The sequence below is a fragment of the Actinophytocola sp. genome (assembly GCF_036002505.1).
Taxonomy (GTDB): domain Bacteria; phylum Actinomycetota; class Actinomycetes; order Mycobacteriales; family Pseudonocardiaceae; genus DASYTH01.
Genome location: NZ_DASYTH010000096.1, coordinates 1 through 57,671 on the forward strand (window position 1 = coordinate 1; position 57,671 = coordinate 57,671).

The 57,671-nt window shown below is 70.2% G+C and carries 45 protein-coding genes and 1 pseudogene (1 of these 46 running past the window's edge); 31 read left to right on the plus strand and 15 right to left on the minus strand.

Annotation, left to right across the window (positions count from 1 at the left end):
* Nucleotides 1-44: 44 nt before the first annotated feature.
* Nucleotides 45-3,080: an alpha-L-rhamnosidase C-terminal domain-containing protein gene (locus VGR06_RS07545; protein WP_327558243.1), complete on the minus strand. Its 3,036-nt coding sequence runs from the start codon at nt 3,078-3,080 to the stop codon at nt 45-47.
* A gap of 349 nt (nt 3,081-3,429) precedes the next feature.
* Between VGR06_RS07545 and VGR06_RS07550 the strand changes: the two genes are divergently transcribed.
* Complete coding sequence (locus VGR06_RS07550) at nt 3,430-4,440, plus strand: LacI family DNA-binding transcriptional regulator (protein ID WP_327558244.1); 1,011 nt, start codon at nt 3,430-3,432, stop codon at nt 4,438-4,440.
* 154 nt (nt 4,441-4,594) lie between these two features.
* On the opposite strand, the gene VGR06_RS07555 is transcribed toward VGR06_RS07550, so the two are convergent.
* Nucleotides 4,595-4,783 carry a DUF397 domain-containing protein gene (locus VGR06_RS07555; RefSeq protein WP_327558245.1) on the minus strand — a complete coding sequence of 63 codons (189 nt, stop codon included), beginning with the start codon at nt 4,781-4,783 and terminating at the stop codon, nt 4,595-4,597.
* Between the two features lie 65 nt (nt 4,784-4,848).
* Complete coding sequence (locus tag VGR06_RS07560; RefSeq protein WP_327558246.1) at nt 4,849-5,610, minus strand: helix-turn-helix transcriptional regulator; 762 nt, start codon at nt 5,608-5,610, stop codon at nt 4,849-4,851.
* Between the two features lie 196 nt (nt 5,611-5,806).
* Here VGR06_RS07560 and VGR06_RS07565 point away from each other — a divergent pair, with 196 nt between their 5' ends.
* The 6 genes from VGR06_RS07565 to VGR06_RS07590 are packed head-to-tail and all read left to right on the plus strand — an operon-like array spanning nt 5,807 to nt 13,983.
* Entirely contained in the window at nt 5,807-8,296 is a 2,490-nt protein-coding gene (locus VGR06_RS07565; protein WP_327558247.1) for an alpha-L-arabinofuranosidase C-terminal domain-containing protein, read from the plus strand.
* Between the two features lie 2 nt (nt 8,297-8,298).
* Nucleotides 8,299-9,774 (plus strand): family 43 glycosylhydrolase, encoded by a 1,476-nt coding sequence (locus VGR06_RS07570; RefSeq protein WP_327558248.1) that lies wholly within the window; start codon nt 8,299-8,301, stop codon nt 9,772-9,774.
* A gap of 57 nt (nt 9,775-9,831) precedes the next feature.
* The gene (locus VGR06_RS07575; protein ID WP_327558249.1) at nt 9,832-10,449 is read left to right on the plus strand and encodes a chemotaxis protein CheB; all 618 of its coding nucleotides are present in this window, start codon (nt 9,832-9,834) and stop codon (nt 10,447-10,449) included.
* Nucleotides 10,449-12,308, plus strand: coding sequence for a CheR family methyltransferase (locus VGR06_RS07580; RefSeq protein ID WP_327558250.1), 1,860 nt, complete (start codon nt 10,449-10,451; stop codon nt 12,306-12,308). Before VGR06_RS07575 ends, VGR06_RS07580 begins: the two co-directional genes overlap by 1 nt.
* A 21-nt stretch (nt 12,309-12,329) precedes the next feature.
* Nucleotides 12,330-13,247 carry an ANTAR domain-containing protein gene (locus VGR06_RS07585; protein WP_327558251.1) on the plus strand — a complete coding sequence of 306 codons (918 nt, stop codon included), beginning with the start codon at nt 12,330-12,332 and terminating at the stop codon, nt 13,245-13,247.
* Nucleotides 13,248-13,260: 13 nt separating this feature from the next.
* Nucleotides 13,261-13,983, plus strand: a complete 723-nt coding sequence (locus VGR06_RS07590; protein ID WP_327558252.1) for a GAF and ANTAR domain-containing protein — start codon at nt 13,261-13,263, stop codon at nt 13,981-13,983.
* Here VGR06_RS07590 and VGR06_RS07595 read toward each other — a convergent pair.
* Nucleotides 13,955-14,194 carry a hypothetical protein gene (locus VGR06_RS07595; protein WP_327558253.1) on the minus strand — a complete coding sequence of 80 codons (240 nt, stop codon included), beginning with the start codon at nt 14,192-14,194 and terminating at the stop codon, nt 13,955-13,957. The two genes, VGR06_RS07590 and VGR06_RS07595, sit on opposite strands and share 29 nt — an antisense overlap.
* An 84-nt stretch (nt 14,195-14,278) precedes the next feature.
* Between VGR06_RS07595 and VGR06_RS07600 the strand changes: the two genes are divergently transcribed.
* Nucleotides 14,279-14,773, plus strand: a complete 495-nt coding sequence (locus VGR06_RS07600) for a hypothetical protein (protein WP_327558254.1) — start codon at nt 14,279-14,281, stop codon at nt 14,771-14,773.
* Between the two features lie 196 nt (nt 14,774-14,969).
* Here VGR06_RS07600 and VGR06_RS07605 read toward each other — a convergent pair whose 3' ends face one another.
* Nucleotides 14,970-15,509 carry a GNAT family N-acetyltransferase gene (locus VGR06_RS07605; RefSeq protein WP_327558255.1) on the minus strand — a complete coding sequence of 180 codons (540 nt, stop codon included), beginning with the start codon at nt 15,507-15,509 and terminating at the stop codon, nt 14,970-14,972.
* 249 nt (nt 15,510-15,758) lie between these two features.
* On the opposite strand from VGR06_RS07605, the gene VGR06_RS07610 reads away from it, so the two are divergent.
* Both VGR06_RS07610 and VGR06_RS07615 read left to right on the plus strand, forming a co-directional pair.
* Nucleotides 15,759-16,532, plus strand: coding sequence for a GNAT family N-acetyltransferase (locus tag VGR06_RS07610; RefSeq protein ID WP_327558256.1), 774 nt, complete (start codon nt 15,759-15,761; stop codon nt 16,530-16,532).
* Nucleotides 16,533-16,585: 53 nt separating this feature from the next.
* The gene (locus tag VGR06_RS07615; RefSeq protein ID WP_327558257.1) at nt 16,586-17,083 is read left to right on the plus strand and encodes a DUF1003 domain-containing protein; all 498 of its coding nucleotides are present in this window, start codon (nt 16,586-16,588) and stop codon (nt 17,081-17,083) included.
* 15 nt (nt 17,084-17,098) lie between these two features.
* Here VGR06_RS07615 and VGR06_RS07620 read toward each other — a convergent pair whose 3' ends face one another.
* Complete coding sequence (locus VGR06_RS07620) at nt 17,099-18,010, minus strand: hypothetical protein (protein ID WP_327558258.1); 912 nt, start codon at nt 18,008-18,010, stop codon at nt 17,099-17,101.
* Between the two features lie 46 nt (nt 18,011-18,056).
* A complete protein-coding gene (locus VGR06_RS07625) occupies nt 18,057-18,542 on the minus strand; it encodes a SigE family RNA polymerase sigma factor (protein WP_327558259.1) in 486 nt (161 codons plus the stop codon).
* A gap of 159 nt (nt 18,543-18,701) precedes the next feature.
* Here VGR06_RS07625 and VGR06_RS07630 point away from each other — a divergent pair, with 159 nt between their 5' ends.
* The 3 genes from VGR06_RS07630 to VGR06_RS07640 are packed head-to-tail and all read left to right on the plus strand — an operon-like array spanning nt 18,702 to nt 21,840.
* Nucleotides 18,702-19,034 carry a hypothetical protein gene (locus VGR06_RS07630; RefSeq protein ID WP_327558260.1) on the plus strand — a complete coding sequence of 111 codons (333 nt, stop codon included), beginning with the start codon at nt 18,702-18,704 and terminating at the stop codon, nt 19,032-19,034.
* Nucleotides 19,031-21,379 carry a hypothetical protein gene (locus VGR06_RS07635; protein ID WP_327558261.1) on the plus strand — a complete coding sequence of 783 codons (2,349 nt, stop codon included), beginning with the start codon at nt 19,031-19,033 and terminating at the stop codon, nt 21,377-21,379. The genes VGR06_RS07630 and VGR06_RS07635 overlap by 4 nt, the downstream gene beginning before the upstream one ends.
* A 5-nt stretch (nt 21,380-21,384) precedes the next feature.
* Nucleotides 21,385-21,840 (plus strand): hypothetical protein, encoded by a 456-nt coding sequence (locus tag VGR06_RS07640; protein ID WP_327558262.1) that lies wholly within the window; start codon nt 21,385-21,387, stop codon nt 21,838-21,840.
* A 411-nt stretch (nt 21,841-22,251) separates the two neighbouring features.
* On the opposite strand, the gene VGR06_RS07645 is transcribed toward VGR06_RS07640, so the two are convergent.
* On the minus strand, nt 22,252-22,980 hold the full coding sequence (locus VGR06_RS07645) for a hypothetical protein (RefSeq protein WP_327558263.1): 729 nt from the start codon (nt 22,978-22,980) through the stop codon (nt 22,252-22,254).
* A gap of 106 nt (nt 22,981-23,086) precedes the next feature.
* Between VGR06_RS07645 and VGR06_RS07650 the strand changes: the two genes are divergently transcribed.
* From VGR06_RS07650 to VGR06_RS07675, 6 genes are all read left to right on the plus strand, one after another.
* Nucleotides 23,087-23,635: an NADPH-dependent FMN reductase gene (locus tag VGR06_RS07650; protein ID WP_327558264.1), complete on the plus strand. Its 549-nt coding sequence runs from the start codon at nt 23,087-23,089 to the stop codon at nt 23,633-23,635.
* Between the two features lie 126 nt (nt 23,636-23,761).
* A complete protein-coding gene (locus tag VGR06_RS07655; RefSeq protein ID WP_327558265.1) occupies nt 23,762-24,934 on the plus strand; it encodes an ROK family transcriptional regulator in 1,173 nt (390 codons plus the stop codon).
* Complete coding sequence (locus tag VGR06_RS07660) at nt 24,931-26,454, plus strand: sugar ABC transporter ATP-binding protein (protein ID WP_327558266.1); 1,524 nt, start codon at nt 24,931-24,933, stop codon at nt 26,452-26,454. Before VGR06_RS07655 ends, VGR06_RS07660 begins: the two co-directional genes overlap by 4 nt.
* 91 nt (nt 26,455-26,545) lie before the next feature.
* A complete protein-coding gene (locus VGR06_RS07665) occupies nt 26,546-27,607 on the plus strand; it encodes an ABC transporter permease (RefSeq protein ID WP_327558267.1) in 1,062 nt (353 codons plus the stop codon).
* A gap of 69 nt (nt 27,608-27,676) precedes the next feature.
* Nucleotides 27,677-28,753, plus strand: coding sequence for a substrate-binding domain-containing protein (locus tag VGR06_RS07670; protein ID WP_327558268.1), 1,077 nt, complete (start codon nt 27,677-27,679; stop codon nt 28,751-28,753).
* Nucleotides 28,754-28,771: 18 nt separating this feature from the next.
* The gene (locus VGR06_RS07675) at nt 28,772-29,944 is read left to right on the plus strand and encodes a Gfo/Idh/MocA family protein (RefSeq protein ID WP_414637186.1); all 1,173 of its coding nucleotides are present in this window, start codon (nt 28,772-28,774) and stop codon (nt 29,942-29,944) included.
* 192 nt (nt 29,945-30,136) lie between these two features.
* Here VGR06_RS07675 and VGR06_RS07680 read toward each other — a convergent pair whose 3' ends face one another.
* Both VGR06_RS07680 and VGR06_RS07685 read right to left on the minus strand, forming a co-directional pair.
* Complete coding sequence (locus tag VGR06_RS07680; protein WP_327558269.1) at nt 30,137-31,438, minus strand: hypothetical protein; 1,302 nt, start codon at nt 31,436-31,438, stop codon at nt 30,137-30,139.
* Nucleotides 31,439-31,467: 29 nt separating this feature from the next.
* A complete protein-coding gene (locus VGR06_RS07685) occupies nt 31,468-34,806 on the minus strand; it encodes a ThuA domain-containing protein (protein WP_327558270.1) in 3,339 nt (1,112 codons plus the stop codon).
* A 251-nt stretch (nt 34,807-35,057) separates the two neighbouring features.
* Between VGR06_RS07685 and VGR06_RS07690 the strand changes: the two genes are divergently transcribed.
* The 5 genes from VGR06_RS07690 to VGR06_RS07710 all read left to right on the plus strand — a co-directional run bounded on the left by VGR06_RS07690 (nt 35,058) and on the right by VGR06_RS07710 (nt 40,627).
* Complete coding sequence (locus VGR06_RS07690) at nt 35,058-36,065, plus strand: sugar phosphate isomerase/epimerase family protein (RefSeq protein ID WP_327558271.1); 1,008 nt, start codon at nt 35,058-35,060, stop codon at nt 36,063-36,065.
* 360 nt (nt 36,066-36,425) lie between these two features.
* Nucleotides 36,426-37,388: an arabinan endo-1,5-alpha-L-arabinosidase gene (locus VGR06_RS07695; protein ID WP_327558272.1), complete on the plus strand. Its 963-nt coding sequence runs from the start codon at nt 36,426-36,428 to the stop codon at nt 37,386-37,388.
* 92 nt (nt 37,389-37,480) lie between these two features.
* Entirely contained in the window at nt 37,481-38,776 is a 1,296-nt protein-coding gene (locus tag VGR06_RS07700; RefSeq protein ID WP_327558273.1) for an extracellular solute-binding protein, read from the plus strand.
* A gap of 10 nt (nt 38,777-38,786) precedes the next feature.
* A complete protein-coding gene (locus VGR06_RS07705; RefSeq protein ID WP_327558274.1) occupies nt 38,787-39,728 on the plus strand; it encodes a sugar ABC transporter permease in 942 nt (313 codons plus the stop codon).
* On the plus strand, nt 39,725-40,627 hold the full coding sequence (locus VGR06_RS07710) for a carbohydrate ABC transporter permease (protein ID WP_327558275.1): 903 nt from the start codon (nt 39,725-39,727) through the stop codon (nt 40,625-40,627). The genes VGR06_RS07705 and VGR06_RS07710 overlap by 4 nt, the downstream gene beginning before the upstream one ends.
* A gap of 71 nt (nt 40,628-40,698) precedes the next feature.
* Here the strand turns inward: VGR06_RS07710 and VGR06_RS07715 are convergent, their stop codons facing one another.
* The 3 genes from VGR06_RS07715 to VGR06_RS07725 form a co-directional block, all read right to left on the minus strand.
* Nucleotides 40,699-41,319: an LLM class flavin-dependent oxidoreductase gene (locus VGR06_RS07715; protein ID WP_327558276.1), complete on the minus strand. Its 621-nt coding sequence runs from the start codon at nt 41,317-41,319 to the stop codon at nt 40,699-40,701.
* A 41-nt stretch (nt 41,320-41,360) separates the two neighbouring features.
* On the minus strand, nt 41,361-43,979 hold the full coding sequence (locus VGR06_RS07720) for a beta-glucosidase (RefSeq protein WP_327558277.1): 2,619 nt from the start codon (nt 43,977-43,979) through the stop codon (nt 41,361-41,363).
* Between the two features lie 172 nt (nt 43,980-44,151).
* Complete coding sequence (locus VGR06_RS07725) at nt 44,152-45,186, minus strand: LacI family DNA-binding transcriptional regulator (protein ID WP_327558278.1); 1,035 nt, start codon at nt 45,184-45,186, stop codon at nt 44,152-44,154.
* 263 nt (nt 45,187-45,449) lie between these two features.
* On the opposite strand from VGR06_RS07725, the gene VGR06_RS07730 reads away from it, so the two are divergent.
* The 7 genes and pseudogenes from VGR06_RS07730 to VGR06_RS07760 form a co-directional block, all read left to right on the plus strand.
* A complete protein-coding gene (locus VGR06_RS07730) occupies nt 45,450-46,403 on the plus strand; it encodes a sugar ABC transporter permease (protein ID WP_327558279.1) in 954 nt (317 codons plus the stop codon).
* Between the two features lie 58 nt (nt 46,404-46,461).
* On the plus strand, nt 46,462-47,283 hold the full coding sequence (locus VGR06_RS07735; RefSeq protein ID WP_327558280.1) for a carbohydrate ABC transporter permease: 822 nt from the start codon (nt 46,462-46,464) through the stop codon (nt 47,281-47,283).
* On the plus strand, nt 47,280-49,922 hold the full coding sequence (locus VGR06_RS07740; RefSeq protein ID WP_327558281.1) for an alpha-L-rhamnosidase: 2,643 nt from the start codon (nt 47,280-47,282) through the stop codon (nt 49,920-49,922). The genes VGR06_RS07735 and VGR06_RS07740 overlap by 4 nt, the downstream gene beginning before the upstream one ends.
* Nucleotides 49,919-51,187, plus strand: a complete 1,269-nt coding sequence (locus VGR06_RS07745) for an ABC transporter substrate-binding protein (RefSeq protein WP_327558282.1) — start codon at nt 49,919-49,921, stop codon at nt 51,185-51,187. Before VGR06_RS07740 ends, VGR06_RS07745 begins: the two co-directional genes overlap by 4 nt.
* A 98-nt stretch (nt 51,188-51,285) precedes the next feature.
* Nucleotides 51,286-53,277 carry an alpha-L-rhamnosidase C-terminal domain-containing protein gene (locus VGR06_RS07750; RefSeq protein ID WP_327558283.1) on the plus strand — a complete coding sequence of 664 codons (1,992 nt, stop codon included), beginning with the start codon at nt 51,286-51,288 and terminating at the stop codon, nt 53,275-53,277.
* 78 nt (nt 53,278-53,355) lie between these two features.
* Entirely contained in the window at nt 53,356-55,527 is a 2,172-nt protein-coding gene (locus tag VGR06_RS07755; RefSeq protein WP_327558284.1) for an alpha-L-rhamnosidase C-terminal domain-containing protein, read from the plus strand.
* Nucleotides 55,528-55,865: 338 nt separating this feature from the next.
* Nucleotides 55,866-55,979 (plus strand): annotated as a pseudogene (locus VGR06_RS07760) (IMP dehydrogenase); the annotation flags it as partial.
* Nucleotides 55,980-56,014: 35 nt separating this feature from the next.
* Here the strand turns inward: VGR06_RS07760 and VGR06_RS07765 are convergent.
* Nucleotides 56,015-57,205 carry a pectate lyase gene (locus tag VGR06_RS07765; RefSeq protein WP_327558285.1) on the minus strand — a complete coding sequence of 397 codons (1,191 nt, stop codon included), beginning with the start codon at nt 57,203-57,205 and terminating at the stop codon, nt 56,015-56,017.
* A gap of 133 nt (nt 57,206-57,338) precedes the next feature.
* Nucleotides 57,339-57,671, minus strand: partial view of a hypothetical protein gene (locus tag VGR06_RS07770; RefSeq protein ID WP_327558286.1) — the end only. Its footprint extends 1,035 nt past the window's final position; the window shows 333 of its 1,368 coding nt (coding positions 1,036-1,368); the start codon falls outside the window, past its right edge — the gene reads right to left on this strand; the stop codon is at nt 57,339-57,341.

Below are 57,671 nucleotides of genomic sequence, written 5' to 3' on the forward strand. Positions count from 1 at the left end.
GATGAAGGGGGCCTTCCTCGCGCTGGGCGTGAGAAAGGCCCCCTTCATCGCACTCCCACCCGGAAATGGGTGCGGCCGGAGCCGGTGGTGAACACGGTGCGGTCCGGGCCGGATTCGACCAGCCGGGGCTCGCCGTCGCCCCAGGCCCGGGCCGCGGCGGGCAGCACCACGGTCGCGGTGACGTTGACCGGCACGGACACCTCCAGTTCGAGGCCCCGGCCGGTGCGGGTCCAGGAGACGGTGACCGGGCCGCGCTCCGTCCACTCGGTACCGCGGGCGTGGCGCAATCCGCTTGCCGGCGGGGTGATCCGGACCGTGGTCGCCCCGGCTCCGGTCACCTCGAGGCCGAGCAGGCCCTGCAGGATCCCGCTGATCCCGGCCGAGCCCCAACCGTGCGAGAAGCTCTCGCTGCTCGACTGGTTCACTTGTGCGCCAGCGCATTCGGCGACCGTGCAGCCGGGAGTCCACTGCTCCCACAGGAACGTGCCGCCCTCGGCGAGGACCTGCGCGGGGCCGTCCCGGGTCGGATCGGTGAGCAGCCGCAGGATGGTCTCCGGGTGACCGGTGCGCCGCAACGCCTCCAGCAGCTGGCGCAGCGTCATCGGGCCCTGCCGCATGCCCAGCCCGCCGAGGTAGGCGCCGAGCGCGGGATAGGCCGAGGCCGGCGCGACGCCGTAGGTCACCGGGAAGCTCTGCGCGTGCTGGGAGAAGTTCGGGATCGGCTGCCCGGTGGACAGCGCCAACCCGTCGGCGTAACGGCCGGTGGCCGGGTCCCGCAGCCGCTCGTTCATCGCCGCGGCAACGGAATCGGCGCGCTGCCGGTACTCGGCCGCGGTCGGGTCGCCGGTGAGGGCGGCGGCGTCGGCCACCGCGCGCAGGGCGCCGACCGCGAGCGCGTTGACCACCGTCCGGCTGCCGTTGTCGGTGACCGTGGTGTCGTAACGCATCGCCGGCGGCCAGTCGATGATGCCGTGCTCGTACGGTCCGCTGCCGCCGGGCAGCTCGTGCACCAGCCCGGTGCCGTCGACGGCGGCGGAGAGGTAGTCGGCGACGCCCTTCATCGCCGGGAGCACCTGGGCGACCAGTGCGGTGTCGCCGGTGAGCTGGTGGTAGCGCATGACCCACTCGGGGAACATCTCGGTGTAGTCCGGGATGTCGCGCTTCCCGTCACCGTTGGGGTAGACGGCGTTGAGCGCTCCGCTCGGCCAGTAGCGCGCCTGCGAGTGCGCGAACTCGAGGATCGCCTGCCGGGTGAGGCTGCGCTCGCCGAGCGCCTCCATGGTGGCGAACGACTGGTCGATGGTGTCGCCGAGGAACTGCCCCTTCTCCCGGGTCGGCGTGTCCAGGAAGACGTTCTGCGCGGAGTACCGGGCCGAGTGGCGCATCAGCTCGAACACCGCGTCCAGCGCCGGGTCGCTGCTGCTGAACGTGGCCGCCTCGGCCGGCCGCACGTCGGTCGCCTGCGTGACGGCCGCGATCTGCTCGGTGGTCAGGGTTTCGCCGGGGTCGCTGATCTCCAGGTAGCGCCAGCCCCAGTAGGTGAACGGCTGGGCCACCTGAGGGCCGGACTTCTGCGTGTGGTGGAACCGCAGGTCGCTGCCCTGAGTGTCCAGTGTGGACGTTCCGGCGCGGGAGGTCTCCACCCAGGCGCCGGCGGCGTGCGCCCGGTCGAGCGGTGCGTCGAGCTGCACCGGGTCGACGGCGGTGACCACGCGGGTCTCCGGTGAGCCCGGACCGTACCCGTTGGCCGGGGCGTCGATCGTGACCTGGTCGCCGGTGTGCACTGTGGACGGTGCGGTGAGCGTGACGGTGCGGGCGCCCGGTTCGGCCGGCGCGGCGAGCGTGGTGTTGGCGCGCCGGTAGCTGGTGGTCATGGTGATCTGCCGGCCGGCGGTGCCGGTCCGGAACGTGACGCTGGGGACCGCGGCGACCACCCGGCCGAAGTCGGCGAACACGGTCCCGTCGGGAAGCCGGCGCACCGAGACCGGGTGGATCACCGACCGGCTCAGGTGGGCCTGCTGCGCGACGAGCCGGGTGATGGCGCACGGCGCGGAGCCGTAACCCGTGCAGCTCGGCGGATTCGGCCTCGGGTGCGGACCGATGACCGTTGCGGCGGTCCAGGCGCTGTCGTCGTAGGCCGCGGTGTCCCAGCCGGTGATCTCCTGGGCGGCGTCGTAGCGTTCCACCCGGTCGCCGGCGTCGGAGTTGCGGTAGGTGAGCGTCGTGACGTCCTGCGCGGTGTCCTTGGCCAGGCGCCAGGTTCCGTCCGAGACGGCCACCTCGGCCGTGCCGTCGGCGTGCTCGATGACGATCTTGACCAGCAGCCCGGACGGTCCCTCCGGTGGCTGCGGGCCGTTGGCGCGGCCCTGGCAGCGGCAGGTCCAGTAGTGGTAGCGCATCCCGACGGCCAGCGGCGTGCCGGCCCGCACGCCGGTCAGCGCGGCGACGTCGTAGTAGCCCTCGCCCGGATAGCCGTAGGAGGAGCCGCGGCTGATCATGGCTCCGTTGAGCCGGAGCTCCCAATCGCCGGTCGCGGAGAGGTAGGCGCGCGCCCGGACCACCGGGCTGGCGCCGACCCCGATCACGGTCCGGGCCAGGGTGAACTCGTTGGCGGCGTCGTTTCCGGTTGCCGGGCGGCGGATCCAGGCCGCGCCGGACCAGTCGCCGTCGCCCAGCCCGGTGCCGAACGTGGCCGGGTCGGCGTACCGGGAGACCGCGCCGTGCCGGTCCCAGGTGCGCACCGTCCAGCGGTAGCCGGTACCGGGGTTGAGCGCCGGGCCGATGTACGGCGCCCAGGACTGCTGCGCGGAGGGAACCTTTCCGCTGTCCCAGATCCGGGCCGCGCCGCGGGTGACCACGAGCTGGTAGGCGGTCTGCGCCTCGTTGCCGTCACGGTCCCGGGGGAGCCAGCCGAAGTGGGGGACGCCGTCGATGGCCAGCGGGTCGGTCCGGTCGTCCACGGTCAGCCGGGCCGGCGGGTCGGGCGGGTGGTTCGCCGGTCCGGCCTCGGCGGGGGTGAGTCCCGGCGTGATCATGGCCAGGAGCACGGACACCACGAGCGAGCCCCACCGGCGCCACATCGATGTGACCTCCTGACCGATGAAACGTTCAAACAGGTCCAGGATTCACGCTAGCCCGAGGTGACCCGTGAGGCAAGCGCTTTCCCACGCTCGTCGCGATCGGCGTCGCGGATGGATACAGTGCCTATTCCAACGAGGAACATTCACAACGAGATCGGCGGCGTGGCAGGTGCATGGCTGGGTGGGCTGGTGGGTAGGGCCAGCCGCTCGGGCAGACCTCCGGCCTGCCGTCGCGGCCGGTGGCGAACACCACCCGGCGGCCCGCCGTCGCGGCCGGCGTTGTGAATAGCCCTCAGCGTGCCCAAACTGGGCTGGCACGTTTCAGTGATCGGGAACCGAGGGGCGGGAGATGGCGCCGAGCATGAAGGACGTCGCCGAGCGCGCCGGCGTGTCGGTGGGCACGGTGTCCAATGTGCTCAACCGGCCGGACCGGGTCGCCGAGGCGACGAAGGCGCAGGTGCTCGCCGCGATCTCCGAGCTCGGTTTCGTCCGCAACTCCTCGGCCGCGCAGCTCCGCGCCGGCACCAGCCGCTCCCTCGGCCTGATCGTGCTGGACCTCGCCAACCCCTTCTTCCACGACGTGGCCCGCGGCGTCGAGGACGTGGCCGAGGACGCCGGATACGCCGTGGTGCTGTGCAACTCCGACGAGCAGGCCCACCGGGAGAACCGCTACCTGCAGGTGCTCGAGGAGCAGCGGGTGCGCGGCGTGCTGATCACCCCGGTCGAGGTCGGCTCGGAGCGCTTGGACGCCCTGCGCCGCCGCGGCACCCCGACCGTGCTGGTGGACCGGCACGACCCGAACGTCAACTGCTGCTCGGTCGCCGTCGACGACGTGGCCGGCGGTCAGCTCGCCGGCGCCTGCCTGCTGGACCGCAACGAGCACCGCCGCATCGCCTATGTCACCGGCCCACTCAAGATCCGCCAGTGCGCCGACCGGCTGAACGGCCTCCGCCTCGCGGCCAAGGAGGCCGGCCTCGACCCGGACGAAGCGATCACCGTCGTCGAGATGCCGGCCCTCAACGCCCGCACCGGCTACGAAGCCGCGAGCCGTCTCTTCCGCGACGGCACCGACATCACGGCCGCCTTCTGCGCCAACGACCTGCTCGCCCTCGGCGTCCTCCGGGCCGCGGTCAGCACCGGCCGCCAGGTCCCCGACGACATCGCGCTCCTCGGCTACGACGACATCGACTTCGCCGCCGACGCCGCCGTCCCGCTCTCCTCCGTCCGCCAACCCCGCCGGCAGATCGGCCGGGCCGCGGCGCAACTGCTCATCGAGGAGTGCGACAACCCCATCACCCACGCCCACCAGCAGATCATGTTCCGCCCCGAACTCGTGACCCGCGAGTCAACCGGCGGCTGAGCTCCCGGAAGGCGTGACATGACTACGCCGAGGCGGGACATGCCTACCGGAACGCGGGACACGCCCGAGCCACGGCCATCGCACGCGCGTGTCCCGTCTTCACGTAGCCATGTCCCGCTCTCGCGTAGCCATGTTCCGCCTCCGCGTAGTTGTGTTACGCGCTCAGGGAGCGGCCAACCGGTGCGGTGAGGGAGCGCCAAGCCTGAGGGGCGAAGGTGAGGGTGGGGCCGGTCGTGTTCTTGGAGTCGCGCACGGCCACGGCGAACGGGGCGAGGGCCACCTCGACGCAGTTGCCGTCAGGTTCCATGCTGAAGCTGCTCTTCCGCCAGGCTGTCGGGGGCATCGGGGGAGTCCTCCGGTCGGTCGAACTCGCTCGCCAGCGCGGCGAGCCACTCCCGCGATTCTTCCCTAACTCAGAGCGACTTCGGAGAGACTGGCCAGCTTCTCCTGATACTGGGTGACCTCGTCCGGGTCCTCCAGGAAGAGGCCGACCGAATCCACGTAGACCAGCGGCCGGTGCCTGGCGTAGCGGAACAGCACGAACTCCGCGCCGAAGTAGGAGCGCGCGCCCAGCGCGGCCGGCACCACCCGGATGGTGAGCTGCGGCTGCTCGCCCAGCAGCACCAGCTTGAGCAACTGCTCGTTCATCAGCCGGTTGCCGCCGACCGGCAGGCGCAGCGCGTACTCGTGGATGTAGAACGCGAACTCGCGACTGTGCAGGGCGAGCTGGCGCTCCATCCGCATACCCACCCAATACCTGACGAACAGGGGCTCCAGCCCTGCCGCACCGATGACCTCGGTGGCGTACTCCTCGGTCTGCAGCAGACCAGGCACCCCCATCGGGCCGTAGTCGACTGACGAGGACGCGGTGGTCTCGTAGAAGATCAGCGAGCTCAGCCGCCTGGACAGCCAGTAGCCCAGCGGGCCGGGTTCGCGGCACATCTCGAGGAGCGCGTCGATGTGGTCGTGCGCCAGGCCGCAGTGCGCGGCGTAGCGCACCACGTCGATCTCGTTCATTCCCGTGATGCCGTGCTCGATCCGGGACACCTTGCTCGTCGACCAGCCCAGCCGCTTGGCCAGCGTCTCGCTGGAGATGCCGAGCGTCTCGCGGTACTGCCGCAGCTCGTCGCCCAGCTCGCGGGCCCGCGCCGCACCGATCCGTTCACCCATGAGGGCAAGCTAGACCGCACGGCGTGCGAACCACGACGAGCGACACGGAAGACCACTCCAACGAAGCAGCCCGCCGGCCGACTTGCAGTGGGTGCAAGTCGTCCACCGTTGACGAAAACGTTCGACAGTCCTAGCGTCGGGTGCGTTGCCGATTCCCGAACTTAGTTCGAAATATCGAACATCCTGGGAGTACGTTATGGCCGCGCGTCTTCTGGTCGCCGCCTTAGCACTGTCCACTGTGGTCGGTTCGGTTTCCGCGGTGCCGGCCGCCGCCGAGCTCGACTACTCGGTGAGTGTCGACCTCGCCGGCACCGGGCCGGCGATCTCCGACACCATGTACGGGATCTTCTTCGAGGACATCAACCGTGCGGCGGACGGTGGTCTCTACGCCGAGCTGGTGCAGAACCGGTCGTTCGAGTACGACCGGGTGGACAACGCCGCGTTCACCCCGCTGACCAGCTGGGCGCCGGTGGCCGGCTCGGGCACGGTCGAGGTGCTCGACGACGCCGCGCGGCTGAACGAACGCAACCGGCGCTACCTGCGCCTCGGCCTGCCCGCCGGGGTGATCAATGCCGGCTACAACTCGGGGATCCGGGTGGAGCAGAGCAAGACGTACGACTTTTCGGTCTGGGCGCGCACCGACGCGCCGGCCGGCACGCCGCTGACCGTCGCGCTCACCGACCCGGCCGGGCAGAACCTCGCCCCGCCGCTGCGGCTGACCGTGCGTGGCGACACCTGGACCCGTTACACCGGAACGCTTTCCGCGCGCACCGCGAGCATCACCGGGCGCCTGCTGGTCAGCGGCGGGGGAGCGGGCACGCTGCGGCTGGACGTGGTGTCGCTGTTCCCGCGGGACACCTACAAGAACCGGCCCAACGGGATGCGCCGGGACCTCGCCGAGAAGGTCGCCGCGCTGCATCCCGGCTTCATCCGCTTCCCCGGCGGGTGCCTGGTGAACACCGGCAGCCACGCCGGCTACGAGGCGCCGAACTTCGAACGACGGCGCTCATACCAGTGGAAGGACACGGTCGGGCCGGTCGAGCAGCGCGCCACCAACGCCAACTTCTGGGGCTACAACCAGTCCTACGGGCTCGGCTACTACGAGATGTTCCAGTTCGCCGAGGACATCGGCGCGATGCTGCTGCCGGTGGTGCCGGCGCTGGTCACCGGCTGCGGCCAGAACCGGGCCACCGACGACCCGGCGCTGCTGCAGCGGCACATCCAGGACACCCTCGACCTGATCGAGTTCGCCAACGGCCCGGTGGACTCCACCTGGGGGCGCAAGCGGGCCGAGATGGGGCACCCGCGGCCGTTCGGCCTGACCCATCTGGAGGTCGGCAACGAGGAGGTCCTGCCCGACGAGTTCTTCGCCCGGTTCAGCCAGTTCCGCGCGTCGATCGCGGCCCGGTACCCGGACGTCACGGTGATCAGCAACTCCGGTCAGGACGACATCGGCGCCACGTTCGACCGGTTGTGGCGGCTCAACCGGGACGCCGGTGTGTCCATGGTGGACGAGCACTACTACAACAGTCCCACCTGGTTCCTCTCGAACAACCGGCGCTACGACAGCTACGACCGCAACGGCCCCAAGGTGTTCCTCGGTGAGTACGCCTCGCTGGACAACCGGTTCCGCAACGCGCTGGCCGAGGCGTCGTACCTGACCGGCGTCGAGCGCAACGCCGACGTGGTCAAGCTGGTCTCCTACGCGCCGCTGCTGGCCAACGAGGACTACGTGCAGTGGCGGCCGGACATGATCTGGTTCAACAACCGCGCGGTCTGGGGCTCGGCCAGCTACGAGGTGCAGAAGCTGTTCATGACCAGCAAGGGCAACCAGGTCGTGCCCAGCACCGCCACCGGCTCACCGTCCACAATGGAACCGATCACCGGCGCGGTCGGACTGTCCACGTGGGGCACCGCCGCGTCCTATGACGACGTGCGGGTCACCTCGGCCGGCGGCGCGGAGCTGTTCGCCGACGACTTCTCCGGCACCGACGCCCAGTGGACCAACATCGCCGGCCGCGGCTCCTGGGCGGTCAGCAACGGCGCCTACGTGCAGTCCGACACGGCCGCGGAGAACACCATGGTGCGCGCCGGCGACGCGGGGTGGCGCGACTACGACCTGAACGTCAAGGCCACCAAGCTTTCCGGCCGCGAGGGGTTCCTGGTCGGCTTCGGCGTCAAGGACAGCAACAACTACTACTGGTGGAACATCGGCGGCTGGGGCAACACCCAGACCGCGGTGGAGAAGGCGACGGGCGGCGGCAAGGAGATCATGGTCGCCGACAGCACCCGGGTGGACACCGGCCGGGCCTACGACGTCCGGATCCAGGTCCGCGGCCGCAACGTCCAGCTGTTCCTGGACGGGCAGAAGTGGGGCGAGTTCACCGACGACAAGGTGGTCGAGCCGTTCCGCCAGGTCGTCACCCGCGACCGCACCACCGGCGAGGTCACCCTCAAGGTGGTCAACGACCAGCCCGACGCCGCCCGCACCGCCGTCGACCTGCGCGGCGCCCCGGTCGAGCGCACCGCCCGGGTGACCACCCTGCGCGGCGACCCGGACGACGTGAACACCCAGTTCACCGCGCCGATCGCCCCGGTCGAGTCCCGAGTGGACGTTGCCGGCACGTTCACCTACACGTTCCCGCCGAACTCGGTGACCTTCATCCGGATCAAGCCGAGGAGCTGACCATGACCGGAATCGACCGCAGATCCCTGTTCCGCGCCGGGGGAGTGGTCGCCGCCGCGGCGAGCATCGGGCCCGCCAAGATCGCCGCGGTCACCGCCGCGGCCGACGAGGTCGACCAGGCCGGCGCCCCGGCGCTCACCACCCGGAACCCGTTGGTGGAGCAGCGAGCCGACCCGTTCATCACCCGGGTCGCCGGCATGTACTACCTGACCGGCTCGGTCCCCGAGTACGACCGGGTGGTGGTGCGCGGATCGTCTACTGTGGACGGTCTGGCCGCGGCCCGGGAGCGGACCGTCTGGCGGCGCCCGGCCAGCGGCCCGATGGCCGGTTTCATCTGGGCGCCCGAGCTGCACCGCATCGGCGACCGCTGGTTCGTCTACTTCGCCGCAGGCGACTCCGACGACCCGTTCCGCATCCGCACCTACGTCCTCGAGTCCGCCAACGAGGACCCGCGCGCCGAGGGCTGGCTCCCGCCGAAACGGATCGTCACCGCCTGGGACACCTTCACCTTGGACGCCACCACGTTCGAGCACCGCGGCACCCGTTACCTGCTGTGGGCGCAGAACGAACCGGGCATCGCCACCAACAGCAACCTCTACCTGGCCGCGATGGCGTCCCCGCTGGAGCTGGCCACCGCGCCGGTCCGCCTCTCCGTGCCCACCGCCGCCTGGGAGACGCAGGGCTTCCGGGTCAACGAAGGCCCGGCGGTCCTCATCCGCAACGGCCGCGTCTTCGTGACGTTCTCCGCCAGCGCCACCGACGCCCGCTACGCCATGGGCCTGCTCACCGCCGACGAGAACGCCGATCTCCTGGATGCCCGCTCCTGGACCAAGTCCCCGAACCCGATCTTCACCACCAACGCAGCCACCAGCCAGTTCGGCCCCGGCCACAACTGCTTCACCGTCGCCGAGGACGGCACGGACGTCCTCGTCTACCACGCCCGCGACTACCGCGACATCACCGGCGACCCGCTGTTCGACCCCAACCGCCACACCCGCGTCCAACGCCTGTACTGGAACGAGGACGGCACCCCCAGCTTCGGCATCCCGGTCGGCCGCGGCGGCCCCATCTCCCGGCTGTCCCCAATGGACACACCGCAACTCGTCCTGCGCCACTTCGAGTTCCGCCTCCGCTTCGAAGGCAACGTGCGCGAGCTGGCCGACTCCCAGTTCCGCTTCGTCCCCGGCCACCTCGGCCCCGGCACGGTGTCCCTGCAGTCGGTCAACTTCCCCGACCGCTACCTCCGGGTCATCGAGGACGCGGTGCCGCGCATCGACCCCTTCGAGGACACCGACGCCTACGGCCGCGCCACCAGCTTCCGGCGCGAACCCGGCCTCGCCGACCGCACCGCGGTGTCCCTCCGCGTCCCCACCGCACCGCGCACCTACCTCGCCCACGACGGCAACGGCCGGCTCGTCGCCACGCTGCTGGGCTCGACCCGCACAGATCGGGTACGCGCCACCTTCCGGCTCGGCTGACCATCCGGCGCCGCCACCGCTAGGCTCAACCGGTGTTTGCGGCTATGGCGCGCCGTCATGAACCAGCCTGAGTCCGGCCTCCGACGAGGCGAGCCGGGCGAGCGGTATGACATCGTGACGATCGCCTCGTCGGCCGGTGGTATCCGGGCGCTCACGCAGGTGCTCGGTGGGCTTCCGGCCGATTTCCCGGTTCCGGTACTGGTGGTCCAGCATCTGGATCGCCGGCACGAGACCGTGATCGCCCAGGTGCTCGGGCGCCGGTCGGTGCTGAAGGTCAAGCTCGCCGAGGCGAACGAGCGGGCCACGCCGGGCACTGTCTATGTGGCCCCGCCCAACCGGCACCTGCTGGTCGGCGCCGGCGGTGAGCTGACTCTGACGAGCACCGAGCTGGTGCACTTCGTCCGCCCGTCGGCCGATCTGCTCTTCGAGTCCGCGGCCGGGGCGTACGGGTCGCGGGCGATCGCCTGCGTGCTGACCGGGACGGGCAGCGACGGAGCGATGGGGGTGAGCGCGGTCAAGTCGCGCGGTGGCACGGTCATCGCGGAGGATCCGGAGTCGGCCGAGTTCAACGGCATGCCGGTGGCGGCCGTCGGCACCGGCTCGGTCGACTTCGTGCTGCCGCTCGTCGAGATCGCGGCGGTCATCCGGGGTCTGGTCGAAGCGAGGAGATCGTGATGTCGCAGCAACCCGACGACGGCCCGGATCCCGACCTGGAGGTGCTGCTCGCCTTCATCCGTGACTCACGGGGTTTCGACTTCACCGGCTACAAGCGGACGTCGCTCGCCCGGCGGGTGCGCAAGCGGATGAGCGACGCGGGAGTCGCGGACTACGTCGACTACCGGGACCTGCTGGAGACCAGCTCGGACGAGTTCGGATTCCTGTTCAACACCATCCTGATCAATGTGACCGGATTCTTCCGGGACACCGAGAGCTGGTCCTACCTCCAGCAGGAGGTCGTCCCCGAACTGCTGAACAGCGTCGACTCCGGCGAGGACATCCGGGTCTGGAGCGCCGGCTGCTCGAGTGGTGAGGAGGCGTACTCGCTTGCCATGATCTTCGCCCACGCACTCGGGGTCGAGGAGTGCGCCAAACGGGTCAAGATCTACGGCACCGACGTCGACGAGGAGGCGCTGCGCGAGGCCCGCACCGGGGTGTACACGGCGAAGTCGCTCGAGCCGCTGCCCGAGGACTTCCGGCACCTGTACTTCGAGCCGTGCGGCACCCGGTTCGCATTCCGGTCCGACCTGCGCCGGCGGGTGATCTTCGGCCGGCACGACATCACCAGGGACGCCCCGATCTCCCGGCTGCACCTGCTGGTGTGCCGGAACACGTTGATGTACTTCAATGTCGAGGCGCAGTCGCAGATCGTCGACCGGTTCCACTTCGCCCTGGGCGGGGGTGGCCACCTGTTCCTCGGAAAGGCGGAGATGCTGCTCTCCGACGGCGAGCGGTTCGACATCGTCAGCATGCGCCAGCGGATCTTCCGGCGCCGGCCGGGTGACGCGGGCCCGCCGCACCAGCCCGCCCCGATCAAGCTGATCCCGACCGCCGGGTTCGGGCTGCGCGACGCCGCCCGCAAGCGGCAACTGCGCGACCTGGTCCTCGAGGCGGCGCCGAACGCCATGATCGCCATCGACCTGGACGGGCTGGTCGCCCAGGTCAACAGCCAGGCCCGGGCGCAGTTCGGGCTCGCCTCGCACGACATCGGCCGGCCGTTCCGGGACCTCGAGGTCTCCTACCGGCCGACCGAGCTCCGGTCGCTCATCGAGCAGGCCCACGCGGAGAGCCGGGCGGTCCGGGTCAACGGCGTGGAACGCCGGTTGTCCGCCGATGACGTCCAGTACCTCGACATCATCGTCCAGCCGCTCACCTCGTCCGAGGGCCTCGTGGTCGGTTCGTCGGTGGTGTTCGTCGACACCACCGCGCTCACCCGGCTGCAGCTCGAGGTGAAACGCAACCGGGAGGATCTGGACACCGCCTACGAGGAGCTGCAGTCCACCAACGAGGAGCTCGAGACCACCAACGAGGAACTGCAGTCCAGCATCGAGGAGTTGGAGACGACCAACGAGGAGCTGCAGTCCACGAACGAGGAGCTCGAGACCACCAACGAGGAGCTCCAGTCGGGCAACGAGGAGCTCGAGACGATGAACGAGGAGATCCGCATTCGGAGCACCGAGCTCGACGAGGCCCGGACCTTCCTGGAGGGCGTGCTGGCCAGCATCGCCGCGGGGGTGGTGGTGATCGACGGAGAACGGCGGGTACGCAGCTGGAACCGGGGCGCGGAGGAGCTGTGGGGGTTGCGCAGCGACGAGGCCCAGCGGCAGCCGTTCTTCCAGCTCGACTTCGGGCTGCCGACCGACTCGCTCGTCGACGTCGTGCAGCGGTGCCTGGAAACGGGGGCACGAACCGGGCCGGTCGAGCTGGTGGCGGTGAACCGCAAGGGCCGGACGATCACCTGCTCGGTGTTCTGCTCGCCGCTGGACTCCCGGGGGGAGGGCGTGGTGCTGCTGATGGAAGAGGCCCCGCAGCACTGAGCAAGGGCTTAGACTGGCTCGGTGACCGGGCCGTTTCCCGAGATCGAGCCCGTTCGGAAGTGGGCCGACATGGAGCGCGTGCGCGCCATTCGCGCCGCCACGGTCGCGCGCCGGCACGAGCGGCTGATGGCCACCGCTGCCGAGTCGATCCGGCCATTCCACCAACGCATGGCGGATCTGCACCGCAGGCTCGAAATGCGCCACCTCACCGCGGCGAAGATGCACGACACCCATGTGTCCCGGCTGCTGCGCTGGGCCGTCACGAAGGAACAGCAGGCCGAGGTTCCGCCCCGGTACATCTCGGCCGTCGCGGAGATGCTCGGCGCCCGCAGCGCCGGCATCACGCTGCTCAGTCCCGAGCAGACCGAGATGTCGGTGATCTCGTCGGACACCGTGGCCGCGGCCGCCCAGGATCTCGAGTTCACCTTGGGCGAGGGGCCGGTGCACGACGCCACCACCGCCGGCGAGCTGGTCGTCGTGGCCGCGGACCTGCTGCCGCATCGCTGGCAGCACTACTCGCCCGCGGTGTCCCGGTTGGGCGTGCGTTCACTTGCGGTCGCGCCGCTGGGCCTGCCCGAGACCTGGGTGGGCGCCCTGACCGTTTTCGATCCGACGCGGACAAAGCTGGCCGGGTGGCTGGCGGGGGCCCTCAAGGAACTGGCCGACGCGTTGACCCATACCGTGCTGCTCACCGAGGAGTGCCTCGCCGCGCTCACCGACGAGGGCGTGGCGGTCACCGGCCCCGCCGGCCAGCTGCTCGCGAATGCCGACCACCATGCGGTCATCCATCAGGCCGCGGGGATGGTCGCCGCGCAGTGCGGGTGCAGCATCGAAGACGCGCTCGCGCTGGTCAAGGCCCGGGCGTTCGTACGCGGCGAACGGGTGGGCACGATCGCGCTGCAGATCGTCGAGAAGCAGCTCCGGCTGGACGACCAATAGAAGGAGCGGCTCGATGGGCGACACCGATCGCCGGGGCTGGGACGCGATGGCCGACCTCGCCGCCAGGTTCGTGGCGGAGGCGGACCTGGCGTGCACGCTCGCCTGGCTGGCGGATCAGTGTGCGGAGCTGCTCGGCGGCACCGCCGCCGGAGTCATGGTCATCGACGCGCAGGGCGCGCTCGACGTGGCCGCCGCCTCCTCCGGGCCGGCGCGGGAGCTGCAGGAGCTGGAGAAGCGGCACTTCGAGGGACCCGCCCGGGACAGCTTCCACGCCGGCCGGCGCATCGACTGCCCGGACCTGGCCGAGGCCGATGACCGGTGGCCCCGGTTCGCTCCGGTCGCCCAGCGGCATGGCAATGCCGCCTTGCACGCGTTCCCGATGGCGTTGCCCGGACGAACCATCGGGGCGATGACGGTGTTTCTGGCTGACCCGGGCGCTCTTCCCGGCGAGGCCCTGGAGACCGGGCAGACGCTGGCGAACCTGGCGGCGATCGGCGTGGGGAGCTACCGGGCCAGGCAGAACGAGATCCTGGCCGCGCAGCTGCAGGCCGCGCTGCACAGCCGGGTGCTCATCGAGCAGGCGAAGGGCCTGCTCGCCGAGCGGCTGGGCATTCCGCTCGATGACGCGTTCGCGCTGATGCGCCAGCACGCCCGCAGCCACGGCCGCAAGCTCGGAGACATCGCCTCCGCGGTGCTCGACGGCCGGCTCATACTCGCTGGCGAGCCAACGGAGTAGGCGGCTCCGGAGCCGGCAGGCAGCTCACCGCGAGCGCCCGCACCTCACGGATGGCCTCGTCCAGCGCTTCGACGGCGCGCAGCAGGCGCTCCCGCTCCGGTCCGTCGACCCGGCACAGCGCCCTGTTGATGTCGAGTCCCGCCCCGAAGAGCCGATTGATGATCAGTTCAGCCCGGTCCAACGGGTCGCCTCGGAAGTTGACGTCCGCCACAATGCCTCCAGCCGCCGCGAGCGTTGGCCGGGGTCCGGGGCGCTACTCGAGCCCGAATGGTACTCCCGGAGATGATCCAAACCCATGGTTGCGCAGACCGGTTCGGTCAATCTCAAATCGAAATCAATTTTCTCACCCATCCCCCCGCCCGAGGTATCTTGGTCCGGACATTCGGGGGAGGGCCCGGTCCCCGCCATCGCCCGAGCGGCGATCACGGGCGGGGGCGTCGTGCGACTGCGTTCCATCGATCAGCGGACACCCATCAGCAACCGCATCAACGCCTTGTACGCGGCCGGGTTCCGGTTCGCGACCAACCATGACGGCGCCGGCACGATCGTCGCGCTGATCGGCGTCCGGGCCTGCCACGGCGTGATCGACGTCGTCCAGCTCTACGGCGAGCACGACGCCGACGCCATCCGGATCCCCGGCGACGAACCGGATGTTCTCTTCCCCCGCAAGGTCCTCTGGCGCACCACCGGCTCATCCTGCGAGGTCATCGACATGCTCCTCGACCTGCCCGAGCCCCTGGCCGGGGGGAGTACTGCGATTTCAGTAGAAGAAATGTCGGCGGACGCATGACGACGGAGCGGTAGGCGGGTGCGGGCCTGACGGAGTACCCGATCCCGAGGGAGAGGACTCCGTGGCTGTGTTTCTCTACCGGTTGGGCCGTCTGGCCTTTCGGCGGCGCTGGTCCGTTCCGCTGCTGTGGCTGGGCGCCGTGGGTGTCGCCTCGGCCACCGCGTCCGAGCTGCCGGACGACACGAAGTGGGATGGCTCAGCGAGCGGCGGGTGCGAGCTGGTGGTCCAGCCAGACTCGGTCGCGCAGTGCGATGCCGTTGATCCGGATTCCCGGGTCGTAGCCGGTGGCCAGGGTGAAGGCATCCCGCTCGATCGCGCGCATCCGGAACCCCTGGCGTTGGTAGAAGCGGAGGTTGCCGATGTCGGCGGTGGCCGTGGCGACCACCAGCATCGAGGCCGCCTCGGCCGCGAGGAGTTCGACGGCGGCACGCACCAGGCGGGCACCGATGCCCTGGCCCTGCCGATCTTCCCGTACCGCCATGTTCTTGAGCTCGACCTCGTCTGGCCGATCGGTCTCGATGAGCTGGAGATGACCGACCACCTCGCAGCCGCGCCGCGCGACCAGGACCCGGCCGGACGCCAGATAGGTGTCGAGCTGGGCCGGTGAGTCTTCGGCCAATTCGAACAACGGCCGCAACCTCGCCCGCGCGCCGGTGTATGGCTCCACACGCACCTCGCCGATGTCGCCGGTGTTCGGCACGACGTTCGTGCGGTTCGGGGTCGACCGCTCGCTCATGACCGGGAAGCCTGGCAAAGGCTTGCCGCCGCCGGCCACCGGATTGCGCGTCGACCCGGGTGCGGTAAGCGTCACGTAAGCTGTTGCCGCTCGCGTGGCGCGGACGGTTCACGGCAAGGTGGATGCGGCCCATTTTCCGTACGTCCTCGAAGCGAAGCGAGCGCAGGGAAGCCCGTGAACGTCAGTCGAACGCCCCTCTTCTGTGACACCGCGCTCGCTGAGCGAATCGAGCGGGTCGAGGCGCGGCTGATGGCCGAATGCGTTGAAGCCGCCCGTCGCGGCGATGCGGACGCCATGGGCTTCGTGCGCTGCCTGGCCGGCGGTGTGGCCAGCTTCGCCGGGGAAGGCTCGCCGTTCAACAAGGTGGCGGGTCTCGGCTTCGACGGCGTACCGAGCGCGGGCGACCTGGATGAGGTCGAGAAGGCGTTCGCCGCCCGCGGCGCCGCTGCGCAGATCGAGCTGGCTCATCTTGGCGACCCCGCGATCGGTGTCCTGCTTACGGGGCGGGGCTATCGGCTGGAATCGTTCGAGAACGTGCTCGGTCTTGCGCTTGACGGTGCGCACGAGCGGGTTGCGCCACCCGGGATCCTGGTCCGGTCCAGCGGCGGCGAGGAGTTCGAACGGTGGCTCGATGTCCTGGCCGATGGCGTCGCCCACCCCGACAGCCAAGGGGTGCCCTGGCACGAGGAGTTTCCGCGCGAGTCCTACCAGCGGGCCGTCCGGCAGCTCGCGGCCGCCGGCGTGCAGCGCTATGTGGCACTACGCGACGGCGTCGTGGCTGGTGCGGCCGGTCTGCGAGTGTCGGAGGGCATCGCACAGTTCGCCGGCGCGGCGACCCTCCCCGCGCACCGCCGCCGCGGTGTCCAGTCCGCACTGCTGTCGGCCCGGCTCGCCGATGCCAAAGCCGCGGGCTGCGACGTCGCCGTCATCACCACCCAACCGGGGTCCACGTCACAACAGAACGCCCAGCGCCAGGGCTTCGACCTGCTCTACACCCGAGCCGTACTGGTCAAACAGCCCTGAGCTCCAGGTCCGGCCGACCGGTGCACATCCACTGTGGAGCTCAGGGAAGCAACGTGACGTTGCTTGCCCTAGAGGGAAAGCAACGTCACGTTGCTTCCCTTGCCCCTCCGGTGGAGCTGATTGTGCCCGTGACCGGCAGTGGCAGGATGCGAAACATGACCTCTTCTGACTCGGAAGTGCGGCATCATCCTGTCGTCGTGGAGCATGGCGAGACCCGGGCCGCCGATATTCAGCTTCGCGTCGCGGACGCGATTACCGCGTTTGCCGGTTCCATGCCGTTCGTCTACATCCACGCGGTTGTCTTCGCCGTGTGGATGGTGTTTCTGGAGGCCGACCCGTGGCCCAAGCTGACCCTTGTCGTGTCGCTCGAGGCGATATTTCTTTCCACCTTCGTGATGATCGGGCAAAATCGGGCGGCGGTTTTTCAGCAGGCCAAGGCCGATCACGACTTCGTCGAGCAGGAGATGGAGCTCAAGACCAACACCGAGCTGACCCGGGCGATTCACACCCTGACCCTCGAGATGCACGAACGCATGATCAAGGGTCGTTGAACTGAACGCAGTTGATCAGTTGATGCCCATGAGCTTCGCCATGTCCTGAATGGACATGGGGATGGTGTCGAGGCGGGGCGCGGTGTCCAGCATCGAGAACGGGGTCCAGGCTCCCGGAGCGGGCAGGGTGAAGGCCACGGTGACGCGCATGTCCGCGCCGCCGGCACTGTCCTTCTGGTCCCAGACGATGCCGCGCATCCGGTGGTCGCCGGTGTCGACGTCGAAGGAGGTGGCGGTGCCGTTTGACACCGTCACCGGCGCGCAGTGGTAGCTCGGCAGGCGGTCCGCCAGCTCGGCGCAGGGTTCGGCGGGCAGCCCGTAGATCGTCGCGGGGAACGCGCCCTTGGTGCGGTGCAGCCACATGAGGTAGCCGTACCGCCCGGAGTCCTGCCACAGGATGTGGAAGCCCCAGCCATAGCGTGCGCCGACCATGGTGGCGCTGCGGGTGCCGAAGTAGTCGGCGGTGCGCCCGGCGGGCAGCCGGTCGACGATGGTCTTGGCGAGCGCGTCACCGTCCTTGTCCTGCGCATGGCCGGCCGGCGCGCGGTGGGCGGGCTGCGCGGGGGGTGGTTGGGCGGTGGACGGGGTGCCGGACGGCGCGGGCGTACCAGGCGGCGGGTCCTGCGCCGGTGGCACGGTCGCGGTCTGCTGGTTGGGTGGCACCGCGGCCAGCGGCGGGGCCGGCGAGGTCATGGCGATGCTAGCGGACGGCGAACCGCCGAGCACCGGAAGGGTGCCGCCGGACGCCGGGCCGGTGGAGCCGAAGCTCCACGGCACGGCGACGGTGAGCACGGTGACCGCCGCCGCGGCCAGGGGGATGGCTCGGTGCACCCGCTGCCGGCGCCGGCCCTGCCGCATGATGTGTTCGAGGTCCAGCCCGATGGGCGGTTCGGGGTCCGGCAGGCAAGTCGACAGCGCCCCGCGCATCGCCGTGTCGAGATCATCAGGAAGTTCGGGAAGGTGACCGGCCAGGTCAGTGCACCTCCTCGATCAGATACGGCCGCATGGCCAGCACCGCCCGGTGCGTCTGGCTCTTCACGGTACCCGCGGAGATCCCCAGCGCCGTGGCCGTCTCGGCCACGCTCATGCCCTCCCAGTAACGCAGCACGACCACCGTTCGCTGGCTGGGGGTCAGCGCCGCCAGCGCCTCCCGCAGGCCGAGCCGGACGTCGGGGAGCGGGTCTGCGGCCGGACCGTCCGGCACGTCGGGCACCGGTCGCTCCCGCCCGGGTTGGCCGCGCCGGCTGGACAGGTACACATTGGCAAGGACCTTGCGGACATAGGCGTCCGCGGTGTCCTCCCGCACCCGGTGCCACACCGAGTACAGCCGCACGAACGCGGTCTGGACCACGTCCTCGGCGTCGTGCCAGTTGCCGGTGAGCAGGTACGCCGACCGGCGCAGCCTGGCCACACGTTCGGCAAAGTACGCCTCGAACGCACGGTCCGGCGTCGCGGTCATGCGCACCCTCGCTGATTGTGTGTACCGGACAGCTTGTCACCTTTCGGGCATCCTCAAGGCGATTTCCATCTTGTTGCAATCGCAACGGCACCGATCACGGTCCGGGTGGGTAGTACCGGCAAGCTCAGTCAGCGACCGGACCGACACGGGACGTGAATCATGGACGGTTCTGTGGCCCCGCCCGAGGGGTACACCGCGTCAACCGACTCGATGACCTCCTCGGCGAGGGCGATCACCACCGCGGCGGAGGACACCCGTGGTGACACCGACGACCTGCAGCCGACCCGGCTCTCCGAGGCCGAGTTCGGCCCGGCGCACACCGAGCACTTCGCCACCTACGCCGAGGCCGTCGAGCGGTTCGGCGCGGGCGCGCAGGCCATGTGCGACAACCTGATCGGCTTCGCCGGGCAGATCGGTGGCGCGGGCCAGTCGTACGCCGGCACCGATCAGAGCGCCGCCGGGACCGTCAACGCGTCGGGGGCCGGGTTATGAGCCACTCGTGGGACGAGGTCCAGGAGCTGCTCGACGACCCCTACGTCGACGGAGACACCAAGGAGCACCTGCTCGGCTCCTACATCAAGGAGAACTTCGGCTTCGCGCGGGATCACGTCCCGGAGGAGGTCCGCGAATACCTCGACGAGTACTCGATGGAGGGCGGGGACTTCGACCAGGGCTCGCTCGACGAGGTCTTCGGCCAGGCGCAGGACGAGTCGGAGCGGCGCGGATACCGGTCCCGGCAGGTCCAGGAGGACCTGGATGCCGGCCAGTCCGAACTGGGCGACATGCGGCCCCCTGCGGCGACCGGGCCGGGCGTGGAGACCTCGGACGAGATCTTCGAGCTGGCCCGCCCCGCGCTGCGGGTATTCGAGACCTGGCTGCCGATCAACGACCAGGTCCCGGAGAATCTGCTGGGGCATCACGGGCGGATCAGCCTCGACGACGTGCAGACCCGGTTCGACGAGCAGAAGGGCATCAACTTCCGGAAGTTCCTCGAGGACGCCGACCGGATGCGGCAGGCGCACACCGCGCTCGCGGATCTGGACACGACCGTCGGGCAGCAGTTGAACTCGATGTACCAGTTCTGGACCGGGCCGGCGGCCAACGCCTCGTACGACCACTACTCCCAACGGATCGCGCCGAACACGTCGGCTCTGCTGGAGGCGTTGTCGACCGGTCCGGATGCGGTCGAGGCCGCGGTGGAGAACGTGTTCGAGGCGTGCAAGAGCAAGGCCGAGCAGGTCGTCGAGCTGTACACCCCGCTGATGGGCGACGCGCCGCCCTACATCGCCAGGCGGATGGTGAAGCTGGCGCGCGGTGAGGAGGTTTCCCACGGGGAGGCCAAGTCGGTGGCGTCGTGGATAGACCGGCAGACCGGCGGCGGCTCCGAGCTCGAGAACGGGATGAACAGCGACTTCTGGGAACTGATCCTGCCGGAGCTGACGAGGTTCTCCGGCGAATGGATTCGGGATTGCTTCAACCGGGACCTGCACGACGGCATCTACGAGACCTTCGACCGGGTCTGCACCGACACCGCCGAAGCGGTCAACACCACCTACGAGGCACTGAACGACGCGCTCGGCGAGTACGACAACGGGTTCTCCGACGCCAGCGCCCAGCAGGTGACCGGGCCGGGCGCCGGAACCACCGCGGGAGCCGGCGCTGGCAGCGGTATGCCGGCGGGCGCGGCCGGCAGCGGGATACCGGAGCTGGGCGGCGGTGGTTCGGGTGGCGGTGGCGCCGCCCAGCCGCCGCCGGCCGTCGACATCCCGTCGCCGTCGACCATTCCCAGCCTGGCCGGCGCCGGATCCGGCACGGGTGACCCGGCGGGCCTCGGGTCCGGCACCGGCGATCCGGCGGGCACCGGCGATCCGGCCGGCACCCGACCTTCGGGCCTCGAACCGGCGTCGCCCGAACCGGGCGATCCGCCCGCACCGGAGCCGACCCGGCCGGACACCGGCCAACCGGAGACCGTCACGATCGAGGACGGTGACCGGACGATCGCGGTCTCCAGCCCGGACGGCCAGGGACGGGTGACCATCACGATCGACGACGGTGGTGCGGAGCCGAAGACGTACGAGATCGACTTCGGCGAGGCGACCGGCGCCGGCGCCGCGCAGGCCCACCCGGGGATGCCGCTGCCGGCACCGGCACCCGGGCCGGTGGCCGAGGCGGGACCGCTGCCGGGAATGGCGCCGCTGCCGGAGATACCACCGCCGCCGGTGGGCGGTCCGGTGCCGGACCCGCCACCGTCGGCGATCGGGCCGGACCTGCCGCCACCGCGTTACGGCGGGCCGGTACCGGATGCCGGGCCGGTGCCGGACCTGCCGCCACCGCCGACCGTCGCGGCGTCGGCGCCGGCCGGTCCGGACGGGGTGGCGACGATCAAGGACGGCGAGATGACCATCACCGCCGAGCGCCCGGCCGGCCTACCGGACCGGGTCGTGGTGACGGTCGACGGCGGCTCCGGCGAGGCGACCACCTACACCGTGGACTACTCCGACCCGGACAACCCGACGTCCACCGTGGCGTCGGCCAGCGCCGGAGCCGGCGGCCAGGCCGGTTCGTTCGGGTTGCCGGGCCAGGGTGAGTACACCGCCGCGCCGGCGTCCGGCGGCGGGAGCTCCGGCGAGGCCGCCCTGGCGTCGGCCTCCGACGGCGCCGGTCACGCCACCGGCGCCGGGGGCATGCCGATGCTGGGCGGCATGGGCGCGGCTCCGGGCGGGGGCGATCAGGAGCGCGCGGCGGGTCAGTGGCGGGTCGTGGGTGATCTGTTCGACGAGGATCGTCCCGAGCCTCCCGGGGCCCGGTTTCGCGGTGCGATCGGTGGAAGCCGGTGACGGACATGAGCGGCATGGTGGGCGGCGTCGCGGCGGCGATCTCCCGGATGGAGCGGGTGCGTAGGGAGATGGCGGAACGCCGGGGTCTCCGTCAGCGCCACGGTGCGGAGATCCGGGCGAGTTCCGTGGCCAGCCTCACCCAGCACGCGGCGACGGCACAACAGGCCGCCAGGGACCTCGGTGAGCGGGCACGCCGGCGGCAAGCCGCGGGCGGCTGGTCCACCTCGAGTACCGACCGCGACCGAAATCCCACGCTCGGGCTCGGAATCCGAGACAACGACGACCCCCCGGCCGTCGCCGAGCAATCCGGCTACCGCCCGCCGCCGGTCGTGACACCCCCGCCAGTTCCGGTCGCGCCCGAGCGGACGTCTCCGCCCGCCGTGCGGCGGCCGTCCCGGCCCCGGAGACCCGACGAGGACGACGACGACTTCTCGGGCCACAGCTGGATGGTCAACCGCTGACCCGGAAATGCGGTGAACGACGCTTTCATCACGCCCAGCGCGAGGAAAGACGCATTCGCCGCACCGAGCGCCGGGCGAGTTCGCCAAGCGGGGTCGTCCGTCAGGTCCGGCGGCCGAGCCCACAACGCGTACAACTCGTCTTCCACGGACATGCGCCCTCCCTCGTCAGAGTCGCAGGTCCTGGTCGGTCAGGCGCAGGTGTGAGGTCGGCCGGCCCTGCCGCCGCCGTGGCCGTCGATGGTGTCCTCCGAATGACGACCAGCAACAGGGCTTTTCGGCCCTGCCGCCGGGCTGTTCGCCCGGTCACAATAGAGGTGCTGACACACCCCCGGTCAGCGCCTGTGGAGATCCCCTCCTGGCCCCGCGCCTCCCCGGCGCGGGGCCTCTCCGTGCTCGGCGATTATCCAGGGATCAGACGGTGTATTCGAATTGCCAGAAGGGGCTCGGGGGCGGGCCGGGGGGTGCGGGGGGTTTGCCGCTGATGCGCCAGCGGCCAAGGAATGGTCCGGGGAAATCGAAGGTGTAGCTGGTCGCGGTAAAGGGCAGGAGGGTCGATAGCCAGACGGTCCACTGGCCGGGGGTCGAGCAGCCGAAGCAGTCGATTTCGATGCTGAGGGAAACCGCCCATTCCACCGGCTCCCAGGTGACCGTCGTGGTGCGTGGGAGCGTGCTGAAGACGGTTCCGTCAGCGGGGCTGACCAATACCGGGGACGGTCTTGGCTCGAAGCGGAATCCCCACCACACGCTGGTGATGCCCGGGGTGCCGTTGGGGGCGATCGCGGTGACCCGCCAGCGTCGCTCCTTGAAATCGGTCGCACGGTTCCAGGCGAAGGTCCAACTGGTGGCCCTGACCGATGCGCTCATCCACGGGGCCCACGTCGCGGCGCACAGGCACTGCACCTCGACGTCGTAGCGTTTGGCACCGTAAACCGGTTGCCAGGTAAGGGTTGTCTCCGGTGCCAGGTCGGTGAACAGGGTGCCGTCGGCGGGACTGGCCAGCACGGGTGCGGGCAGCGGGTCCTGTTGCCGGGTCAGGGCGTTTCCGGTCGCCCCCGGCGCGACCATCAGCCCGGCAGCGGCCAGCACCGCCAGCAGCCCCAGGACGGCCACACGAACAGCACGCCTCACGAAATGAGCCACCGACCACCACCACCCAACGGACAGAGTCACAGACGAACTTCTTTCGCACGGAAAGTCGCGCCTCCGAAGCTCAGCGTTACCGCTGCGTGGGTCTAGAGTCGTGCGGGTGGAAGCTACTCGGGAAATTCTGATGTTGTGCGGGAGCCTCCGCACCGCTTCGAGTAACTCCGCGCTGCTGCGCACGGCGCGGGCACTGGTTCCGGATGGGTTTTCGGCGCACTACTACGAGGGCATGGACACGCTGCCGCATTTCAACCCGGACCTTGATCGCGATCCGTTGCCGGCGGCCGTCGCCGATTTCCGTGAACGGCTCGCGGGAGCCGCGGCCATCCTGATCTGCACGCCGGAGTATGCCGGGGCCCTGCCGGGCAGCTTCAAGAACCTGCTGGACTGGACCGTGGGCGGGGTGGAGATCGAGAAACCGACGGCGTGGATCAACGTGTCCTCGTCGTCGACCCGGGCCGCTGACGCCCATGCGTCGTTGCGCAAGGTGCTCAATTACACCGGAGCGATCATCGTGGAGGACGCCTGCGCGCACATTCCGGTGCGTTCGGACATGATCGACGGGGGTCTGATCATCGACCGGGAGGTCCGCGAGCGGGTGGCCACCGCGCTGGCCACGCTCGCGGCGCACGCCGTCGCCGTCACGACCTGACACTCGCCCGGCTTTTGCTGAGTTGGTCAAAAGTTCGCTTCGATCGTTCTGAAGCTCTGGACAAAGCTGCCAGAAGTCTCCTACCGTGTCGGGCACGCACAGCGGCGAGCCGAGGAGGTGCCCGACATGCGGGAACCCCTGCACCTGAGGCTGCTTCGGCTTTTGCGTGATCTCGGGCCCACGTCCCGCGCGGAGCTCGCGGACGCGCTGGCGGTGCCGCGGCCGCGGCTGCTGGCGGAGCTGGAGCGGTTGGTCGCGGCCGGTTACGTGGCCGAGGCGGGGCTGGCCGCGTCGCGGGGCGGGCGCCGGTCGACGCTGGTCGAGCTGAACCCGGACCTGCGGTTCGCGGCCGTGGACCTCGGTGCGACGTCGATCGACGTGGAGATCACCAACGGGCGGCTGGAACCGGTCGTCGCCTATGCCGAGCCCGCGGACATCCGGTCCGGACCGAAGGTGATCATGAACCGGGTGGACGAGCTCCTGGCGAAGGCGCGGATCGACGGCGCGTACCAGCGGCTCACCGGGATCGGTATCGGGGTGCCGGGCCCGGTCAGCTTCCGGGACGGCATCCCGGTCTCGCCGCCGATCATGCCGGGCTGGGACCGGTTCCCGGTGCGGGAGTACCTGACCCGCGAGCACGGCTGCCCGTGCGTGGTGGACAACGACGTCAACATCATGGCGGTCGGCGAGAAGCACGGCGGCGTGGCGCAGGCCGTCAACGACTTCCTGTTCGTCAAGATCGGCACCGGGATCGGTTGCGGCATCCACCTTTCCGGCGAGGTCTACCGGGGACCCGCGGGCTGCGCGGGCGACATCGGGCACATCCAGGTCGACGGGCACGGTCCGGTGTGCTCGTGCGGCAACGTCGGCTGCCTGGAGGCGCTGTTCAGCGGCGCCGCCCTGGGTCGCGAGGCGCTGGCGGCCGCGCGCTCGGGCACCTCCTCGGCGCTCGCCGAGCGGTTCGCCGCGGCCGGTTCGGTTGCCGCCCCGGACGTCGCCGAGGGTGCCGGCGAAGGCGACGTCACCTGCATCCGGCTCATCCGCGACGGCGGCCGCCGCCTCGGTGGCGTGCTGGCCGGCCTGGTCAGCTTCGCCAACCCGTCGATGATCGTGATCGGGGGCGGGTTGGCGCAGCTGGGCCACATTCTGCTGGCCGAGATCCGCAGCGTGGTCTACCGCCGCTCGCTGCCGCTGGCCACCGGGAACCTGCCGGTGGTGCTGTCCGAGCTGGGCCCGCGCGCGGGCGTGACCGGCGCCGCCGTGCTCGCCAGCGACCAGGCTTTCGAGCAGGCGACATGACCGGGGACACGGTGCTTCGCCTCACCGATGTGGTGAAGACCTTTCCCGGCGTGCGGGCGCTGGACGGGGTGTCCCTGGAGGTGCGCGCGGGGGAGGTGCACTGCCTGCTCGGGCAGAACGGCGCCGGCAAGTCCACGCTGATCAAGGTGCTGGCCGGCGTGCACCGGCCCGACTCGGGCGGCGTGGAGTGGCTGGGCGAGCCGGCGGACTTCGCCACCCCGCAGGCGGCGATGAAGGCCGGCATCGCCACGATCTACCAGGAGCTGGACCTGGTCGAGTACCTCAGCGTCGCCGAGAACGTGTTCCTCGGGCACGAGCCGCGGCGGCTCGCCGGGTTCGTCTCGCGCGGCCGGATGGCGCGGCGCACCAAGGAGATCCTCGGTGGGCTGGGGCACGCCGAGATCCCGCCGTGGCGCGAGGTCCGTCACTTGCCCAGTGCCGGCAAGCAGATCGTGAGCATGGCCCGGGCACTGTCCCGGCAGGCGCGGCTGATCATCATGGACGAGCCGAGCGCGGTGCTGGCGCACGACGAGGTGGGCAACCTGTTCCGGATCATCCGGGAGCTGACCGCGCAGGGCATCGCGGTCATCTACATCTCCCACCGGCTGGAGGAGATCCGCGAGATCGGCGACCGGGTGACCGTGCTCAAGGACGGCCGGACCACCGCGACCGACCTGCCCGCGCGCAGCACGCCGACCCGTGAGCTGGTCAGCCTGATGACCGGGCGCACCATCGAGTACGTCTTCCCCGAGCGTCCACAACGGACACCCGGCGAGGAGCTGCTGCGGGTCACGGAGCTGAGCCGGGCCGGCGAGTTCGCCGACGTGTCCCTGACCGTCCACAGTGGAGAGATCGTCGGCGTCGCCGGGCTGGTCGGCTCCGGCCGCTCCGAGCTGCTGGAGACCATCTACGGCGGCCGGCAGGCCGACTCCGGGACGGTCGAGGCGCGCCGCCGGGAGCTGCGGCCGGGCAGCGTGGCCGCGGCGGTCCGGGCCGGGATCGGCATGGTGCCCGAAGAGCGCAAGGCCCAGGCGCTGCTGCTCGGCGAGCCCATCTACCGCAACATCACGCTGGCGAACTTCCCGAGCTACGCGCGGGGCGGGTTCACCAACGCCGCGCGCGAGCAGGCGGTGGCCCGCCGGATCGCCGACGAGCTGGACCTGCGGCCCCGGGACGTGCGCCGGCCGGTGCGCACGCTGTCCGGTGGCAACCAGCAGAAGGTCGTCGTCGGCCGGTGGCTCGCCGAGCAGACGAGCCTGCTGCTGCTCGACGAGCCGACCCGGGGCGTCGACGTCGGCGCGCGGACCGAGCTGTACCGGATCATCCGCGGCCTGGCCGCGGACGGTGTCGGCGTGCTGCTGGTCTCCAGCGAGGTGCCGGAGGTGCTCGGCCTCGCCGACCGGGTGCTGGTGATGCGGGAGGGCCGCATCATCCACGAGGCCCCGGCCGCGGACCTCGACGAGGGCGGCGTCCTCGACATGATCATGGCCGGTTCCCTGCTCGAGGAGGCGGAGCTGTGAGCGAGCTTGCGAGCGAACCATCGGGTACTGCCCTGCCGCTGAGCTTGCGAAGCAGCAGGGCTCGGCGGCACCGAGCTTGCGAGGTGACGCGTTGACAGGAGATCTGGCCACGGTGCCCCGCAAGGACGAGCCGGTCGAGGACCGGCGGCGGCGCGGCTGGTGGCGCGACGAGTCGACCGAGTCGGTGCGGCGCAACCTGGGGCTGGTCGGCGTCCTGCTCGCGCTGGTGGTAATCGGGGCGATCACCAAACCGGAGCTCTACGGCGACCTGAACTGGGTACTCAACAACACGGCCACGATCCTCCAGCTGGCATCCGTCATCGGCGTGGTGGCGGTCGGGATGACGTTCGTCATCACCGGTGGCGGCATCGACCTGTCGGTCGGCGCGATCATCGCGCTGGCCGGGGTGTGGTCGACCACGGTCGCGACCCAGAAGTTCGGCGCCGGCGGCATGATCTTCACCGCGCTCGCGGTCGGCGTCGGGGTCGGGCTGGTCAACGGGCTACTGATCTCCTACGGCCGGCTGGTTCCGTTCATCGTCACGCTCGCGATGCTGGTCGCCGCGCGCGGGCTGGCCTCGGAGATCTCCAACCAGCAGACGCAGGAATCCCGCAGCCTCTTCATCAACGACCTCGCCGCGACCAAATGGCTCGGTATCCCTTTGCTCGTCTACATTTTCGCCATGGTCGCCGCGGCGGGCTGGGTGCTGCTCAACCGCACCACGTTCGGCCGGCGCACGGTGGCCATCGGCGGCAACCCCGAGGCGGCGCGGCTGGCCGGGATCAACGTCAAGCGGCACACCATGCTGCTGTACGTCCTTTCCGGACTGTGCTGCGGCATCGGTGCGGTCATGCTGACCTCCCAGGCCACCTCCGCACAGGCGGCGATGGCCAACCTGTACGAGCTGGACGCGATCGCCGCGGCCATCATCGGCGGCACGCTGCTCGCCGGCGGCCGCGGCACCATCGTCGGCTCGCTGCTCGGCGTGCTGATCTTCTCCACGATCACGAACCTGTTCGCCATCAACAACCTCAGCACCGAGGCGCAGAACATGATCAAGGGCGGCATCATCGTCGCCGCGGTGCTGATCCAGCAGCTGCAGTTCAAGTCCGTCACCAGGTTCTTCGCCCGCAACAAGCTCACCAGGAATTAACTTCAACCACCCGCCGGGTGATCGTCCTTTATAGACGGTCGCCGGGACAGGCACACCCAGGAGGACGTCATGACTGATGACTGGCGCTACGCCAGCGAGCCAAAAAATGGGATACAGCGCCGCCACCTGCTGCTCGGTGGTGCGGCCGTCGGCGCGGGGGCGCTGCTGACCGCGTGCACCAGCAACGAGGAGCAGCCCAACACCCAGACCAACACCGGAGGCGGCGGCAGCAACCCGAACTCCAGCCCCGGCAAGAAGGTCACCATCGGGTTCTCCGCGCCGGCCGCCGACCACGGCTGGATCGCCGCGATCACCAACAACGCCAAGGCGCAGGCCAAGCAGTTCAGCGACGTGGAGCTCAAGGAGGTCGCCGCCGGCGCGGACGCGGCCGCCCAGCGCGCGGCGCTCTCCACGCTCATCTCCCAGAAGCCCGACGTGATCGTGTTGCTTCCTTACGACGGCAAGGAGTTGAACTCCTTCGGGCTGGAGGCGATGAAGGCCGGCGTCCCGGTGGTCAACCTGGACCGGGCGTTCCCCGACGCGCTGGCCTACCGGCTGCAGATCAAGGGCGACAACTACGGCATGGGTGTCTCGGCCGGCAACTTCGTCGCCGCCCAGATGAAGGCGAAGGGAGTGGCCAACCCGGTCATCGGCGAGATCGCCGGGATCGACCAGCTCGAGCTGACCCAGGAGCGCAGCAAGGGTTTCCGGGACGCGCTCGCCGCGGCCGGGATGCGCGTGTCGAACCGCCGGGCCGCGGAGTTCACTGTGGACACCGGCCAGCGCGAGGCGACGCTGCTGCTGCAGGCATTGCCGAAGATGGACGCGCTCTGGAACCACGATGACGACCAGGGTGTCGGCGTCCTGGCCGCGATCAAGCAGGCGAACCGCAGCGAGTTCCTCATGGTCGGCGGCGCCGGCTCGAAGTCCGCCATCGAGGCCATCCAGGCCGACAACTCCGTGCTGAAGGCCACGGTCACCTACAGCCCGTCGATGGCCTCCTCGGCGATCTCGCTGGCCCGCCTGATCGGTCAGAACCGCAAGATGTCCGACCTGGTGGAACTCCAGGTGCCAAAGGAGATCATCCTGGCCTCCGAGACCATCACCAAGGAGAACGCGGGCCAGTACCTTCCGCTCGGTTTCTGACACACCAGGGGGTCCACTGTGGACAATGGAGAGCTGCGGGTCGGCCTCGTCGGCTACGCATTCATGGGCACCGCGCACTCGCAGGCGTGGCGGACGGTCAACCGCGTCTTCGACCTCCCGGTGCGCGCGCGCATGGTCGCGATCTGCGGCCGGGACGAGGCGAAGGTCGCCGAGGCCGCCGGGCGTCTCGGCTGGGCGGAGCACCTGACCGACTGGCGGGCGCTGGTGGCCCGCGAGGACATCGACGTCGTCGACGTGTGCACGCCCGGCGACAGCCATGCCGAGATCGCCATGGCCGCGTTGACTGCCGGCAAGCACGTCCTGTGCGAGAAGCCGCTGGCCAACACCGTGGAGGAAGCCCGCGCCATGACCGACGCCGCCGCGGCCGCGCGGTTGGCGGGCGTCCGCTCGGTCTGCGGCTTCAACTACCGGCGCGTGCCCGCGGTCGCGTTCATGCGCCAACTCGTCGAGGAGGGCCGGCTCGGCACGATCCGCCACGTCCGCGCGGCGTACCTGCAGGACTGGATCGTCGACCCGCAGTTCCCGCTGGTCTGGCGACTGCGGCGGGAGGTCGCCGGCTCCGGTGCGCTCGGCGACATCGGCGCGCACATCATCGACCTGACCCAGTACGTGACCGGCCAGCGCATCACCGGCGTCAGCGCCCTGACCGAGACCTTCGTCAAGGAACGCCCCCTGCCCGCGGCGTCCAGCGGCCTGTCCGCGGTGGCTGACACCGAGTACGGACCGGTCACCGTGGACGACGCCGCACTCTTCGTGGCACGGTTGGATGGCGGCGCGGTCGCCACCTACGAGGCGACCCGGTTCGCCACCGGCCGCAAGAACGCCCTCCGCGTCGAGATCAACGGGTCCCACGGGTCGGTCGCCTTCGACCTTGAACGGCTCAACGAACTGGAGTTCTACGACGCCACGCTCCCCGAAACCGAACGCGGCTTCCGCCGAATTCTCGTCACCGAGCCCGACCACCCTTATATGTCGGCGTGGTGGCCCCCCGGCCACATCCTGGGCTACGAGCACACCTTCACCCACGAGCTCCGCGACTTCCTGACCGCGATCGCCGCCGGCGAAGACCCCACCCCGTCCTTCACCGACGCCCTCCAGGTCCAACTCGTCCTCGACGCCGTCGAACGCTCCGCCCGCCTCGACTCCTCCTGGATCAAGGTCGAACCCTGAGCTCCACCATCTCCTCGGCCCGCGAGCGAGGAACCCGCCACGGCAAGCGCCCCGCGGCGGTTTCGCAGGCCCGAGGCGTCGCCGGTGTGGCCGGGAACACGGGATCCTCCCGGCCACGCCGCGCGATGCACTTCCTGAACCCGGACCACACCTACCCCAACCCGTTTTCCGGTTTCGCGTTGTGGCGCTTGGTTAGCCCCGCAGCGTGGACATGTTGCGGGCGCTGATTCTGGTGTGGCGGAGGGACTGGCCGGGGTCGGCGGTGCCGCCGGGGGCGTTGTCCTGCTCGTAGTTGGAATTGTGGAAGCCGCGGGCACCGATGCCGCGGTAGAACGTGCGGAAGTCGATGTCGCTGCGGGGGTCGCCGAACGGGATGAAGTTGTAGCCGTTGCCGACACCGGGCGGTTCGCCGGTGGCGTCACCGTCTTTGGCGTGGAAGAGGGCGTAGCGCTTGGTTTGGCGCGCTACCTGGGCGCGGGGGTCGAAGACGTCCTCGACGCGGTTGCCTTCCCAGTCGTAGCGCCAGCGCCACTGGTGTTGGGCGACGTGGGCCCAGTAGATGTCCAGTTCTACCACGCACAGGCTGGGGTCGGTGACGTCGAGGTAGTGCTGCATGAGGCGTTTGCCGGATTCGCCGCGCACCTGGGTTGGCGGGATCGGGGCGCCGGTGACGCGGTCCTGGGTGACCGTGACGAGAGGGCCGTCCTGCAGGAAGTTGTAGGCGGGGGAGTGGTTGTGTGGGTAGAGATGTATTCCGGAGGCGAGGCTGAGACGGTTGAGGGCCTCCCATTTCTCGCCGGCGAGGGTCCACGGCTCGATGTTGCGGTCGTTGGCGCTGGTCGGGTCGTTGCCGGTGCCCATGTAGGGCATGCCGAGGATCGCGGCGAACTCGAGCTCGGTCTGGAAGCGTTCGCGGTCGGTTGTGGACATCGATCCACCGGGGCTGCTGGGGCCGGGCCAGGTGTTGGGGATGAAGCCGTGGTTGCCGATGGCCTCGAGGCAGAACTCGTCGAGGAAGCCGCGCAGGGTGCGGGCGTAGGCGAGGTAGGCGGCGCGGGACTCCGGGGTGACCACGCCGCCCGGGGCCGGGTTGGGCGCGGCGCCGCCGGGGTTCTCGGCGTGCTGGCCGTAGCCGGCGAACTCGATCTGCTTGAACCCGAGGCGGGCCAGGTAATGGAGCAGCTCGCGCCAGCCGCCGGGGAGGGGGACCAGCGGGCCGAGGTCGGTCGGGTCCTCAGGGAAGTGCGGCCCGCCGAGGAAGCCCATCGTCGGCGCGACGCCGAGCCGGGCGCTCGCCGCGATGCCGATTCTGGACGGCACGTCGCGCTGGGTGAACGTGATCGTGCCCAGCTTGCCGGGCGGGATGAGCCGCGCGCCGCCCTGCTCAGCCGTCGCGGACGCCGGGGTGGCGGCGAAGACCGACGGGGTCGCCGCCGCCGCGGCCATCACGCCCGCGCTCGCCATCAGCCGGCGCCGGTTCATCTGTGCGGTCATGTCTTTTCCTTCCGGGGTAGGCGAAACGTCTACAGGCCGATGCCGGCGCCGCCGAACTCGACCCAGTTGAGGTTGAAGAAGTTGTTCGCCGGCCCGCCGGGTGCGGGGCGGAACACGAGGTAGAGCCGGTGCGCGCCGCCGGGGTCGGCGAGCGGGAACACCTGGCTGGCATACGTGTTCGCGTCGGCGGTCGCCGCGATCGTGACCGTGCTCAGCAGCGGTCCGTCCACAGTGTCCTGATGGATCTCGACGAGGCCCGTGCCGCCGGAGGTGCGGAACGTGATCGAGTTGATGTCCACCAAGCGATAGGTGCCGTTCAGCGCGATCCAGTCGCCGTTGCCCAGGCTGCCGCGCTGCAGCCCGCCGCCGGCGTCGGTGGTCGGTGCGGTGTTGGTGCCGGACTGGTCGACCGCGAACTCGACCTCCTGATGCTTCTGCAGGATCGTCACCTGGTCCACAGTGGTCAGTGCGGGGACACCGCCGGAGCCGCCGAGATCGGTGTACCAGGCGCTGATGACGCCGAACACGTTCCCGCCGTGCGAGACGTCCTCGGCTTCGGTCGGCAGCGTTCCGGTGCACCCGTTCGCGGTCGCCTCGGCGTGGCCGTGGCTGTCGTGCCCGAGCACGAACGTCACCTGCACGCGGCCGCAGTCGATCGGGCCGTCCTCGGGGTCGGAAACCGTCACGGCGAACGGGATCGTGTCGCCGAAGGAGAACAGCCCACCCGCGGCCGGCACCGTCAGGTGCACCGACGGCGAGGTGTTGCCGACCGTGATGGTGGTGTTCGCCGACGCGGTCTTGCCGCTGGAGTCGGTGACCGTCAACCGTGCCGTGTAGACACCGTTGGCCGAATACGTGAACGTGGGGTTGGGTTCGATCGAGTCGACGGTCCCGTTTCCGTCGAGGTCCCAGGAGAACTTGATGGAGTCGCCCGGGTCGGGGTCACGCGATCCCTCACTGGAGAACGCGACCGTCAGCGGCGCCACGCCGTCGGCCGGCGTCGCGTTCAGCACCGCGATCGGGGCGCGCAACCCCTTGACGTAGCTGAACTTCACCAGCGCCGCGTCCGGGTTGATGTTGAAGAAGCCGTCCCCGTAGGTGAGCAGGTAGAAGTTCCCGTCCTTGCCCCACATCATGTCCATGGGGTTGTCGCACAGGAACGGCTTGGTCGGCGTGGTCGGTGCCTGACCGCAGTTGAGCAGGTCGTTGATCTTGAAAACCGCGCCGGACGAGTCCAGCCGGATCTCCCGCAGGTAGTCCCGGGTGAACTCACCGAAGAAGATGGCGCCGTCGTAGTACTTGGGGAACTTGGTGGGGTTGGGGTTGGCCGGGTTGTAGTCGTACTTCGCCGCGCCGTGCGGCCCGACGCCGCCGGTCCCGAGCTCCGGGAACAGCTGCGGGCAGGTGCCCGGCGGGTTCTGGCGGTAGTACGCCGGGCACGGTGTGCCGAGCGGGTTCGCCGGGTTGTTGTCCTGGTAGGAGTACCAGACCTCGGGCCGGGCGACCGGCGGGGTCACGGTCAGGCCGGTGTTCCACCGCGACGTGTTCTCCGGGCCGTGCGCCGGGTTGTTGCATTCGAAGGCCTGCGGCGGGTCGTCCAGCGGAGTGGAGGTGTTGAAGTTCCACCGGTAGTACGGCAGGTCCGGCGAGTAGCACAGCGGCCACCCGTAGTTCGCCGGCCGCCGCACCGTCATCATCCGCCCGGTCCCGGCCGGCCCGCGGAACACCTGCGGGGTCTGGGAGTCCGGCGAGTAGTCGGTGACGAACGCGACGTCGTCATCGTCGACGGTGATACGGAACGGGTTGCGCAGGCCCATCGCGTAGATCTCGGGCCGGGTCAGCGCCGTGCCCGGGGCGAACAGGTTGCCGGCCGGCGCCGTGTAGGAACCGTCCGGCCGCACCGTGATGCGCAGGATCTTGCCGCGCAGGTCGTTGGTGTTCTGGGCGGAGCGCCGGGCGTCCACGTGCGGCGCGTTGAACAGCCCGGTCGTCGTGAGCATGTCGTTGAACGGCGCGAAGCCGCCGGAGTTGCCGCCGCCGGACGGGGTGTCGTCGCCGGTGACCAGCCAGAGGTTGTTGTGCTTGTCGAAGTCGATGTCGCCGGCGACGTGGCAGCACGCGCCGCGGTTCACCGGCACCCGCAGGATCTGTTGCTCCGAGGCCAGATCGAGCGTCGGCGCGGGACCGTCGAGGAGCTTGAACCGGGAAAGCTGGAAGTACCCCAGCCACGGGTCCCACACCGAGGGGTCGGCCCCGGTGTTCGGCGCGTTCGCGACCGGCGTGCTCAAGGGCGGCGAGTAGTACAGGTAGATCCATCTGTTGGTGGCGAAGTCGTTGTCGACGGCCGGCCCGTACATGCCGTCCTCGCTGGCCATGTAGACCGGGATCTGCGCCAGCAGGTGCGTGGTGTTCGTGGCCGGGTCGTGCAGCCGGACCCCGCCGCGGCGGTCGGTCTGGACCACGCGCCCGTCGGGGAGCACGTCGAAGCCGATCGGCTCGCTGACGTTGGGTGGCGCGGCGATGAAGTCCATCTGGTAGTTGGCAAGCACGGTCGCGCCGCAGTCGCCGTCGGTCAGGCCCGCGGCCCACCGGATCGCGCCGCCGAGGTGGGACCGCATACCCGCCTCACGGAACGAGGACGGCGTCCCGCCGAAGCCGGTGTAGAACGAGCGGCCGCCCTGGAAGTCCTTGCACCACGTGATGGGATGGTCGAAACCCATGGTGCCGCCGGCGAACGTCGATTCGTCCACAGTGGACATGACGTGGGCGAAGCCGCGGACGCTGGACGTGAAGTTGTACCACCGGTCGGTGCGGGTCCACCGGTCCGGCAGGTTGGCCGAGGCCGGGTGGACGCGGTCGGCCACCTTGACCACGGCCTGGCTCACCGGCGCGGCACCGCTCGCCCGGGTGCCGAGCACGTCGGTGAGGAACGACCAGCCCGGCTCGGCCTCGATCGCGGTGTGGATGCCGACGAAGCCGCCACCGTCGTGGAAGTACGCCTCGAACGCGGCCTGCTCGGCGTCGGAGAGCACGTCGCCGGCGTTGTTGAGGAAGACGACGACGCGGTACTTCTTCAGGTGCGGCTTGTCGAACACGCGCGGATCGGCGGTGACCTGTGTGCTGAACCGCAACTCGGTGCCGAGCCGGCGGATGGCGTCCACCCCGGCCGCGGTCGACGGCTGCGGCGCGCCGGCCGTTCCGGTGAAGACGAGCACCTTGTAGTGCGAGCCGCCGCCCTCGACGGCGCTGCCGCTGTCGGGCAGGGGTGCCGCCGGTGCCGCGAGGGGGTTCACGGTGACGAGCAGGGAGCTGAGGAGCGCGGGCAGGACCAGGTGGGTCGCGAGCGCACGCCGAAGATGGGGTCGCATGGCACCTCGCTGTGTCGGGGGACGTCCGGGGGCGTACTGGTCCGGGCCGGTCGGGAACCGGCCTGGTCGCGGGATCCACCGATGGGGTACGGGTGCGCCAGGGCGGTGCCACGCGCGAGGATGCGTGCGATCCGCCATCGACGACGATATGCGGTGCGTCGATCGATAGGAAGAGCTGGCACGACGAAAGTTATGGGAACATCGTTCTAACTTCTGTACGATTCGATGAAAGCTGGCCGAGGAGAGCAACGATGCCGCGACCGATCACCCTGTTCACCGGCCAGTGGGCCGACCTGCCGTTCGAGGAGATGTGCCGGCTCGCCGGGCAGTGGGGGTACGACGGGCTGGAGCTCGCGTGCTGGGGCGACCACTTCGAGGTCGACGCCGCGCTCGCCGACGAGTCCTATGTGGAGCGCAAGCGGGAGACCCTGGCCAAGCACAACCTCCAGGTCTTCGCCATCTCCAACCACCTGGTCGGGCAGGCGGTCTGCGACCACCCGATCGACGAGCGGCACCGGGCCATCCTGCCGGCCCGGATCTGGGGCGACGGCGAGCCCGAGGGCGTCCGCGCGCGGGCGGCGGCGGAGATGAAGGACACCGCGCGGGCCGCGGCCGCGCTCGGCGTGGGCACGGTCGTCGGGTTCACCGGATCCTCGATCTGGCACACGCTCGCGATGTTCCCGCCGGTGCCCGAGTCGATGATCGACGCCGGGTACGCGGACTTCGCCGCGCGATGGAACCCCATCCTCGACGTGTTCGACGAGGTCGGCGTCCGGTTCGCGCACGAGGTGCACCCCAGCGAGATCGCCTACGACTACTGGACCACCAGGCGCACCCTGGAGGCCATCGGCCACCGCCCCGCGTTCGGCCTCAACTGGGACCCGTCGCACATGGTCTGGCAGGGCCTCGACCCGGCGGGGTTCATCCTCGACTTCGCCGACCGCATCTACCACGTCGACTGCAAGGACACCAAGGTCCGCACCGCCGACGGCCGCCGCGGCCGGCTCTCCTCGCACCTGCCCTGGGCGGATCCGCGCCGGGGCTGGGACTTCGTCTCCACCGGCCACGGCGACGTCCCGTGGGAGGACTGCTTCCGCGCGCTCAACACGATCGGCTACGACGGCCCCATCTCCGTCGAGTGGGAGGACGCCGGCATGGACCGCCTCGTCGGCGCCCCCGAAGCCCTGGAGTTCGTGCGCCGCCTGGCTTTCGACGCTCCGGCCGCGGCCTTCGACGCGGCTTTCGCCAGCAAGGACTAGCAATCCGGCCTCTGCACTTCGTCACCGTGTTGGCGTCTCACGTTGCCGTGTTGGCGCGTCACGGTGCCATGTTGGCATCTGGCGTAGGTGTGTTGGCTGGTGACGACGCCCCCGGACACCGCTGACGGTGACCCCGGCGCACACCCGGGCCCAAGACAGCGACGCCACACGCCAACACAGCCACGCCAGAGGCCAACACAGCGACGCCACACGCCAACATGGCTTCGCCAGAGGCCAACACACCGAACCTTGTTCGCCTTTTGACGAGGCCCGGCGTCCCCTTTACTGTTTTGTACGTTGCAGCTTCTCGAAAGCTGTTCGGTATTCCGAACGGCTCACCCCTGCTGAGGAGGAGCGCTGATGCAACGAGGTCTCGTCGTGGCCGCGCTGATCGCGGTGGTCATCCCGGTCGTGGTTCCGGGTGTGGCGGCGGCGGAGTATCCGAATCCGGGTCAGGTGACGGGTTCGATCAACGTGCACGACCCGGCCATGGTCCGGGCCGCGAACGGTGCGTACTTCCTGTTCTCGACCGGAAACAACCTCCCGATCCGGACGTCCGCCAACCGCGTCGCCTTCGCCAACGCCGGCGTGGTGTGGCCGAACGGCGCCCCGTGGACCACGCAGTTCACCGGCGGCAGCGCCAACCTCTGGGCGCCGGACATCTCGTTCCACAATGGACGGTATTACCTGTACTACGCCGCCTCGTCGTTCGGCTCGCGCAACTCGGCGATCTTCCTGGCCACCAGCACCACCGCCGCACAAGGATCCTGGACCAACCTCGGCATGGTGTGGCAGACCAGCAACGCCAACGACTACAACGCGATCGACCCCAACCTGGTGGTCGATTCGGCCGGCCGGTGGTGGCTGTCGTTCGGCTCGTTCTGGACCGGCATCAAGATGATCCGGATCGATCCGGCCACCGGCAAGCAGCACGCCGGCGACCGGACGCTCTACGGCATCGCGCGGCGGCCGTCGAACGGCGGCGCGGTGGAGGCGCCGTTCATCGTCGAGCGCAACGGTTTCTTCTACCTGTTCGTGTCGTTCGACCTGTGCTGCCGGGGAACCAGCAGCACCTACCGGGTCATGGTCGGCCGGTCGACGTCCATCACCGGGCCCTACGTGGACCGCGCCGGCGTGGCCCTGACCAACGGCGGCGGCACCGAGATCATGGCCACGCACGGCAGCATCGTCGGTCCCGGCCACGAGGCGGTGCTGCCGGACACCGACAACTGGCTGCTGGTCTACCACTACTACACCTCGACGGGCAGCCGGCTCGGGATCAACTTCCTCGACTGGAGCGACGGCTGGCCGCGCGCCTTCTGACCGCGGTGATCCTTGCCGGCCGGCCGGGCGACCGGCTACCGTAAGGTTTCGGATTTTCGGATTAGGTTCGATATCCCGAACGGATGTCACCGATGACATCACTGAGTCGTCGCCGTTTCATGGTCAGCGCCCTGGCGTTGGGCGCCACGAGTTGCGCCGGTTCGGACCTGTACACCGGCGCTGCCACCAAGTTGCGCTACTGGAACCTGTTCGGCGGCGGCGACGGCGTGAACATGCTGGCCATGCTGGACGCGTTCCGCGCGGCCAACCCGGACGTCGAGGTGGAGGCGTCGACCCTGGCCTGGGGGCCGCCGTACTACACCAAGCTGGCCATGGCCTCGACCGGCGGCCGGGCGCCCGACGTGGCGATCCTGCACCTGTCCCGGCTCCCGGCGTTCGCCCCGGCCGGCCTGCTCGATCCGGTCGACCTCGACCTGCTGGCCGAGGCCGGGGTGCGGCCCGAGGACTTCCCGCAGTCCATCTGGGAGCAGGGCCAGCACGGCGGCCGGACCTACGCGGTGCCGTTGGACACCCATCCGCTCGTCATGTACTACAACGTCGACGTCTGCGCCAAGGCGGGCCTGCTCGACGCCGCCGGGAAGCTGAAGCCGATCACCGGTCCGGACCAGATCATCGAGGCCTTCCTCGCCGCCAAGCGGGTCACCGGCGCGCACGGCATGTCGGTGGAGACGTTCGGCCCGGGCGCGGTCAGCCCGTGGCGGCTGTTCTGGACGATGTACCGCCAGCTCGGCGGCGAGCTCCGGCTGGACGGCCCGAAGCTGGCGATCGACGACGGAAAAGCGTTGCAGGCACTGGAGTTCATGCGGCGGCTGAGCACCAGCGGCGCGGCCGTGACCGAAGTGGACTATCAGGGCTCGGTGGCGCTGTTCGCCGCAGGCAAGGCCGGGTTCCACTGGAACGGCGAGTGGGAGGTCAGCTCGTTCCTGACCGCCAAGACGCCGTTCAGCATGACCCGCTTTCCCTCCGTGTTCAACGGAAGCGCGGTGGTGGAGGCGGACGCGCACACGCTGGTGCTGCCGCACCGGCGGGACCGCGGCGGCGCGGCCGAGCGGGCCGCCTACCGGTTCATCGCGTTCCTCCTGAAGAACAGCGTGACCTGGGCGAAGGGCGGCCACATCCCGGCGTACCGGCCGGTGGCCGAGAGCCAGGAGTACCTCGCCCTGGAGCCGCAGTCGGCGTACCGCTCGGTGGCCGACGAGGTGCAGCTCGACCCGCCGGCCTGGTTCAGCGGCTCCGGTTCGGTGCTGGAGACCGAGACCGGCGCCGCCTTCTCCACCGTGCTCACCGGACGCGGCTCCGCCCGGGACGGGCTCGACCAGGCCAAGTCCGCGCTGCAGAAGCTGCTGGACACGCCCAGCCCGGTTTAGCGGAGGCGCCATGGGAACCCAGGCCATCGCGGTGCGCACACCGCGCGTCCGGCGGGCGGTCACCGAGCGGGCACGTCTGACCCGTGGCCGCTCGGGGATCTGGTTCACCCTGCCGTTTCTCCTTGCCTACGCGGCGTTTCTGGTGTGGCCGCTGGTGCTCGGGGTGAAGATGAGCCTGTCCAACGACAGCCTCTCCGGCACCGCGGGCGGGTTCGTCGGGCTGCGCAACTTCGGCGAGGCGCTGACCGACGCCGCGGTCTGGCAGTCGCTGTGGCACACGGCCTGGTTCACGATTCTGTCCACCCCGCCGCTGGTGGTGCTCGGGCTGGTCATGGCGCTGCTGGCCAACCATCTCACCCCGGCGCGGTGGCTGTGGCGGCTGGCCTACTTCGCCCCGTTCCTGCTCCCGGTGGCCGTCGTGTCGCTGCTCTGGACCTGGTTGTTCCAGCCGGGTTTCGGACTGTTCGACGGGATGCTGTCCTGGCTCGGCGTCCACCTGAACATCGGCTGGCTGACCGACCCGGACGCCGCCATGCCGGCCATCGTGCTGACCACGCTGTGGTGGACGGTCGGGTTCAACTTCCTGCTCTACCTCGCCGCGCTGCAGACCATTCCGCCGGACCTCTACGAGGCGTCCGCTTTGGACGGTGCCGGCTGGTGGCGGCAGCTGCGCCACGTGACCCTGCCGATGCTGCGGCGCACCACCGTGCTGATCGTGGTGCTGCAGTTGCTGGCCTCGCTGAAGGTGTTCGACCAGATCTACCTGATGACCCAGGGCGGCCCGAACCACGCCACCCGCCCGGTGATCCAGTACGTGTACGAGGCCAGCTTCACCGGCTACCGGACCGGGTACGGCACCGCCATCTCCTACGTCTTCTTCGCGCTGATCCTCGTGGTCACCGTGTCCCAGCTGAGGTTGTTCCGCGCACGCGACGAGGAGACGACGCCATGACCACGGTCCTGCGCCCGCCGCCTACCCTCACCGCACCGGCCGCTCCGCCCCGGCGACCCCAGCGGGCCGCGGTGCTGCGCACCTCCCGGATCGGCACGGCCATCGCGCTCGTGATCGCTGTCGCGTTCGCGGTGCTGTGGCTGATCCCGTTGCTGTGGGCGGTGGACACCTCGGTCAAGCCGGAGGGCGAGACCACCGCGATCCCGGTCTCCTGGCTCCCCACCCGGTTCACCTTCGACGCCTACCGCCAGGTGCTCGCCGCCGGCCAAATCGGGCAGTGGATGCTCAACAGCGCGATCACCGCCGCGATCGTCACCGTGCTCGTGGTGCTGCTGTCCAGCCTCGCCGCCTACGGCTTCGCCCGCACCCGGTTCCGCGGCCGCCGCCTGCTCTTCGCCCTCACCATCGCCGGAATCGTGGTGCCGCCCCAGGTGCTGGTGGTGCCGCTGTTCGCCGAGATGGTCTCGCTCGGGCTGGTCGACACCTACTGGGGCATCATCCTTCCGCAGGTCGCCGCCCCGATCATGGTCTACATCCTGAAGAAGTTCTTCGACGCCCTCCCGCGCGAACTCGAGGAGTCGGCGCTCCTCGACGGAGCCAGCCGCCTGCGCATCTACTGGCAGATCGTCATGCCGCTGTCCCGCTCGGTCCTCGCCGCCGTCGCGATCTTCACCTTCGTCTTCACCTGGAACAACTTCCTCTGGCCGTTCGTCATCGCCACCGACCCCGACACCATGACCCTCCCCGTGGGCCTCGCCACCGTCCAGACCGTCTACGGCGTCCGCTACGCCCAGATCATGGCCTCCGTCGTCCTCGGCGCCCTACCCCTGCTGGTCATCTTCGTTCTGTTCCAGCGCCAGATCGTCCGCGGCATCGCCCACACCGGCCTCGGAAACTAGGTGGGGTGCGATGAATGCCTCATTCACTGCGCTCAGTGCACTGAATGAGGCATTGACTGCATTTCTCCCGCCTACGCTGCGGCGATGGTGACCGCACGGGGCGGGTTCGCGGCCTGCTGGCGAACCGCCTGCAAGGCGCGCCAGGCCGCGGGATCCAGCAGGCCGAAGGAGACCAGACCGGCGCCGCGGCGGCCGGCGGCGGCGGCCTTCGGCCCGAGCGCGGCCACCAGGAACTCGATCGGGTCGGCCGTGTTCACGTGCAGGCCGGCATGCAGGAACCGGACGCCGCGGACCCGGTCGCCCTCGCGGTACCCGGCGGATCGTCCGGCGCACAGGTCCTGCAGCGCGGCGGTGAACCTCTCCAGCTCAACGGTGGTGGTCGGCGGCATGCCCAGGGTGCGCCGGGCGCTGTTGCCCGTGCCGACACCGCAGACGATCCGGCCCGGTGCCAGCGCGTTGAGGCTGGCGAATGCGCTCGCGGCGGCCGGCGCGGACCGCAACGCCGGTGAGGTCACCCCGACACCGAGCTTGATCCGGCTGGTCGCCCGCGCACACAGGCCCAGCGCTACGAACGGATCTCCGTGCACCATCGGCGTGTCGTAGACCCAGAAGCTGCTGAAGCCCAACTCCTCGGCCCGCACGGCGAGCTCCGCCACGCCAGGGTGGGCGGTGACCACGATGCCGGCACGCACGACGCCTCCACAGCAACAACAGGGACTGGAGAACACCGACGCTATGCCCTCCGCGTGGTGATGACCACCTCGGGAAGGGGGACGGTGAGCGGCAGCTCGCGGCTTGAGTGTCCGATGTGGAGCGTGAAGGGGCCTGGTTCGGTTCGCCAGGTTCCGTCGGCCCAGTGCTGGAATGCCCGGGCGGGGAGGGGGATGTGGGCGATGGCCTCGTCGCCCGGTTGGGCGGTGACGACGGTCCAGGCGGCGAGCCAGCGCGGGGGGCGGGTCACGGTGCTGTGCGGTTTGCTGGCGTAGACCTGAACGGTTTCGGATCCTGGCCGGGCGCCGGTGTTGCGGACGTGGACGGTGACGCCGGTGTGGGTGGGGTGGGCGGCGAGGTATTCCCACGTGGTGTAGCCGAGACCGTGTCCGAACGGGAACAGCGGTGCGCGGCCGGCCGTGTCGTACCAGCGGTAGCCGATGGCGAGGTCTTCGGTGTAGGGCAGGGTGCCGTCGACCGGTGTGGTGGTGGGGAGGCCGTGGTGGTCGGCGGGCCAGGTGACGGGGAGCCTCCCACTAGGTTCGGTGGCGCCGGTGAGGACGTCGGCGAGGGCGTTGCCGAACTCCTGGCCGGGGAACCAGGTGAGGAGCACGGCCGGTAGGCCGGCGGCCCAGGGCAGGAGGACCGGCGCGCCGGAGTTGACGACCACGACGGTTGCGGGGTTGGCGGCGGCGACGCGCCGGACGAGCTCGTCCTGCCGGCCCGGCAGGGCGAGGGAGGTGCGGTCGAATCCTTCGCTCTCGACTTCCTCGGTGGTGCCGACGACGACCACGGCGAGGTCCGCGCCGGCGGCGAGCGCGACGGCTTCGGTGATCTCCGCGTCGTCGTCGCTGTCGAGCTTGGCGTTGAGCTGGAAGGTGACCGAGGCGACGGTGGCGTCACCGAGACCGGCGGCGCTGGCCGGGACGTGCCGCACCACGATGTCGGCGTGGGCTCCGGCGGCCAGGTCGAGGGGCGCGAGGATCTGCGGCGGGCGCATGAGCCCTTCGACGAAGTCGGCGCCGGGTGGCAGGCCGAGGTGCTGATCGGCGACCACGGTGCCGTCGACGGTGAGCCGGAAGGCACCGAGCCCGGAGGCGCCGACGAGGTACCGGCCGGCCCGCGGTGCGTGGAGCCGGGTGACGGCCTCGATCGCGGCGACGTCGGTGAAGCTCGGGAATGTTGGCCATGGTCGTGGGTCGCCTTCGCTGTCTGTCACCAGACCACTCCTCGGGCAGACCTCGTTCCTCGGCCTACCCTCGTCGTGGTGGGCCAACTCCCTCGCCCGGCATTCCGCAAGCTCCATGCCGGCGTCGGTCAAGGCGATGTCGCCGAAGGAGGACATCCACGTGTAGGCGGCGCCCGCGCGGTCTTCGCCCCCGATTTCGGTGCCGTCGGCGGCGAGGAACCGGATCCGGGTGCCGGGTGCTCCGTCCGGGCGCCGCAGCAGGGCCGGGTCGGCGACCGGTACCCGCGCGCCGGTGCGGCCACCGCGGCCGTACTGGACGGTGACGCCGGGCCCGAGCGCGGCGCGGATGCCGTCGAGCGGCGACACGGTGTAGGGCGGGAAGACCGTCGCGCTGCCACCGCCGAGGGTGCGGGCGACCGCGGCGTTGGCGCCCAGCACGGCCACCCGGCGCAACCGGGAAATGTCCAGCGGCAGCAGCGGTTGCTCGCCGGCCACCGGCTCGTTGCGGGCCAGCACGAACCCGGCCGCCGCGGTCGCGCGGATCTCGGCGGCGATCTGTTCCGGGGTCCACGGCTGGGCCCGGGTTCCCGGGATGCCCTGCAGCGCACCGACCCGAGCGGCGAGCTGGAGCAGGCGCAGGACCTTGTCGTCCACAAGCGACTCGTCGATCTCGCCGGCGCGGACCGCGGCGATCAGGGCGTCGCCCCAGGGCCCGCGGGGTCCGGGCATGATCAGGTCGAGCCCGGCACCGGCGGTGGCCAGGGACCGGCCGGCGTACCAGTCGGTCATGGTGAGCCCGTCGAAACCCCAATCCTCCTGCAGAATCTGGCGCAGCAGCGGGGATTCGGTCATCGGGTGGCCGTTGACGCCGTTGTAGGCGGCCATGACCGACCAGACGCCGCCGTCGCGCACGATGGTTTCGAACGGTGCCAGGTACAGCTCGCGCAGGGTGCGCTCGTCCACGGCGACGTCGACGGTGTGGCGCTGGGTCTCGGAGTCGTTGGCGACGAAGTGTTTGACGGTCGCGCCGACGCCTTCCGACTGCAGTCCGCGGACGTAGGCGGCGCCGATCCGTCCGGTCAGGACGGGATCTTCGCTGAGGCACTCGAAATGCCGGCCGCCGTAGGGGGTGCGGTGCAGGTTGACGGTGGGCGCGAGGAGGACGTCGACGCCCTTGCGGCGGGCTTCCGCGGCCAGGAGCCGGCCCAGCCGTTCGATGCGCTGCTCGTCCCAGGTGGCGGCGAGCGCGGTGGGGGAGGGCACGTTGGCCGAGGGGTCGCGCTCGTCCCACGTCCGCCCCCGCACGCCGGCGGGGCCGTCGGAGACGACGATCCGGCGCAGGCCGATGGACGGTTCCGGGTGCAGGGTCCAGAAGTCGGCGCCGGTGAGGAGCCGGACCTTCTGCGCGAGGGTGAGCCGGGCGAGCCGGTCCCGCAGGGTCGGTTCGGTCATGTTGTGTTCTCTATCTCGGGAATGTTGGCCATGGTCATGGGTCACCTTGACTGGTGGGTCACCGGACCGCTCCTCGGGCAGACCGTGTTCCACTGGGGCAAGCCCCAGACCCGGTTCCTCGGGCCCACATCGTCGCGGTGGGCCAACTCCCTCGACCGGCATTCCGCAAGCTTCATGCCGGCGGGCCGGCGGTGCTGCGGCGGACGACCAGGGTGGGGGAGAGCTTGACCTGGGCGGTCGGCCGGGTTCGGTCGGCGATGCGGTCGAGGAGGAGCCGGGCGGCGGTGGCGCCGATGTGGTGGCCGGCCTGGTCGACGCTGGTGAGGGAGATCGGTCCGAGGGCGGCGAAGTTCGTGTTGTCGTAGCCGGCGACGGAGATGCCGGCGGGGACGGCGAGGCCGGCCTCGGTGAGGGCTTCCAGGACGCCGATGGCGACGATGTCGGCGCCGGCGAAGATGGCGGAGGGGCGCCGGGGCCGGGTCAGGATCTGTTGGGCGCCAAGGTATCCGCCTTCGCGGGTGTAGCTGGTGGAGACGACGTCGGGTTCGAGGCCGTGGGCGCGCATGGCCGCCCGGTAGCCCTCGGCGCGGATGGCGTTGGGCATCTCGGCCAGGCGGGTGGGGTTGGTCTCGTGGTGCTCGATGTGGGCGATGTGGCGGTGGCCGAGGCCGGCGAGGTGGTCGACGACGAGCTTGGCGCCGGTGGTGTCGTCGTCGGCCACCGTGTCGTAGGCGGTGGAGTGCCCGTGGCGGCCGACCACCACCGTGGGCACCAGGCGGGCGATCTGTTCGAGGTGCGTTCGCGGCGCGATGGGGGCGACGAGGATCAGGCCGTCCATGCCGCGGTCGATCATGGCCTCGGTGACCTTGGCTTCCGCCTCCTCGCCGTTGCAGTGGCTCGGCCCCAGGAGGACCTGGTAGCCGGTGTCGCGCAGGTGATCGGTGAGGCCGTCGAGGATGTCGGGGAAGAAGGGGTTGCGCAGGTCGGGCAGCATCACGCCGATGGTGTAGGTCTGGCCGCGCATCGCCCTGGCCCCCGCGTGCGGCCGGTAGCCCAGCTCGGTGATCGCCGCCTGGACCTTGGCGCGCATGGCGGGGCTGGTGCCGTAGGCGTTGCGCAGCACCTTGGACACGGCGGTGGTGGACACCCGGGCGTGCCGCGCGACATCCACGATGGTGATCCGGCGCGGCGGCGCTGACGAGTCCATCCAGCCTCCTCCGGCCTCGTGGTGCGTAAAACGTTGCTCGAAGTGTAGGGGATGAACCCCAGGTAACCGGCCAGCAGTGAAGCGGACATCTTGACGTCACGTGGGACGGGCTCCTACAGTCGGCCGCAACATTAGAAAACGTTACCCACATCACGTCCGGCCGGCGGCCGGTTTCGCCGGCAGGGACCGGGGTCTCGGTCGGGTGAAGTTGGCCGGAGCCCCGGCGACGCTCGTCGATTGAAACGTTTCATGAAGGTAGATCAGTGACCATCGCCCCGCACAAGGAGCCCCCGGTTCGGGCCGCCGCTCCGCCCGATCGCCGCCCGGTGATCGCGCGCGGGCGCCGCCGGGCCGGGCCGCCGTGGTGGTTCGCGCTGCCGGCGATGCTGCTGTTCGCCTTCGTGGTGCTGGTGCCCAGCGCTCGCGGGGTGTACTACGCCTTCACCGACTGGGACGGCCTCGACCCCCACTTCTCCCTCGTCGGCCTGGGCAACTTCGCCACCATGCTCGGCGACGCCGACGCGGTGCAGGCGGTCGGGCACACGCTGCTGATCGCGGTCTCGATCACGATCATCCAAAATGGACTCGGGTTGCTGCTGGCGCTCGGCGTCAACAGCGCGATCAAGTCGCGCAACGTGTTGCGGGTGTTCCTGTTCGCCCCGGCGGTGGTGACCCCGATCGTGACCGCCTACCTGTGGCGCAACCTGCTCGGTCCGGACGGCGCGGTCAACAGCCTGCTGGGCGCGGTCGGGTTGGGTGGGTGGCGGCAGGACTGGCTGGGGGATCCGGAGCTGGCGCTGTGGTCGGTGGTCGGGGTGATCGTGTGGCAGTACGCCGGGTACTCGATGGTGATCTTCCTGGCCGGATTGCAGTCGGTGCCCAGGGAGATCTACGAGGCGGCGGACCTGGACGGGGCCGGGCCGGTGCGGCGGTTCTGGTCGGTCATCCGGCCGCTGCTGGCGCCGGCGTTCACGGTCAACCTGATGCTGTCGATCATCGGCGGGATCAAGCTGTTCGACCAGGTGTACGCGTTGACCGGCGGCGGGCCGGGGCACGCGACGGACACGCTGTCGACGCTGATCTACAAGGACGCGTTCACGTTGGGGGAGTTCGGTTACAGCATCGCGCTGGCGGTGGTGCTCACGATCATCGTGGCGGTCGTCTCGAGTGGACAGTATCTCGTGCTGTCCCGCAACGAGAAGGGCGCCGCGGCATGAGCGGAGCTTGCGGAGCGATCATCGGGGTTCACGGTCACCGAGCTTGCGAGGTGACCGCATGAAGCGTTACCGGCTGCGGACCTTCGGGTTGGAACTGGCGATGATCGCGGTCGCGCTGGTCGTCGGCTTCCCGGTGTACGTGCTGATCAACCTCGCCGTCCGGGCGCCGTCGGACGCCTCGTCGCCGATCCGGCCGACCACCGCGCCCACCCTCGACAACTTCTCCGAAGCCTGGGAGCAGGGCCGGCTCGGTGGTGCGCTGGCCAACAGCGTGGTGGTGACCGTGATCAGCGTCGTGATCGTGCTGGCGGTCTGCTCGCTGGCCGCCTACCCGCTGGCCCGGGTCACCGCGCGCTGGTCCCGCGGAATGTTCCTGCTGATCATGCTGGGCCTGCTGCTGCCGTTCCAGCTCGCCGCGTTGCCGCTGTACCAGACGATGCGCGATCTCGGCCTGCTCGGCACCCCGTGGGCGCTGGTGCTGTTCTACAGTGGCCTGCAGGTGCCGTTCACGGTGTTCCTCTACGTCGGGTTCCTTCGGGCACTGCCGCGGGACTTCGAGGACGCCGCGCTCATCGACGGCTGCACGCCGCTGCAGGGCTTCCGGTACGTCGTGTTCCCCATGCTCAAACCGGTCACGGTGACCGCGCTGGTGCTCAACGCAGTGTTCGTGTGGAACGACTTCTTCACCCCGCTGCTGTATTTGAGCGGCAGCGCGCAGCAGACCATGCCGGTCGCGATCGCCGGCTTCGTCGGCCAGTACGTCTCGGACTGGAACCTCGTCTTCGCCGCGCTGGTGATCAGCATCCTGCCGATCCTGGCCGTCTACTTCGCGCTGCAGCGCAGCATCATCAACGGTTTCGCCGGAGGGCTCAGGGGATGACCGACACACTGCGGCCGTACGGTTTGCAGGCCGAGCAGCGGCACGAACCGCTCGGGCTGGACGAGCCGCGCCCCCGGCTGTCGTGGAAGCTCGAGTGCGACCGGCGCGGGGCCGCGCAGAGCGCCTACCGGATCACCGCCGCGGAGCGCCCGGCGGATCTGCACAATCCCGATCGGCTGCTGTGGGACAGCGGAAAGCGGGAGTCCGGCGAGGGGCTGCTGGTGCCGTGGGACGGCCCGGTGCTCCGCTCGGCCACCCGGTACCACTGGCGGGTCGAGGTCTGGGACGAGACCGGCACACCGGCGGGCATCGCGCGGAGCTGGTTCGAAACCGGCCTGCTGCACCGCGAGGACTGGACCGCGGTGTGGGTCGGCCGCGACCCGCACGCCCTGCCACCGGTCGATCCGCCGGGCGACGGCGACCGCCCTCCCGGCTCGCCTCCGCTGTGCCTGCGCCGGGAGTTCACCGTGGACCGGCAACCGGTGCGGGCCCGGTTGTATGCCACCGCACGCGGCGTGTACGAGCTGCGGCTCAACGGTTTGCGGGTGGGCGACCTCGAGCTGGCGCCGGGCTGGACGGAGTACCACCGGCGGTTGCAGTACCAGACCTACGACGTCAGCGCGTTGCTGAGCCAGGGAAGCAACGTGCTCGGCGCCACCGTCGCCGACGGCTGGTGGTGCGGCTACGTCGGTTTCGACCCGCGCCGCGCCGCGGACCACTACGGCGATTGCCCCGCCTTCCTGGGCCAGCTGGTCATCGACTTCGCCGACGGGTCCCGGCGGGTGGTGGCCACCGACGCCGGCTGGACGGAGCGGCCGGGGGCGATCCGGTCCGCGGACCTGCTGATGGGCCAGCGGGTCGACGCCCGCGAGCACGTGCCGGGCTGGGACGAGCCCGGCCCCGTGGCCGGTTTCCGGCCGGTCGCGGTGCTGGACACCGAGCCGGGGCCGCTCGTCGCCGAGCCGGACCACCCGATCCGGATCACCCGCGAGCTGCCGGCGGTCTCCGTCCAGGACAAGGGATCCGGCCGGTTCATCGTCGACTTCGGACAGAACCTGGTCGGCCGGGTCCGGCTGACCGTCCGGGACGCCCCGGCGGGCGGGCGGATCACCCTGCGGCACGCCGAGATCCTCGACGGCGACGAGCTGTACGTGGACAACCTGCGAAGTGCCAGGGCCACCGACGTCTACGTCACCGCCGGCGGAGCGACCGAGGTGTTCGAGCCCCAGTTCACCTGCCACGGCTTCCGCTACGCCGAGGTGGCCGGCCACCCCGGCGCTCTGTCCGAAGTGGACATCGTGGCGCGGGTGCTGCACAACGACACCCCGTGGACCGGAACCTTCGAGTGCTCCGACGAGCTGGTCAACCGGTTGCACGCCAACATCACCTGGGGGCAGCGCGGCAACTTCGTCGCGGTGCCGACCGACTGCCCGCAGCGGGACGAGCGGTTGGGATGGCTGGCCGACGCCCAGATCTTCGCCCCGACCGCCAGCCGCAACGCCGACGTCTCCGCGTTCTTCGCCCGCTGGCTGCGGGACGTGGTCGACGGGCAGGACGCCGGCGGCGCGTTCCGCGACATCGCCCCGGTGATCGCGCTGGACCGCGAGGCCGCACCGGCCTGGGGCGACGCCGGGGTGATCATCCCGTGGCACCTGTGGCGCACCTACGGCGACCGGCGTGTGCTGGACCGGTGCTTCGACGCGATGGCGGCCTGGGTCGGGCACGTTCGGCGGCACAATCCCGATCTGCGCTGGCGGCACCGGACCGGAAACTCCTACGGAGACTGGTTGCAGGTCGACGCCGCCACCCCGCGGGACGTGCTGTCCACCGCGTACTTCGCCCGCAGCGCCCAGATCGTGGCCGACGCCGCGGAGGTGCTGGGCCGGCCTGAGGAGGCGATCGAGCACTGGGCGCTGCACGCCGGGATCCGCGCCGCGTTCATCGAGTCCTATGTGGACGACGAGGGCCGGGTCGAGGGCGGCACGCAGACCGGCTACCTGCTGGCGCTGGCGTTCGGGCTGCTGCCGGACCAGCTGGTGCCGAAGGCCGTCGAGCACCTGGCGGCGGACGTCGAGAAGCGGGGCAACCGGCTCACCACCGGGTTCGTCGGCGTCGCGCTGCTGTGCCCGGTGCTGGCCGAGCACGGCCGGGCCGACCTCGCCTATGCCCTGCTGCACCAGGAGGAGTTCCCGTCCTGGGGCTACTCGATCAGGCACGGCGCCACCACGATCTGGGAACGCTGGGACGGCTGGACCCACCACAACGGGTTCCAGTCCGCCGCGATGAACTCGTTCAACCACTACAGCCTCGGCAGCGTCGGCGACTGGCTCTACGGCCGGGTCGCCGGCATCGACCAGGCACCGAACTCCGTGGCATACCGGGAACTGCTGCTGCGCCCGCTACCCGGCGGGACGCTCACCTGGGCCCGTGCCGAGCAGGAGACCCCGCGCGGCCGGGTCGCATGTGGATGGTCGATCAGCGAGGGGGAGATCACCGTCACCGCGACGGTGCCGCCCGGCTGCACCGCCCTCCTGGAGATCCCGGGTGCGGAGCCCGTACGGCTGCCATCCGGCCACCACACCGTCAGCGCCGCCGCGCCCGACACCGAACCTGTCCCTTACTCGCGGGAGACACCATGAAGACACGCATTCTGCCCGTTCTGGCCGCGGCGATCACGGCCGCTGCCGCAGTGGCCGGCTGTGGTGGCGGCACCAGTGTCGGTTCCGGCGCCGCCGGCGGCGACAAGACCTTGACCCTTGCCTCGGTCGACCAGGGCTCCATCGAGGACGTCGTGAAGGCGTTCGAGGCGGCCAACCCCGGTGTGAAGGTCAACTTCACGACCAGCGGCGCCGACCAGTACCAGCAGCAGATCCGCACCCAGCTGTCCTCCGGCACCGCACCGGACGTGATGACGGTCTGGCCGGGCAACGGCAACCCCGGCGCCACCTACGTCCTGGCCAAGCCCGGCTACCTGCTCGACCTGTCCGACCAGCCCTGGGCCGCCAAGTACCCCAACGCCATCAAGAGTGTCGCCCAGTACGAGGGAAAGACCTACAACGCGATCTTCGGCCAGAACGGCATCGGCGCGGTCTACAACCAGGAAGCCCTGCAGAAGGCCGGCCTCACCGCGCCGGGCACCTGGACCGAGCTGCTCGCGTTCTGCCGCGCGGCCGCCGCGAAGGGAACGCCGGCGTTCGCGCTGGGCATCCAGGACAAGTGGGTGACCCAGATCGTGCTGTACGCGCTGGTCGCCACCGCCGTCTACGGCACCGACCGGGACTTCGACAAGAAGATGCAGTCCGGGCAGGCCAGCTTCGCCAAGTCGGCGTGGACCACGGCCATGGCCAAGTACCAGGAGATGTCCGGCGCCGGCTGCTTCCAGCAAAGCCCGCTCAGCACCAGTTACGAGGCCAGCCAGCAGCTCGCCGCGACCGGCAAGACGCTCGGCCTCATCCAGGGCAACTGGGTGATCGCCCTGCTCAAGAAGCAGAACCCGAGCGGCACGTTCACCCTCAAGGCCTTGCCGGCCACCGACGCCCCGTCCGGGTTCGTCATGCCCGCCGCGGCCGGCGCCGGCTACGGCGTCAACGCCAAGACCAGGAACAAGGACCTCGCGCTGAAGTTCGTCAACTACGTGATGTCGCCCGAGGGCATGAACCTGTTCGTGAAGAAGCAGGGCGGCCTGCCGTCCCTTTCGGACACCGGCTTCACCGTCGACCCGTCCCTGACCGAGCTGTCCAAGTTCGTCACCAGCGACCGCACCGTGCCGTTCATGGACCAGCTCTGGCCCAACGCCAAGGTGCAGCAGACCATGCTCAGCGGCCTCCAGGAGATCTTCAGCGGACAGTCCACATCGGACAAGATGCTGGCCGCGATGGACACCGACTACAAGGCCGGCACCTGATCGAGTTGCCGGCGACGCCATGAATGACTCATTCAGTGCGCCAGCCGCAGTGAATGACTCATTCATCGCACTCCATGGCCCGGCCGGAAAGGCGCGATATGAGAAGATCCACCCACCGGGCGCTGGCCATCACGGCCGCGGCCGCGGCGATATCCCTTGCGGTGCCGGCGAACTCGATGGCCACCATCGCCGCACTCCCTACCTGGCCGGCCAATCCGAACTGGCAGGCCCTGGTTCCCGCGCCGGCCAGTGGCGACGTGCGGCCGGTCAGCGTCGTGCGGACGCACGGCTCGGTGACCAACCCCGGCGCGCTGACCGGCCAGAGCGGCGGGTCGACCGTGCTGACCGTGCCGTCCGGCGGGTCGCCGGCCATCGTCGTTGTCGACTTCGGCAAGGAGGTCGGCGGCAACCCCTTCGTCACCGTGTCCGCCGCCTCGGCGTCCTCGGCCACGCTGGGCGTGGCGACCAGCGAGGCGCTGCCGTTCCTCACCAGAGGCACGAACGGCTTGTACAGCAACGACAGCGGCTCCGCGATCAGCTTCTCGGTCACCGGTCCGCGCACCTACACCGGTGGGCTGCGCGGCGGGTTCCGGTTCGCGGCGATCCAACTGTCCTCGCCCGGCACGCTCACGCTGAGCGTTGCTGGAGTGAACTTCGCGGCGTACCGCGCGACTCCGGACAAGTACCAGGGTTTCTTCATCTCGAGTGACGATCAGCTGAACCGGATCTGGTACGCCGGCGCCTACACCGCCCAGCTGGACATGGTGCCGGTCGGGGTCGCGTCGTGCTTCCGGGTACCGGTGATCTTCGACGGCGCCAAGCGCGACCGGGCCATCTGGTCCGGTGACCTCATGATCACCGATCCGGTCGCGCTGCTGTCGATCGGCACCAACAGCGTCCCGTACGTCAAGGGCTCGATCGACAGCATCATGAACCTGCAGGGCACCAGCGGCCGGCTGACCAGCGCGGTCGGTTTCCGGGGCTGCGGCGCCTTCGACTACGCGGTGACCTACTCGGCCTACTCGGCGATCATCGCGATCCAGTACTACCGCTACACCGGCGACACCGCCTACCTCACCGCGCTGCGCCCGAAACTCGAGGCCGCGGCGGCGTTCCACGCGACCCGGCTGGACGCCAACGGCCTCGTGGTGACGGGCGATCCCGACTACTGGCAGACCCGGCAGAGCGGGGAGGTCACCGAGTACAGCCTGGCCTACTACGAGCTGCTGCAGAACATGATCTGGCTCGAGGGCAAGGTCGGCACCGCGGCCAGGGTCACCGAGTACACCAACAAAGCCAACGCCTTAAGGACCGCGATCAACGCGCGCCTGTTCAACGCGAGCGCCGGCCTGTACCTGCACACCGACACCCGGTCGAACGTGTTTCCGTTGGACGCCAACGTCAACGCGGTTCGCCTCGGTGTCGCTCCGGCGAACCGGGTCTCCGGCATCCTGTCCTTCTTCCAGGCCCGGTGGACCGCCCACGGGAGCCAGATCTCGCAGCCGTCGCCGAGCATGGCCGACCCGGGCGGGCACACCATCGAGCCGCTGAACAACACCTGGGAGCTGATGGCGCGGTTCGCCGGCGACGACACCGCGGGCGCGCTGAACCTGATGCGGCGCCTGTGGGGCGTGCAGGTCGACCCGAACAGTGGCTTCTACACCGGCACGTTCTGGGAGTTCGTCGGCGGCAACGGCCTGCCCACCCGCGGCTTCGACAGCCTCGCCCACGCCTGGGGCGCCGGCCCGACCCAGCTGCTCACCGAGTCCGTCCTCGGCGCGACCCCCGTCGACCCTGGCTACACGACCTGGCAGGTCAAACCGCATCCGAGCACCCTCGCCTGGGCACAGGGCCAGGTCCCGAGCCCACGCGGGCCGCTCGCGGTCAGGTGGGCCCAGGACACCGCCGGCCAGTTCCACCTCCAGGTCGTCGCACCGGCCGGCACCGGCGGCGAGGTGTGGGTCCCCCTGGCCTCGGCCACCGCGACGAGCTCCCCGCTGACCTCGGGCGCGACGTTCCTGCGGCGCAGCGGGACCTACGACGTGTACCGGGTCGGAGCCGGAACGTTCGAGTTCAGCTCCACACCATGAGGCCTGACCGGGGATCAGTGGCGGGGGCGAGCATCTCGCCCCCGCCCGGTCACCTACTCGAGGGAGAGTGAGATCGCCGTGTTGAAACGTTCCATTGCCGGTGCGGTCGTGCTGGTCACGACGACGGGGTTGGTCGGGGCGCCGGCTACCGCGACGGCTGCCGCCGCCTGGCACCGCTACGTCCTCGGTCCGTCCGCCGCGCAGGTTGCCCCGGTCAGCGCGGAGGGCACCGGAAATGTGGCCAACCCGCACACTCTGGTGACGGGCAAGGGAAAGGCGGCGACCCTGACCACGGTCGCGGGCCAGACGCCGGCGTCGGTCGTGCTCGACTTCGGCAAGGATCTCGCCGGCACCCCGTTCTTCGACGTGACCGCGGTGGCGGGCGCACCGGCGCTCACCCTGGTCACCGGTGAGGCGCGGTCGTTTCTCCGCAGGCCGGCGGCGACCACCGTCGCGGTGGTCGCCGCCGTAGGGGCGACCACGGTCACCCTCGCGTCGGCGGCGAACCTCGAGGTCGGCAACACGATCACGATCGGCACCCAGGCCGGGACGATCACCGCGTTCGACCCGACCGCCCGGACCGTCTCCTTTGGACCCGCCCTGTCCGCGGACATGCCGGTGGGGACGGCGGTGTCGACCTCGCCGGGCGCGCCGGCCTCGGACGAGGCCCGCGGGCTGGCCGGCGTCGGCGGCCCGGATACCTTGCAGCCCACCGCGCCGGGCCGGATGACCGGCACCTTCCACGGCGGGTTCCGGTTCATCCTGCTCACCCTGTCCACGCCGGGCAGCGTGTCGATCTCCTCGGCCCGGGTCGACTTCCAGGCGCTGCGGGCGACCCCGGCCGACTACCGCGGCCACTTCCTGTCCAGCGACGACCAGCTGAACCGGATGTGGTACTCCGGCGCCTACACCCTGCAGCTCAACCTGAAACCCGCCGGCCGGGGCGGTTTGCCGGACGCCCGGATCTACGACGGAGCCAAGCGCGACCGCAGCATCTGGACCTGCGACATGCTGGTGCAGGCCCCGACCGCGATCAGCACCCTCGGCACCGTCGGCGCGGAGTACGTGAAGTCCTCGCTGAACGTGATCCTCGCGACCCAGCGCGCCGACGGTGCGCTGCCCGGCTCGCCCGACTTCCGCAAGGGCCCCAACCCGGCCGGCTCCCCGCTGTTCTACTCCAACAACTATTCCGGCTGCGGCATCCGCGGCGTCATCGCCTACTACCGCTACACCGGCGACGAGGCCTACCTGCGGAGCGTCCTCCCGGCCATGCGCGCCGAGCTCGCCTACAACGCGACGTTCCTCGACGCCAACAACCTCGTCGTCTCCAACGACCGCGACTTCTGGCAGGCCACGCAGACCGGCGAGGTCACCAAGTACAGCATCGACTACTACGTCCTGCTCCGGGAAATGGCCGGGGTCGAGCGCACGATCGGCGACCCCGCCATTGCCGACGGCCACGACGCGAAGGCCGAGGCGATCAAGACCGCGATCAACACCCGGCTGTGGAACCCGGCCCTGGGCGCCTACGGCCAGAGCAGCGACCGTCTCGACGTCCTCGTCGAGGACGCCAACGCGGTCGCGCTGCAGTACGGCATCGTGCCCACCGAGCGCCGCGCCGGCGTGCTGGCCGCGCTCCGGACACTGTGGACGCCGTTCGGCGCGATCATCGGCCCGGGTCTGCAGGACCCCACCGGCCACGTAATCGAGCCGTTCGGCAACGGGATGGAGACCGCCGGCCGGTTCGCCGCGGGCGACACCGCCGGCGCGTTCGACCTCATGCGCACCACCTGGGGACCCATGGTGGACAAGGAGAACCCGCTCTACACCGGCGGCCTCTGGGAGTTCAAGAACGGCACCGGCGGCGTCAACCGCACCACCGCCAGCCTCGCGCACGGCTGGGCCGCGGCCCCGACCGTGCAGCTCACCGAGCTGGTCCTCGGCGTGACCCCGGTCGAGGCGGGCTACGCCACGTGGAGCATCAAACCCCACCCCGGCAACCTCACCTGGGCCGAGGGCGCGGTGCCCACGAAGTTCGGCGACATCACCGCCCGCTGGGTGTCCGCCGGTCCCGTCTTCAACCTGCACGCCGAGACCCCGGCCGGCACGAACGGCACGATCGCCGTCCCCGCCACCGAGAGGTCCCTGGTCATCGTCGACGGCCGGTTGATCCGCGGACCCGTCGAGGACGGCTACCTCCAGATCAGCGTGCCAGGTGGCCGGCACGACATCCTCGTCGTCCGAACCTGACCGGCCGTCGGAAGGAAGCAACGTCACCTTCACTCCCGGCAAGGAAAGCAAGCCGTGGCGATGTGGTGCGTCGGGTCAGACGCGCAGCAGGCTTTGATGCCAGCTGTGTTGGCGCGCCACGGTGCAGTGTTGGCGTCTGGCGTGGGTGTATTGGCTGGTGACGACGACAACGCCGGCACAGCCGATGGCGGCCCGACGCCCACTCGGCCAACACGGCGACGCCACGCGCCAACATGCCGACGCCCACTCGGCCAACGTGGCGACGCCAGGCGCCAACATGGCGACGCCACGCGCCAACGTAGCGACGCCACGCGCCAACATGGCGAGTGCGGCGCGGAGGCGTCGAGCGGGTGCGCGAGCTGACCGGAGGTGACGGCACGCACGCCGTCCTCGAGTGCGTCGGGCTCGTCGAGGCCGTCGAGACCGCGTTCGGTGTGGTCCGAGCGGGCGGCACGGCGCCTTCGGGTTGGCCGCGCGCCCCCGCCGGTTACCGGTAGGTGAGGTCGGATGCGGAATAGAAGCAGTTGGTGCCGTCGGCGCCGCTGCCGGCCTGGGTGGGCTCGGCACCGGTGTTGTTGCCGATGTACTTCTGGCAGATCACCATCGCCCGGCTCGCGTCGTTGATGATGGTGATCCCGCTGAACCGGGCGGTGTCGCCGAAGTTGATGTTGATGCCGGCGATCCTGCTCCCCGGCCGGGTCAGCGTGACGTTGCGGATCACCACGTCGCGCTGATTCTGGGTGGAGCAGTTGCCGCAGGACCGGTAGAAGGTGCCGAAGTTGTTGGCCTGGAAGTTCTGGATGGTCACCGTGCCGGGCCCGTTGTGCTGGAAGATCTTGTCGCTGGCCTGCCGGGCGCCACCACCGTCGACCAGGAACTGCGGGTCGCCGCTGCCGCGGAAGGTGGCCGCGTCCTCACCCACGTCCTCCCACCACACGTTGCGCAGCGTGCAGGGACCGTTGCAGTGCACGCCGTCACCGGCCGGCGCGCCGATGATCACGTTGGCCAGTGTCGCCCCGGAGGCCAGGTCGAACATCGGGTCCTGGCTCTCCTCCTGACTGCCGTCGCCGATGCAGCAGTACCGGCGCAGACCGCCGTCCAGGCCGCTGGCCGGCACCGAGATGGTGCCGTTGACGTTGACCTGCCCGGTCGGGGTCGGGAAGCCCGGGGGCGGCGGTGGTGGCGGTGGGCTGCCAGCGACCTCGAAGTCGAGGAAGTCGACGTTGGGCAGGCCGTTGGCCGTGGTCGGATTCAGCCGGATCGTGTTGCTGCCGGCGTTCACCGAGGCGGTCAGGGTCTTGGTCACCCAGGTCGACCACGCACCCGTCCCCTCGAACGACGGCGTCTGCACCGTGGCACCGTTGACGACCAGGCCCGCCGGCCGCGCCGTGGTGGTGCCGTTGGCGAACCGGACCCCCAACGTCGCCGTACCCGCCGCGGACGCGTTCACGGTGAACTGGGCGAACGCCCCGGTGGCGTTCGTGCCGTTGCAGAACCCGCCGCCGGAGAACCCGGCCCAGTTGGAGTCGATGGTGCCGGAGCAGGTCGCCGGCGAGCTCTCCGCCTCGAACCGGGTCGGCGCGGCCACCGCCGCGGACCCCGGCCACACCAGCACCGCGCCGGCCACCAGGGCCGTGCCGGCAACGAGCGATGCCAGCCTCCTTCTCGTCCCTCGCACTGCGAACCTCCGGTTGGTGTGAGCAGGGATCACCGCGAACCGGCACGTCGCGGCGTGCCAACCAGGCTAGGCACGCCCGCGTGGACAATCACGAACACCATGTGGACTTTTGGAGAGCCGCACCTCAGGTGGCTCAGTTGTTTCCGGCGAGGTCGAAGGGCCGTGGGTAGGGCGCGGGCCGGTAGGTGAGGTAGGCGGGTGGGGCGGCCGGGTCGAGAACGGCGGCGAGGCGGTTGAGGCTGGCCGGGTCGGTGTTCGACCAGCGGCCCGTGTCGATGCGGCGTTCCAGGGTGCGGAGGGCGGCGAGCATCTCGCCGGTGGTGAAGGTGCAGTGCCCGGCGCGGTGCACGAAGGCCTGGCGCAGCAGGGGTGTGCGGCCGGCGGCGCTGACGGTGTCGGCGTAGGCGTGCTCGACCTGAACCGGCACCAGCGGGTCGCCGGTGGTGTGGATGGTGAGCATCGGCTT

Coding starts and splice junctions, on each gene's coding strand:
- VGR06_RS07745 (WP_327558282.1), top strand. CDS start 49,919: ATGAAGACACGCATTCTGCCCGTTCTGGCCGCGGCGATCACGGCCGCT.
- VGR06_RS07640 (WP_327558262.1), top strand. CDS start 21,385: ATGAGCGGCATGGTGGGCGGCGTCGCGGCGGCGATCTCCCGGATGGAG.
- VGR06_RS07720 (WP_327558277.1), bottom strand. CDS start 43,979: ATGACCGAACCGACCCTGCGGGACCGGCTCGCCCGGCTCACCCTCGCG.
- VGR06_RS07630 (WP_327558260.1), top strand. CDS start 18,702: ATGGACGGTTCTGTGGCCCCGCCCGAGGGGTACACCGCGTCAACCGAC.
- VGR06_RS07625 (WP_327558259.1), bottom strand. CDS start 18,542: ATGACCGCGACGCCGGACCGTGCGTTCGAGGCGTACTTTGCCGAACGT.
- VGR06_RS07575 (WP_327558249.1), top strand. CDS start 9,832: ATGAACCAGCCTGAGTCCGGCCTCCGACGAGGCGAGCCGGGCGAGCGG.
- VGR06_RS07690 (WP_327558271.1), top strand. CDS start 35,058: ATGCCGCGACCGATCACCCTGTTCACCGGCCAGTGGGCCGACCTGCCG.
- VGR06_RS07635 (WP_327558261.1), top strand. CDS start 19,031: ATGAGCCACTCGTGGGACGAGGTCCAGGAGCTGCTCGACGACCCCTAC.
- VGR06_RS07710 (WP_327558275.1), top strand. CDS start 39,725: ATGACCACGGTCCTGCGCCCGCCGCCTACCCTCACCGCACCGGCCGCT.
- VGR06_RS07620 (WP_327558258.1), bottom strand. CDS start 18,010: ATGCGCGGGGCGCTGTCGACTTGCCTGCCGGACCCCGAACCGCCCATC.
- VGR06_RS07660 (WP_327558266.1), top strand. CDS start 24,931: ATGACCGGGGACACGGTGCTTCGCCTCACCGATGTGGTGAAGACCTTT.
- VGR06_RS07670 (WP_327558268.1), top strand. CDS start 27,677: ATGACTGATGACTGGCGCTACGCCAGCGAGCCAAAAAATGGGATACAG.
- VGR06_RS07740 (WP_327558281.1), top strand. CDS start 47,280: ATGACCGACACACTGCGGCCGTACGGTTTGCAGGCCGAGCAGCGGCAC.
- VGR06_RS07565 (WP_327558247.1), top strand. CDS start 5,807: ATGGCCGCGCGTCTTCTGGTCGCCGCCTTAGCACTGTCCACTGTGGTC.
- VGR06_RS07735 (WP_327558280.1), top strand. CDS start 46,462: ATGAAGCGTTACCGGCTGCGGACCTTCGGGTTGGAACTGGCGATGATC.
- VGR06_RS07705 (WP_327558274.1), top strand. CDS start 38,787: ATGGGAACCCAGGCCATCGCGGTGCGCACACCGCGCGTCCGGCGGGCG.
- VGR06_RS07655 (WP_327558265.1), top strand. CDS start 23,762: ATGCGGGAACCCCTGCACCTGAGGCTGCTTCGGCTTTTGCGTGATCTC.
- VGR06_RS07545 (WP_327558243.1), bottom strand. CDS start 3,080: ATGTGGCGCCGGTGGGGCTCGCTCGTGGTGTCCGTGCTCCTGGCCATG.
- VGR06_RS07550 (WP_327558244.1), top strand. CDS start 3,430: ATGGCGCCGAGCATGAAGGACGTCGCCGAGCGCGCCGGCGTGTCGGTG.
- VGR06_RS07605 (WP_327558255.1), bottom strand. CDS start 15,509: ATGAGCGAGCGGTCGACCCCGAACCGCACGAACGTCGTGCCGAACACC.
- VGR06_RS07695 (WP_327558272.1), top strand. CDS start 36,426: ATGCAACGAGGTCTCGTCGTGGCCGCGCTGATCGCGGTGGTCATCCCG.
- VGR06_RS07555 (WP_327558245.1), bottom strand. CDS start 4,783: ATGCCCCCGACAGCCTGGCGGAAGAGCAGCTTCAGCATGGAACCTGAC.
- VGR06_RS07590 (WP_327558252.1), top strand. CDS start 13,261: ATGGGCGACACCGATCGCCGGGGCTGGGACGCGATGGCCGACCTCGCC.
- VGR06_RS07750 (WP_327558283.1), top strand. CDS start 51,286: ATGAGAAGATCCACCCACCGGGCGCTGGCCATCACGGCCGCGGCCGCG.
- VGR06_RS07685 (WP_327558270.1), bottom strand. CDS start 34,806: ATGCGACCCCATCTTCGGCGTGCGCTCGCGACCCACCTGGTCCTGCCC.
- VGR06_RS07580 (WP_327558250.1), top strand. CDS start 10,449: ATGTCGCAGCAACCCGACGACGGCCCGGATCCCGACCTGGAGGTGCTG.
- VGR06_RS07725 (WP_327558278.1), bottom strand. CDS start 45,186: ATGGACTCGTCAGCGCCGCCGCGCCGGATCACCATCGTGGATGTCGCG.
- VGR06_RS07610 (WP_327558256.1), top strand. CDS start 15,759: ATGGCCGAATGCGTTGAAGCCGCCCGTCGCGGCGATGCGGACGCCATG.
- VGR06_RS07600 (WP_327558254.1), top strand. CDS start 14,279: ATGGTTGCGCAGACCGGTTCGGTCAATCTCAAATCGAAATCAATTTTC.
- VGR06_RS07560 (WP_327558246.1), bottom strand. CDS start 5,610: ATGGGTGAACGGATCGGTGCGGCGCGGGCCCGCGAGCTGGGCGACGAG.
- VGR06_RS07680 (WP_327558269.1), bottom strand. CDS start 31,438: ATGACCGCACAGATGAACCGGCGCCGGCTGATGGCGAGCGCGGGCGTG.
- VGR06_RS07570 (WP_327558248.1), top strand. CDS start 8,299: ATGACCGGAATCGACCGCAGATCCCTGTTCCGCGCCGGGGGAGTGGTC.
- VGR06_RS07700 (WP_327558273.1), top strand. CDS start 37,481: ATGACATCACTGAGTCGTCGCCGTTTCATGGTCAGCGCCCTGGCGTTG.